Source organism: Limisphaera sp. 4302-co, assembly GCF_049537155.1.
Lineage (GTDB): Bacteria > Verrucomicrobiota > Verrucomicrobiia > Limisphaerales > Limisphaeraceae > Limisphaera.
In genome coordinates, this window is sequence record NZ_JBMVQZ010000007.1 from 57,264 (window position 1) to 114,934 (window position 57,671).

Annotated in this window: 42 protein-coding genes and 1 tRNA gene (2 of these 43 cut by a window edge); 23 read left to right on the plus strand and 20 right to left on the minus strand. The window is 66.6% G+C overall.

Features of this window, described 5'->3' with window-relative positions; all coding sequences use genetic code 11:
• The 4 genes from ACPDIX_RS08600 to dnaK form a co-directional block, all read right to left on the minus strand.
• Positions 1 to 967: the 5' portion of a hypothetical protein gene (locus ACPDIX_RS08600; RefSeq protein ID WP_423431377.1), read on the minus strand. The gene continues 143 nt to the left of window position 1, outside the view; only the first 967 of its 1,110 coding nucleotides appear in the window; the start codon lies at positions 965 to 967; its stop codon lies off the left edge, out of view.
• A gap of 138 nt (positions 968 to 1,105) precedes the next feature.
• Positions 1,106 to 2,737, minus strand: a complete 1,632-nt coding sequence (groL, locus tag ACPDIX_RS08605) for a chaperonin GroEL (RefSeq protein ID WP_423431378.1) — start codon at positions 2,735 to 2,737, stop codon at positions 1,106 to 1,108.
• A gap of 53 nt (positions 2,738 to 2,790) precedes the next feature.
• On the minus strand, positions 2,791 to 3,084 hold the full coding sequence (locus ACPDIX_RS08610; protein ID WP_165109198.1) for a co-chaperone GroES: 294 nt from the start codon (positions 3,082 to 3,084) through the stop codon (positions 2,791 to 2,793).
• A 159-nt stretch (positions 3,085 to 3,243) separates the two neighbouring features.
• A complete protein-coding gene (gene dnaK / locus ACPDIX_RS08615) occupies positions 3,244 to 5,190 on the minus strand; it encodes a molecular chaperone DnaK (protein WP_423431379.1) in 1,947 nt (648 codons plus the stop codon).
• Positions 5,191 to 5,495: 305 nt separating this feature from the next.
• On the opposite strand from dnaK, the gene deoC reads away from it, so the two are divergent.
• The 3 genes from deoC to ACPDIX_RS08630 all read left to right on the plus strand — a co-directional run bounded on the left by deoC (position 5,496) and on the right by ACPDIX_RS08630 (position 7,888).
• Complete coding sequence (gene deoC, locus ACPDIX_RS08620; protein ID WP_423431380.1) at positions 5,496 to 6,206, plus strand: deoxyribose-phosphate aldolase; 711 nt, start codon at positions 5,496 to 5,498, stop codon at positions 6,204 to 6,206.
• A gap of 132 nt (positions 6,207 to 6,338) precedes the next feature.
• Positions 6,339 to 6,415 (plus strand) — tRNA-Met (locus ACPDIX_RS08625).
• A gap of 297 nt (positions 6,416 to 6,712) precedes the next feature.
• A complete protein-coding gene (locus ACPDIX_RS08630; protein WP_423431381.1) occupies positions 6,713 to 7,888 on the plus strand; it encodes a pyridoxal phosphate-dependent aminotransferase in 1,176 nt (391 codons plus the stop codon).
• A 52-nt stretch (positions 7,889 to 7,940) separates the two neighbouring features.
• Here ACPDIX_RS08630 and folK read toward each other — a convergent pair whose 3' ends face one another.
• From folK to ACPDIX_RS08655, 5 genes are all read right to left on the minus strand, one after another.
• A complete protein-coding gene (gene folK, locus ACPDIX_RS08635; protein WP_423431382.1) occupies positions 7,941 to 8,477 on the minus strand; it encodes a 2-amino-4-hydroxy-6-hydroxymethyldihydropteridine diphosphokinase in 537 nt (178 codons plus the stop codon).
• 27 nt (positions 8,478 to 8,504) lie between these two features.
• Positions 8,505 to 9,128, minus strand: a complete 624-nt coding sequence (locus ACPDIX_RS08640; protein WP_423431383.1) for a histidine phosphatase family protein — start codon at positions 9,126 to 9,128, stop codon at positions 8,505 to 8,507.
• Positions 9,125 to 9,934: a ribonuclease PH gene (gene rph / locus ACPDIX_RS08645; RefSeq protein ID WP_423431384.1), complete on the minus strand. Its 810-nt coding sequence runs from the start codon at positions 9,932 to 9,934 to the stop codon at positions 9,125 to 9,127. Before rph ends, ACPDIX_RS08640 begins: the two co-directional genes overlap by 4 nt.
• Positions 9,935 to 10,261: 327 nt before the next feature.
• On the minus strand, positions 10,262 to 10,588 hold the full coding sequence (locus tag ACPDIX_RS08650) for a hypothetical protein (protein ID WP_423431385.1): 327 nt from the start codon (positions 10,586 to 10,588) through the stop codon (positions 10,262 to 10,264).
• The gene (locus ACPDIX_RS08655) at positions 10,585 to 11,586 is read right to left on the minus strand and encodes a hypothetical protein (protein WP_423431386.1); all 1,002 of its coding nucleotides are present in this window, start codon (positions 11,584 to 11,586) and stop codon (positions 10,585 to 10,587) included. Before ACPDIX_RS08655 ends, ACPDIX_RS08650 begins: the two co-directional genes overlap by 4 nt.
• Positions 11,587 to 12,025: 439 nt before the next feature.
• Between ACPDIX_RS08655 and pdxH the strand changes: the two genes are divergently transcribed.
• The 18 genes from pdxH to ACPDIX_RS08745 all read left to right on the plus strand — a co-directional run bounded on the left by pdxH (position 12,026) and on the right by ACPDIX_RS08745 (position 33,148).
• On the plus strand, positions 12,026 to 12,664 hold the full coding sequence (pdxH, locus tag ACPDIX_RS08660; RefSeq protein WP_423431387.1) for a pyridoxamine 5'-phosphate oxidase: 639 nt from the start codon (positions 12,026 to 12,028) through the stop codon (positions 12,662 to 12,664).
• A gap of 116 nt (positions 12,665 to 12,780) precedes the next feature.
• Positions 12,781 to 14,685: an O-antigen ligase family protein gene (locus tag ACPDIX_RS08665; protein ID WP_423431388.1), complete on the plus strand. Its 1,905-nt coding sequence runs from the start codon at positions 12,781 to 12,783 to the stop codon at positions 14,683 to 14,685.
• A gap of 55 nt (positions 14,686 to 14,740) precedes the next feature.
• Entirely contained in the window at positions 14,741 to 16,075 is a 1,335-nt protein-coding gene (locus ACPDIX_RS08670; RefSeq protein ID WP_423431389.1) for a 3-deoxy-D-manno-octulosonic acid transferase, read from the plus strand.
• Positions 16,076 to 16,712: 637 nt separating this feature from the next.
• Complete coding sequence (locus tag ACPDIX_RS08675) at positions 16,713 to 17,177, plus strand: division/cell wall cluster transcriptional repressor MraZ (protein WP_423431390.1); 465 nt, start codon at positions 16,713 to 16,715, stop codon at positions 17,175 to 17,177.
• A 4-nt stretch (positions 17,178 to 17,181) separates the two neighbouring features.
• Complete coding sequence (locus ACPDIX_RS08680) at positions 17,182 to 17,724, plus strand: hypothetical protein (protein ID WP_423431391.1); 543 nt, start codon at positions 17,182 to 17,184, stop codon at positions 17,722 to 17,724.
• A 3-nt stretch (positions 17,725 to 17,727) separates the two neighbouring features.
• The gene (rsmH, locus tag ACPDIX_RS08685; RefSeq protein ID WP_423431392.1) at positions 17,728 to 18,651 is read left to right on the plus strand and encodes a 16S rRNA (cytosine(1402)-N(4))-methyltransferase RsmH; all 924 of its coding nucleotides are present in this window, start codon (positions 17,728 to 17,730) and stop codon (positions 18,649 to 18,651) included.
• Position 18,652: 1 nt separating this feature from the next.
• Complete coding sequence (locus ACPDIX_RS08690; protein ID WP_423431393.1) at positions 18,653 to 19,027, plus strand: hypothetical protein; 375 nt, start codon at positions 18,653 to 18,655, stop codon at positions 19,025 to 19,027.
• A gap of 149 nt (positions 19,028 to 19,176) precedes the next feature.
• Positions 19,177 to 21,153 (plus strand): peptidoglycan D,D-transpeptidase FtsI family protein, encoded by a 1,977-nt coding sequence (locus ACPDIX_RS08695; RefSeq protein WP_423431394.1) that lies wholly within the window; start codon positions 19,177 to 19,179, stop codon positions 21,151 to 21,153.
• A 293-nt stretch (positions 21,154 to 21,446) separates the two neighbouring features.
• On the plus strand, positions 21,447 to 22,841 hold the full coding sequence (locus ACPDIX_RS08700; RefSeq protein WP_423431395.1) for a UDP-N-acetylmuramoyl-tripeptide--D-alanyl-D-alanine ligase: 1,395 nt from the start codon (positions 21,447 to 21,449) through the stop codon (positions 22,839 to 22,841).
• Positions 22,838 to 23,986 (plus strand): phospho-N-acetylmuramoyl-pentapeptide-transferase, encoded by a 1,149-nt coding sequence (gene mraY / locus ACPDIX_RS08705; RefSeq protein ID WP_423431396.1) that lies wholly within the window; start codon positions 22,838 to 22,840, stop codon positions 23,984 to 23,986. The genes ACPDIX_RS08700 and mraY overlap by 4 nt, the downstream gene beginning before the upstream one ends.
• A gap of 386 nt (positions 23,987 to 24,372) precedes the next feature.
• Positions 24,373 to 25,212 (plus strand): LysM peptidoglycan-binding domain-containing protein, encoded by an 840-nt coding sequence (locus ACPDIX_RS08710; protein WP_423431397.1) that lies wholly within the window; start codon positions 24,373 to 24,375, stop codon positions 25,210 to 25,212.
• A 75-nt stretch (positions 25,213 to 25,287) separates the two neighbouring features.
• The gene (gene ftsW, locus ACPDIX_RS08715) at positions 25,288 to 26,427 is read left to right on the plus strand and encodes a putative lipid II flippase FtsW (protein WP_423431398.1); all 1,140 of its coding nucleotides are present in this window, start codon (positions 25,288 to 25,290) and stop codon (positions 26,425 to 26,427) included.
• Positions 26,428 to 26,432: 5 nt separating this feature from the next.
• Positions 26,433 to 27,719, plus strand: coding sequence for a UDP-N-acetylglucosamine--N-acetylmuramyl-(pentapeptide) pyrophosphoryl-undecaprenol N-acetylglucosamine transferase (locus tag ACPDIX_RS08720; RefSeq protein ID WP_423431399.1), 1,287 nt, complete (start codon positions 26,433 to 26,435; stop codon positions 27,717 to 27,719).
• On the plus strand, positions 27,716 to 28,699 hold the full coding sequence (murB, locus tag ACPDIX_RS08725) for a UDP-N-acetylmuramate dehydrogenase (RefSeq protein WP_423431400.1): 984 nt from the start codon (positions 27,716 to 27,718) through the stop codon (positions 28,697 to 28,699). The genes ACPDIX_RS08720 and murB overlap by 4 nt, the downstream gene beginning before the upstream one ends.
• Positions 28,696 to 29,643, plus strand: coding sequence for a D-alanine--D-alanine ligase family protein (locus tag ACPDIX_RS08730; protein ID WP_423431401.1), 948 nt, complete (start codon positions 28,696 to 28,698; stop codon positions 29,641 to 29,643). The genes murB and ACPDIX_RS08730 overlap by 4 nt, the downstream gene beginning before the upstream one ends.
• Entirely contained in the window at positions 29,643 to 30,602 is a 960-nt protein-coding gene (locus tag ACPDIX_RS08735; RefSeq protein ID WP_423431402.1) for a cell division protein FtsQ/DivIB, read from the plus strand. Before ACPDIX_RS08730 ends, ACPDIX_RS08735 begins: the two co-directional genes overlap by 1 nt.
• Positions 30,595 to 31,815, plus strand: a complete 1,221-nt coding sequence (ftsA, locus tag ACPDIX_RS08740; RefSeq protein ID WP_423431403.1) for a cell division protein FtsA — start codon at positions 30,595 to 30,597, stop codon at positions 31,813 to 31,815. Before ACPDIX_RS08735 ends, ftsA begins: the two co-directional genes overlap by 8 nt.
• 19 nt (positions 31,816 to 31,834) lie before the next feature.
• Positions 31,835 to 33,148, plus strand: coding sequence for a hypothetical protein (locus tag ACPDIX_RS08745; protein ID WP_423431404.1), 1,314 nt, complete (start codon positions 31,835 to 31,837; stop codon positions 33,146 to 33,148).
• Between the two features lie 81 nt (positions 33,149 to 33,229).
• Here ACPDIX_RS08745 and ACPDIX_RS08750 read toward each other — a convergent pair whose 3' ends face one another.
• The 6 genes from ACPDIX_RS08750 to ACPDIX_RS08775 all read right to left on the minus strand — a co-directional run bounded on the left by ACPDIX_RS08750 (position 33,230) and on the right by ACPDIX_RS08775 (position 43,977).
• A complete protein-coding gene (locus tag ACPDIX_RS08750) occupies positions 33,230 to 33,859 on the minus strand; it encodes a Yip1 family protein (protein WP_423431405.1) in 630 nt (209 codons plus the stop codon).
• Positions 33,860 to 33,992: 133 nt separating this feature from the next.
• On the minus strand, positions 33,993 to 36,356 hold the full coding sequence (locus ACPDIX_RS08755; protein ID WP_423431406.1) for an ABC transporter permease: 2,364 nt from the start codon (positions 36,354 to 36,356) through the stop codon (positions 33,993 to 33,995).
• 78 nt (positions 36,357 to 36,434) lie between these two features.
• On the minus strand, positions 36,435 to 37,178 hold the full coding sequence (locus ACPDIX_RS08760) for an ABC transporter ATP-binding protein (protein ID WP_423431407.1): 744 nt from the start codon (positions 37,176 to 37,178) through the stop codon (positions 36,435 to 36,437).
• 151 nt (positions 37,179 to 37,329) lie between these two features.
• Complete coding sequence (locus ACPDIX_RS08765; RefSeq protein ID WP_423431408.1) at positions 37,330 to 38,337, minus strand: AraC family transcriptional regulator; 1,008 nt, start codon at positions 38,335 to 38,337, stop codon at positions 37,330 to 37,332.
• Between the two features lie 569 nt (positions 38,338 to 38,906).
• Positions 38,907 to 39,680 carry a prepilin-type N-terminal cleavage/methylation domain-containing protein gene (locus ACPDIX_RS08770; RefSeq protein WP_423431409.1) on the minus strand — a complete coding sequence of 258 codons (774 nt, stop codon included), beginning with the start codon at positions 39,678 to 39,680 and terminating at the stop codon, positions 38,907 to 38,909.
• 148 nt (positions 39,681 to 39,828) lie between these two features.
• The gene (locus tag ACPDIX_RS08775) at positions 39,829 to 43,977 is read right to left on the minus strand and encodes a LamG-like jellyroll fold domain-containing protein (protein WP_423431410.1); all 4,149 of its coding nucleotides are present in this window, start codon (positions 43,975 to 43,977) and stop codon (positions 39,829 to 39,831) included.
• A 268-nt stretch (positions 43,978 to 44,245) separates the two neighbouring features.
• Here ACPDIX_RS08775 and ACPDIX_RS08780 point away from each other — a divergent pair, with 268 nt between their 5' ends.
• Positions 44,246 to 45,658, plus strand: coding sequence for a YfcC family protein (locus ACPDIX_RS08780; RefSeq protein WP_423431411.1), 1,413 nt, complete (start codon positions 44,246 to 44,248; stop codon positions 45,656 to 45,658).
• 77 nt (positions 45,659 to 45,735) lie between these two features.
• On the opposite strand, the gene ACPDIX_RS08785 is transcribed toward ACPDIX_RS08780, so the two are convergent.
• Complete coding sequence (locus ACPDIX_RS08785) at positions 45,736 to 50,037, minus strand: prolyl oligopeptidase family serine peptidase (RefSeq protein ID WP_423431412.1); 4,302 nt, start codon at positions 50,035 to 50,037, stop codon at positions 45,736 to 45,738.
• 6 nt (positions 50,038 to 50,043) lie between these two features.
• Positions 50,044 to 52,911, minus strand: coding sequence for a DUF5695 domain-containing protein (locus ACPDIX_RS08790; protein WP_423431413.1), 2,868 nt, complete (start codon positions 52,909 to 52,911; stop codon positions 50,044 to 50,046).
• A gap of 303 nt (positions 52,912 to 53,214) precedes the next feature.
• Between ACPDIX_RS08790 and ACPDIX_RS08795 the strand changes: the two genes are divergently transcribed.
• Positions 53,215 to 54,396 carry an iron-containing alcohol dehydrogenase gene (locus tag ACPDIX_RS08795; RefSeq protein WP_423431414.1) on the plus strand — a complete coding sequence of 394 codons (1,182 nt, stop codon included), beginning with the start codon at positions 53,215 to 53,217 and terminating at the stop codon, positions 54,394 to 54,396.
• Between the two features lie 53 nt (positions 54,397 to 54,449).
• Here the strand turns inward: ACPDIX_RS08795 and ACPDIX_RS08800 are convergent, their stop codons facing one another.
• The 3 genes in view from ACPDIX_RS08800 to ACPDIX_RS08810 are tightly spaced (each overlapping or abutting the next) and all read right to left on the minus strand, a layout consistent with a single transcriptional unit that may run on beyond the window.
• Positions 54,450 to 54,950, minus strand: a complete 501-nt coding sequence (locus tag ACPDIX_RS08800) for a hypothetical protein (protein WP_423431415.1) — start codon at positions 54,948 to 54,950, stop codon at positions 54,450 to 54,452.
• Positions 54,947 to 56,743 carry a GAF domain-containing protein gene (locus ACPDIX_RS08805; protein ID WP_423431416.1) on the minus strand — a complete coding sequence of 599 codons (1,797 nt, stop codon included), beginning with the start codon at positions 56,741 to 56,743 and terminating at the stop codon, positions 54,947 to 54,949. Before ACPDIX_RS08805 ends, ACPDIX_RS08800 begins: the two co-directional genes overlap by 4 nt.
• Positions 56,740 to 57,671, minus strand: the 3' portion of a protein-coding gene (locus ACPDIX_RS08810) for an LptF/LptG family permease (RefSeq protein ID WP_423431417.1). 184 nt of this gene lie beyond the right edge of the window; the window shows 932 of its 1,116 coding nt (coding positions 185-1,116); the start codon falls outside the window, past its right edge; the stop codon is at positions 56,740 to 56,742. The genes ACPDIX_RS08805 and ACPDIX_RS08810 overlap by 4 nt, the downstream gene beginning before the upstream one ends.

A 57,671-nucleotide genomic window follows, 5' to 3' on the forward strand; every position in this document is an offset into this window, starting at 1 on the left:
GGCTTGACCGGTTGTTTGCGACCGTTTGAGGGTTGGACTTTTCGGCTGCAGCCCGAATTCGATTCAGGACGTCCTGGACGGGGACGGTCAATCCCAGGGTGATGATTGCGCCGGAGCGCTCGACCTGGAGGGCGCGTGCCAGCCACTGGGCGTCCGGCTTGTCCTGTTGCAGCGCCAGCAATCCCATCAGCCCGCGCACGACGTTCTCCAGCTGGAGGGCGATTTCTTCGTTGTCGGTTTCCAGGGTGAGTTGGCCCCGGAGTTGTTGGCCGGTCTCCCGGACCGCCAGTCGCATGAGCCGGCTCTGTCGGAACACGGCGCCCTGGGGGTCCTGATCCGAGACGGCACCGCCGCGTGCGAGGCCCACCAGGAAGGCGTCGCGCGGGATGGCTTGGACGAGAGGGGCGTCCAGGAGGAGGTTGGGGCGGAGGCGATCCAGCACGTCGAGGGCCTCGCTGACGCGTTCGGCCCGCTGGCCGAAGATGACGACGCGGCTTTGATAAATGGCGGCGTAGGTACGGGCGGGGGCGCCGTTTCGGGGCGGTCGTTTTTCGTCGATCCAGTGGTGGATGGTGTGGTTCCGGTGGCCGAGCGTCTGATGGTCCCTGGCGGCCTGCGCCAGGGCGGTCAACTGAGCGGCGTCCACGTCTGCGTAGACGAGGAGGACGCCGTCCTCCTGGGCCTTGGTGGGGCTGTAGAGGGTCAGGCCGTGAAGGGCGGTGCGGGGGTCGAACCGGAACATGGCTTTGAAGGCCTCGAGCTTTTTCCGGTGTTCCTCTTTTTCCAGTTCGGTGAGGATATGTTGTCCGAGGGTGGTTAGCCGGAAGGCGTCCAGGTCCCAGTGCAAGACCCAGGCAGGTTGTTGGGGGACGTCCGCAGGCTGCAGGGGTGCGGCGGGGGCCATGGTCAGGCCGGTGGCCAGCGTCGCGCCCGCGATCCAGGTGCGCCATGGTTGCCGTGGTGTCATGGGAGTTTTCGTGTGCAGAGTTTTCGTGTTCATACCGCCCGGATGTACGGGGGCCGGCCGCGCGAGGTTACAAAAAAGAGGGGACCGGCCGCAGCCGGTCCCCCGGGGACGAGCCGTTTTGCTCCGCAGGATTTCGGCTCAGTAATCCATGTCGCTCATGTCACCGTGCCCCTTGGAGCCTTTTTTCTCCTTTTCGGGGATCTCGGTGATGAGGCACTCGGTGGTCAGGAGCAGACCGGCGATCGAGGCCGCGTTCTGCAGCGCGGTGCGGGTGACCTTCTTGGGATCGACCACACCGGCTTTGACGAGGTCCTCGTACTGGCCGGTGACGACGTTGTAACCCTCGTTGCCCTTCCGGCGTTTGACTTCCTCGACGATGACCGAGCCTTCCACGCCGGCGTTGTTGGCGAGCTCGCGCAACGGGGCTTCGATGGCGCGTTTGACGATGTCCACGCCGATCTTCTCATCCTCGTTGGCGGGCTCGACGGCATTGATGGCGTTCAGGCAACGGAGCAGGGCGACACCCCCGCCGGGGACGATACCCTCCTCGACGGCAGCGCGGGTGGCGTGCAGGGCGTCCTCCACGCGGGCCTTCTTTTCCTTCATTTCGGTCTCGGTGGCCGCACCCACATGGATGACCGCCACGCCACCGGCCAGCTTGGCCAGCCGCTCCTGCAGTTTCTCGCGGTCGTAATCCGAGGTGGTTTCCTCGATCTGGCGGCGGATCTGGTTGACCCGACCCTGGATCTCGGAGGGTTTGCCGTGGCCCTCGACGATCGTGGTGTTTTCCTTGTCCACGATGACGGTCTTGGCACGGCCGAGATCGCTCAGCTCGACGTTCTCGAGCTTGATGCCGAGGTCTTCGCTGATGAACTTGCCGCCGGTCAGGATGGCGATGTCCTCGCACATGGCCTTGCGGCGGTCGCCGAAGCCGGGGGCTTTGACGGCGCAGCACTGGAGGGTGCCCCGCAGCTTGTTGACGACCAACGTGGCCAGCGCCTCACCCTCGACCTCCTCGGCGATGATCAGGAGCGGTTTGCCGGCCTTGGCCACCTTTTCCAGCAGCGGCAGGATGTCCTTCAGGCTGCTGATCTTCTTTTCATAGATGAGGATGTAGGCGTCCTCGAGCTTGCACTCCATCGTCTCGGCATTGGTGATGAAGTAGGGCGACAGGTAGCCCTTGTCGAACTGCATGCCTTCGACGACTTCGAGTGTGGTCTCGATGGACTTGGCCTCCTCGACGGTGATGGTGCCGTCCTTGCCCACCTTGTCCATGGCATCGGCGATGATTTCGCCGATGGCGGTGTCCCAGTTGGCGGACACGGTGGCCACCTGTTTGATTTCCTCCTTGTCCTTGACCTTTTTGGCGAGTTTTTCCAGGTGGGCGACGGCGGCGTCCACGGCTTTCTGGATGCCGCGCTGGATGCCGATGGGGTTGGCGCCCGAGGTGACGAATTTCAGGCCTTCCCGGTAGATGGCCTCGGCCAGGACGGTCGCGGTGGTGGTACCGTCACCGGCGGCGTCGCTGGTCTTGCTGGCCACTTCCCGGACCATCTGGGCGCCCATGTTTTCATAGGGATCTTCCAGTTCGATTTCCTTGGCCACGGTGACACCGTCCTTGGTGACCGTGGGGGAACCGAACTTCTTGTCGATGACCACGTTGCGGCCCTTGGGGCCGAGCGTGGCCGTGACGGCCTTGGAGAGTTTGGTCACGCCGCGCAGGATGGCCATGCGCGCGGCTTCATCGAAGAGGAGTTGTTTGGCTGCCATAGTTCAATGCCTTTGTGAATTCAAATTGTACGGATCTGGGTTGGTCCGGCCTGTCATTCCAGAATGGCCAACAGGTCGTCGGAGCTCATCAGCTTGTATTCCTTGTCGTCCACCTTGATTTCGGTGCCGCCGTATTTGCTGACGAGCACCCGGTCACCGACCTTGACCTCGAAGGGGATGCGTTTGCCGTTTTCATCGAGTTTGCCCGTGCCCAATGCACGGACAATGCCTTCCTGGGGTTTCTCCTTGGCGGTGTCGGGGATGATGATCCCGCCCTTCTTGACTTCCTTCTCTTCGACCGGCTCGATGAGCACCCGGTCGCCGAGTGGTTTGATGTTCAGTGCCATAGTCAGTTGTTCGGATGGTTACGCTGTTGTTTTGGGTTTGCCCGCGTTTCCCTGCCCGTCGCAACCCGGACGACGGGGGGACATCCGGGCCGGCCGGCTGGCCGACCCCGGATGGTCAGATCCCTCCGGCCGCCCGGCCGGGGGAGCCGGGAAATCCGTTTATTTCCGGTCCTTGTCGTCCACCACTTCGGCGTCGATGACCGGACCTTCTTCCTCGCCCTTCTTGGAGGACCGTTCTTCGCGGCCTGCGCCTGTGGTGGAGCCGGAGGCACCCTGGCCGGCGCGGGCGCGCTCGGCCGCCGAACGGTACAGCGCCTCGCTGACCGACTGCCAGACTTCCATCAGTTTCTCCGTGGCGGCCCGGATGGGAGCGGCCTCGTCGTTCTTCAGGGCGTCCTTGACCGCTTGCACGGCCCGTTCGATGCGTTCCTTGTCGCTGGCGCTGATCTTGTCGCCGTTTTCGCGCAGGAACTTTTCGGACCGGTAGATGGCGTTGTCGGCTTCGTTGCGTGCCTCGGCTGCTTCGCGTCGGCGCCGGTCCTCCTCGGCGTGCAGTTCGGCCTCCTTGCGCATGCGTTCGACCTCTTCCTTGGTGAGGCCGCTGCTGGCGGTGATGGTGATTTTTTGTTCCTTGCCGGTGCCGAGGTCCTTGGCGCTGACGTGCAGGATGCCGTTGGCGTCGATGTCGAAGGTGACCTCGATCTGCGGCACCCCGCGCGGTGCGGGCGGGATGTCGGTCAGGGTGAACCGGCCGATGGTCTTGTTGTCGCGGGCCATCGGGCGTTCGCCCTGCAGGACGTGGATTTCCACACTGGTCTGGTTGTCACTGGCGGTGGAGAAGATCTCGGATTTGCGCGTGGGGATCGTGGTGTTGCGTTCGATGAGTTTGGTGAACACGCCGCCGAGGGTTTCGATGCCCAGCGACAGGGGCGTGACGTCCAAGAGCAGGACGTCCTTGACCTCGCCCTTGAGCACGCCGCCCTGGATGGCCGCGCCCACGGCCACGACCTCGTCCGGGTTGACCCCCTGGTGGGGATCCTTGCCGATGAGGCGGCGGGCCGTTTCCACCACCTTGGGCATGCGGGTCATGCCGCCCACCAGGACCAGTTCGTCCACGTCTTCCGCTTTCAGACCCGCATCACGCAGGCAGGCCTGGACCGGACCGACCGTGCGTTCGAACAAATCCTCGCAAAGCTGTTCCATCTTGGCCCGGGTGAGTTTCATGTGGATGTGTTTCGGGCCGCTGGCATCTGCCGTGATGAAGGGCAGGTTGATCTCGTACACCAAGGTGGAACTGAGGGCGATCTTGGCTTTCTCGGCCTCTTCCTTGATGCGCTGCAGGGCGTCGGGCTGCTTGCGCAGATCGATCCCGTGTTCCTTGCGGAACTCCTCCAGGATCCAGTCCATGATGCGGTTGTCCCAGTCGTCGCCGCCGAGGTGGGTGTCACCGTTGGTGGCCTTGACTTCGAACACCCCGTCGCCGATTTCCAGGACGGAGATATCAAAGGTACCGCCGCCGAGGTCGTAGACGGCTATGACCTCGTCTTTCTTTTTGTCGAGGCCGTAGGCCAGGGAGGCAGCCGTGGGCTCGTTGATGATGCGCAGCACTTCCAGCCCGGCGATGCGCCCGGCGTCCTTGGTGGCCTGCCGTTGGGCGTCGTTGAAGTAGGCGGGGACGGTGATGACGGCCTGCGTGATTTTCTCGCCCAGCCGCATCTCGGCGTCGGCTTTGAGCTTCTGCAGGATCATGGCCGAGATCTCCTGCGGGCTGAACTGTTTGGGTTTGCCGCCGACCTCGACCTCCACCCAGGCGTCGCCGTTGGGGCCTTCGATGACCTTGTAGGGCACGCGTTTGATTTCTTCCTGGACCTCGCTGAATTTGCGGCCCATGAAGCGCTTGATGGAGTAGATGGTGTTGCGCGGGTTGGTGATGGCCTGCCGCTTGGCGGCGTCGCCGACCAGTCGTTCACCGTCTTTGGTAAAGGCCACCACCGAGGGCGTCACCCGCCGGCCTTCCGAGTTCTCCAGCACAACCGGCTCGCCCCCTTCCATCACAGCCATGCACGAATTTGTCGTGCCCAGGTCAATTCCCAAAACTTTAGCCATAAGCAAATCCTCCTGCGGTTCTCGTCGCCCTCAATGGCAATTTGCACTTGTTCGAAAAGCTAGAGGAGTGCCAAACGGGCACGTTTTCGATAAGTTACTTGTGTGTAACAACTTGAGTTTGGATCTGTCGGTGACGGCTTTTTCTTGCCATGTGTCAGGTGGGTCGATGTGACACGGTTTTTCTTGGGTTCGGGTTGGGGTTGGCACAAGGATGGTGTTTTGGGGGGGGGCCGGGGTGTGTGGATGGGTTGGGCCGGGTGGGAATGGGCTTGGCTGGTGGAGCGGGGTGATTCAACTTGGCGGATATGGCCAACGGGGCAGGGAGACTGACGGGGCCGGCGCTGGCCCGGTACATTGAGCACACGTTGTTGCGGCCTGATGCGACGCGGGGGCAGATCGAGAGGTTGTGCGAGGAAGCGCGCACGCACGGGTTTTATGGCGTGTGCGTGAACGGTTCGCGGGTGGAGCTGGCGTCGTATTTGCTGGAGGAAACGGATGTGCGTGTGGTGGCGGTGGTGGGTTTCCCGCTGGGGGCGATGAGCGGGGATGTGAAACGGTTTGAGACGGAGGCGGCGGTGGACGACGGTGCGCATGAGGTTGACATGGTGATGAACATCGGGCTGTTGAAGGACGGCGAGTACAAGCGTTTGCTGCGGGAGTTGAGGGATGTGGTGGAGGCTGCGGACGAGCGGCCGGTGAAGGTGATTTTGGAGACGGGCCTGTTGACGCAGGAGGAGAAGGTTCGGGCCTGCGAGCTGGTGCTCGATTCTGGAGCGCGGTTTGTGAAGACCTCGACCGGTTTTGGTCCGGGTGGTGCGACGATTGAGGATGTGCGGTTGTTGCGGCAGACGGTGGGGGACCGGCTGGGTGTGAAGGCTTCGGGCGGGATTCGCGACACGGCCACGGCGCTGGCGATGATCGAGGCGGGAGCCGATCGGATTGGCACGTCGAGTGGTGTGGCGATCGTGCGCGGGTTGGCGGCGCCCGAAGGTGTGGGCGGGGTGTCGGGCTACTGATCGGGTGCGAGGGCACTGGTTTTTGATTGGGTTAGTGGAGGCTGGTGGGAGGCCGGCAGCGGGCGCCGGGCCTGTTGCATTTTCCCTCTTGCGCGCGGCAGGGTGCTGTGCTAAGTAAAGGGCGCACTGAATCGCGGGGTGGAGCAGCCTGGTAGCTCGCAAGGCTCATAACCTTGAGGTCGGTGGTTCAAATCCACCCCCCGCAACCAGATTTCGACACCGCCCTGATCCGAGGAGGGTCAGGGCGGTTGTGTTTTCGGTCCCGGGTATCCGATCGCGGGCGGAAGGGTTCGGGCCCATCCAATGTTGGCGCTGGTTGCCTCGTCCGACCGTTCCGGCTGGGTTGCGTGGGCGCGGGGGCATGGTTCTTCGGCGGGTGGGCGGGTTCTTTTGGTGCGAGTGCCGTGCGGGCGGTTGCCCGGGACGGAGGGGACGGATGGGATGGGGTGGCCGTTTCATGCTTGCGGTGGCGGAGGGATCGGGTTTAAGGAACGGCAGATTTGTTTATGAACTATCGGATATCGCAAAGGGCGGCTTCTCTGACTCCTTCGTTGACCCTGGAGATCGATGCCCGGGCCAAGCGGATGAAGGCGGAGGGGGAGGATGTAGTGGGGTTTGGTGCGGGCGAGCCGGATTTCGACACACCGCAGCACATCAAGGAGGCGGCGTCGGCGGCGCTGGCGGCGGGTTTCACGAAGTACACGCCCGCGGCGGGCATTCCGGAGTTGCGCCGGGCGATTGCGGAGAAGCACCGGCGCGAGAACGGCCTGGAGTACCGGCCCGAGCAGATCATCGTGTCGTGCGGGGGCAAGCACGCCTGTTACAATGTGATCCTGGCGACGTGTCAGGAGGGCGACGAGGTGCTGATTCCGAGTCCATACTGGGTGAGTTATCCCGAGATGGTGAAGCTGGCGGGTGCGACTCCGGTTTATCTGCCGACGACGGACCGCACGGAGTTCAAGGTGACACCGGAGCAGTTGCGCGCGGCGATCACACCGCGCACGCGGTTGTTCATCTTGAACTCGCCGGGCAATCCGACCGGCACGGTGTACACGCCGGAGGAGATCCGGGCGCTGGGCGACGTGTGTGTGGAAAAGGGGGTGCTCATCATGAGTGACGAGATTTACGAGCACCTGTTGTACGACGGGGCGGTGCATCGGAGCGTGGCGAGTTTTTCGCGGGCGCATTACGAGCACACGATCATCGTGCACGGATTTGCCAAGGCCTGGAGCATGACCGGTTGGCGGCTGGGCTGGACGGCCGCGCCGGAGCCGATCGCGCGCGTGATCGAGGCCATCCAGAGCCACAGCACGAGCAACCCCACGAGTTTTGCGCAGAAGGGCGGGGTGGCGGCGCTGAGCGGGCCGATGGATCATCTGCCGGCCTGGCTGGCGGAGTTCGATCGGAGGCGCCGGTATGCCTGGGAACGGTTGAATCGGATCCCCGGGGTCTCGTGCGTGAATGCGCGCGGGGCGTTTTACCTGTTTCCGAACATTTCAGGGACGGGGTTGAAATCGGTGGAATTCTGCAAGCGGCTGCTGGAGACGGAGAAGGTTGCCGCGGTACCGGGCATTGCGTTTGGTGCCGACGATTACATTCGGATCAGCTACGCGACGAGCATGGCGAACCTGGAGAAGGGGCTGGAGCGGATGGAGCGGTTCTGCCGGTCGCTGGCCGGCTGAGGTGCCGGGCCGGGGTGATCGTGCGGCCGGCGGCGGTTCGCGATGGTCCGGTTCAGGCGGCCGGATCCGGCGGCCCGAGGCGCCGGGTGGCCGGACTTGGCGGGAGGCGGTCGAGGAGCTGTCTGATCGAGAGTGTTTGGCCGGGCAACACGAGGTCGGGTGCCAGTTCGGCCAACGGTTCGAGGACGAAGCGGCGCAGGTGGGCTCGTGGATGCGGGAGGATGAGCCGGCCTGTGGAACGTTGTTCCGTGCCGAAGGTGACCAGGTCGAGGTCGAGCGTGCGGGGCGCGTTGCGGACAGGTGAGGGTGTGCGGCCGAATTGTCGTTCCAGATCGAGGAGTTTTTCCAGCAGGGACTCGGGGGTTTCGGCCGGTCGGGGGACCAACTCGGCGACGGCGTTGAGAAACGGTGGGGAGTCGGGCGGGCAATCGACCGGTTCGGTTTCCCAAAGCGAGGAGACCCGGAGGGGACGGAGCGACCATTGTGCGAGCGAGTCCAAGGCGGCCCGGATGGTGGCCCGGGGGTGGCCGAGGTTGGCTCCCAGGGCCACGTAGGCGCGGACCGGATCGTGTGGGAGAAGGCTGTTCATTGCGGGCGAGTGCTCCAGCGGAGCCTGTCAGGGGAGGGGCCGCCACGGCTGATAGTTCAGGAGTTCCACCTCCACGCGCGGATTGTGGAGGGCGATGCGGGTGATGCTGGCGTAGTCCACGGCGAGGGCTGCGGTGGCTGCCAGTGGCCAGGCACAGAGGGCGGCCAGCGCCATGCGGATGACGCCGCCGTGACAGATGACGGCCACGTTGCGGCCGGGGTGTTCGCTCGCGATGCGTTGCAGGCAGGAGTGGACGCGACCGCGGAAGGCTTCGACCGGTTCGGCATTTCGGATGGCGTTTTGTTCGAGCAACCGGAGCCAGTCCCAAGGGCTTTGACCGAACCGGGGTTGAATGTCGTCCCACGCGACCCCGGTCCAGTCGCCGAAGTCCACCTCGCGCAGTTCCTCGCAGAAGACGGGTTCGGGGGCGCCCTGTCGGAGCCAGGGCTCCAAGGTTTGGCGCACCCGGAGCATGGGGCTGGCGTACACCGCATCCGGGGCCAGCCGGGTCAGCCATGGCGCGAGGGCTGCGGCCTGGCGGTGGCCCTCTTCTGACAGTGGGACGTCGAGCCGGCCGGCGAACACGCGGTGATAGGGGACGGCGACCTCGGCGTGTCGGAGCAGGTGCAATCGTGTGGGCGAGGCACTCATGGGGCCGGAGCAGCTGAAGGCACGGCCGGCGGGGCTTGCAACCGGGCCTCTTCGAGGGCCTGTTCCTGTGCGCGGACGAGCTGTTGGATGCCGGCGCGGCCGAGGGTGAGCATTTCCATGAGCTGGGCTTCGGTGAAGGTGGCCTCCTCGCCGGTTCCCTGGATCTCGATGAATTCACCTGCGCGGTTCATGACGAGATTGAGGTCCACGCAGGCTTTGACGTCCTCCTCGTAGCAGAGGTCCAGCAGGGCCCGGCCCTGGACGATTCCGACGCTGACGGCCGCCACCGGGGATCGGAGCGGGGATTCGGCCAGGACGCCATCCCGTAGGAGGCGTTGGATGGCCAGGGCGAGCGCCACATAACCGCCGGTGATGGCGGCGGTACGCGTGCCGCCGTCGGCTTGCAGGACGTCGCAGTCGACCCAGAGGGTGCGTTCGCCGAGCTTTTCGAGGTCCAGGGCCGTGCGGAGGGCGCGGCCGATGAGGCGTTGGATTTCCTGGGTACGCCCTTCGGGACGGCCTTTGGAGATCTCACGGGGTTTTCGCTGGAGGGTCGAGTAGGGGAGCATGGAATACTCGGCGGTGAGCCAGCCACCGGGCAGGCCTTGTTCCTTTTTCCAGCGTGGCACGGTGGGGTCGAGTGTCACGGCACAGATCACCCGGGTTTGTCCCCACTCGATGAGGGTGGACCCGAGAGCGTGGGGTGCGATGTGATTTTGAAATCGCACCGCACGCAACTGCCCGGGTTGCCGCCCGTCCACGCGTGCCGTCGGGGTGACCGATTGGGTTGGGATCGCCTCCGCCATGGCGCGGGAGTGTAACTTGCCGGGGCCAGGCGGGCAATGCCGGCGCTGGGGCGGGGTCAGGGCCCCCTCTGGGAAGGGGCGCTCCTGTTGCAGGCGCCGGCCTGCACCAGGGCCGGAGGCGGGGTTGATGAAACCGCCTCAAGCGGGCCTGGGTGGGGGAGGAGGCGTTGTGGTGCCGGTACACGGGTTGCCCGTGGTGATGCAAGCGGGGCAAAGGACCTCTCGAACGGTCCAAACAGTGGTCCAAGTACAGGTCTCGACGTCCACCGACTGCTGGATGATGCGGACACTGAGCTGGACGGTGAACATTGCCCAGGAATGCTTCCCTTAGCTGCAATGGAGGAAGTCCCAGCAATCATAAGGGAACATTTCGCAGCTTGGCGACCACGCGTCCTCAAGGGTTCGTGTGTCCGTCGGATAGTTGACCCAGATCCCCAAGGACGGCTCGTAGCAGGAGGTCGTTGCGCACACATCCGGGCAGGTGTCCCGGGGCATGCAAAGCCAACCTGAATTGTAGAAGCATTGTGCCCACGCGACGAATGCGGCGCAGATGAGCCAGATCCAGGTGAGTACCGTTTCGGCTCGGGGCGTGATGCGGCCCCGAACGGTTTTGTACGAACCGGTGGAGGGGAGGGTGGGTGTTGCAGCTTTCATGACTGACGCTTTCGGGATTTCGAGGTTGCCCGGACGAGAAGGACGAGCACCAGCATGGAGGCCATGGTCCAGATCCAGATCCGATCCCAGTATGTCCCGGGGGGGACGATCCGCGGCGGGCGAAGGCCGGGGGCCGGGCTGGTGGCGAGCGGAAGCCAAAGGTTGTCGCGGAGGTAAAGTGTGCCGGTTGGACTCTCCAGGAAGACGTAGGTGGGGATCATCTGGGTGAGGGCAAAGGGGTTGGACGTGGGCATGAACATCGCCGTGGACACGCCGGCGTCCAGCCATGTGAACTCGTGCAACGTGAAGCGCTTGTCGAACCATGGGCGTCCGGCCGGACCGGGACGATAACGGCTGACCACGCGCGGGTACCGGCCGAAAGCAAGGGGTTCCATCCGGGCTGGCTCGACAAGCCACTCGGGATAACCCGATGTGTCGAGAGTCGTCAACGACATGATGGCATGGTTGGAGATTTGACAGGTAAAGGCCTTCGTTTCGCCGGCGGTGGTGAGGTATGTCCCATGCCCGTTTTCGATGTTTCGGAGTGCCGCCCAATCGTGGATTCCGAGGAAGATGGCCGCTCGCAGCCAGTTGTGAACCTGGGAGACCAGCAAACGAACGGAGCCACCCTGGAGCTTGGAAAAGTCGAAGACCGGCCCCTGGTCGAACGCTCCGGAGGGTTCCAAAGGACCGTGTGCCATGCGGGTGTCCCTGCCGACTGTGACGATCCAATGGAACTGCCATGGCGCGTAGTAGCCGAAGATCTCGGCCCAATCGCGTCGCCGTCCTTCGGTGTCGATCAGAGGTGGGTTCGAGAAGGCCACAAAGCTGTCGCGATGGAACAGGACCTCGAAAGGCTGGGAATAGTACTTGAAGGAATGGAGCCGACCATAACCGGGGGAGAGGTAAGTTTCGGCCACCACGCCGGTGCGGACGGGATCGTGCTGGATTTCAAAGACGACGCGGAAGGCGTTTGTGGAACCGGCCAGCGCGGCCATGGCCGGGAAAGGGTCGGGAAGCTGTTCGGACCCGGCATGGGGTGGGGCGGGAAACGCCGCTGCGGACAGGGTTAGGAGCGTCCGGAGGAAAAGTCGGCACATGCATGCCGGGTGCGGAACGGGGTTCCGGGGCGGCGTCGCAGGGCGTTTGATCGGCTGCGATGTCCACGGGCTTCGGCGGAAGATCGTTCCGGGGGCCTTCATCTGGCTTTCTTGGGCCTGTTCTCTCTCTCTCTCCCTGCGAGTTGTCAAGTGGGTGCGAGGGGGCAGCGGGTGTGGCTTCGCCGGGTGTCGAGCGGAAGATATGTGGCGGCCGGCTGGATGAGGGGACGGGCGGGGGAGGCACTTCTCGGAGGGGCCGGGAGGTGGAGGGTCGGGCGTGGGACGCCGGCAGCTCCTCCGTTGTGATTTGGCGGCAGTTGTGGCCAGACTGGCCGCGATGAAGTTGTTCGATCTGAGGCGGGAATACGAGAACCGGCCGTTGCACCGTCGCGATCTGGCGCCGGACCCGGTGGTGCAGTTTGAGCGCTGGTTTCTGGAGGCTCGGGAACACGTGGAGCTGGATCCGAACGCGATGTGTTTGGCCACGGTGGGCCCGGACGGGCGGCCCTCGGCGCGGATGGTGCTGTTGAAGAGCTACGATGCGGAGGGGTTCGTGTTTTTTACGAACCTGGAGAGCCGCAAGGCACGCGAGATGGCGTCCAATCCGAACGTATGCCTGCTTTTTTACTGGGCACCGTTGAGCCGGCAGGTGGTGATCGAGGGGCGGGCGGAAAGGGTCTCTACCGCGGAGGCGATGGCGTATTTCATGAGCCGGCCGCGTGGAAGCCAGATCGGGGCCTGGGTGTCGGAACAGAGCCGGCCGATCTCGTCCCGCGCGTTGCTGGAGGCCAAGTGGGAGGAGATGAAACGGAAGTTTGCCCAGGGGCAGATCCCTCTTCCGTCCTTTTGGGGCGGGTACCGGGTGCGGCCGGTGCGGTACGAGTTTTGGCAGGGTCGGGAGAACCGGTTGCACGACCGCTTCGAGTACGTGCCGGACGGGTCGGGTGGATGGCGGATCGAACGGTTGCAACCGTGAGGACGGGGGTCCGAGCGGACGGCGGAGATTGCCGCTTTACGTGCCTGGGAACCAAGGATATAAGGGGGCGCGGGAGTCGATCCGGGGAGGGTGGGATCGAGTTGGAGCGATTGGACATGAATCTCAAGCTGGTGGAACGCTGGTGCGAGCGCGGGCTGTTGGGGCTTGCGCTGGCGTTGTTGGTGTGGGGTCCTTTGGCCACGGGGTGTGTGCGGCCGCAGGATTTTCTGGTGTTGCAAGGGCTGACGGTGGGGCTGCTGGTTTTGTGGGGGGTGCGGCTGTGGGTGGAGCGGCGTCCGGAGCTGTTGTGGCCGCCGATTTGCTGGCCGGTGTTGCTGTTCCTGCTTTATGCGCTGGTTCGGTACTGGACGGCGGACATCGAGTCGGTGGCGCGACAGGAGTGGTTGCGGGTGCTGGTGTACGGGTCGGTGTTTTTCGTGGTGCTGAACAATCTGCACGGGCAGGAGGAGACCCGGTGGATCGCGTTTACGTTGATTGGGCTGGGGATGCTGATCTCGTTTTACGCGATCTACCAGTTCGTGACCGATTCGAATCGCGTCTGGGGATTGGTCTCGCCGTACCGGCACCGGGGGATGGGGACCTACATCAATCCGAATCATCTGGCGGGTTTTTTGGAGCTGGTGACCCCGCTGGCGTTCACATATGCGATCACCAGCCGGTTGTCTCCGGTGAGGAAAGTGGTGCTGGGTTATGCGGGGTTGGTGATGTGTGCGGGGCTGGTGGTGACGATGTCGCGGGCCGGGTGGGTGTCGGCGGGGTTGGTGTTGCTCGTGATGTTCGTGGTGTTGGCGCTGCGCAGTGCGCATCGTTGGGTGGCGCTGGGTTTGTTGGCCGTGGCGATTGCCGCCGGGTACTACTTCCTGCCGAAGAGCTTTGTCTTGAAGAAGCGGTGGGAGGTGGTGCAACGCGACCTGGCGGAGGGCGAGGTTTCCGACGTGCGCCCGGCGCTGTGGCGGGCGGCTGTCGAGCTGTGGCGGGAGAATCCGTGGTGGGGGATCGGTCCGGGGCATTTTGATTACCGGTTTCGGCAGGTGCGACCTCCCTCGATCCAGAACCGGCCCGACCGGGTGCACAACGATTATCTGAACGCCCTGGTGGACTGGGGTGTGGTGGGCTTCTTCGTGGTGGGGGCTGCGCTGGTGTGCCTGGTGGTGGGGGTTGTGCAGACCTGGCCGTATGTGCGGGGCACGATTGGGGATCTGGGCGGGCGATCGAGCAACAAGTTTGCGTTCGTGTTCGGCGCCTCGCTGGGTTTGGCTTCGCTGGCGATTCACTCGCTGGCCGATTTCAATCTGCACATTCCGGCCAACGCGCTGATTGCGGTGACCTGGGCGGCGTTGTTGAGTTCGCACTTGCGATTTTCGACCGACCGGTACTGGTTCCGCGCCCGTCTGCCGGTCAAGTTGGCGGTGACGGTGATGCTCGTGGTGGTGGCAGGGTATCTGACACGGGAAGCGTGGCGAACCGGGCGGGAGCAGGCGATTCTGGCGCGCGCGGAGGCGTTGCCCGATTGTTCGCCGGAACAGGTGTCCGAGCTGGAAAAGGCGTGGGCAATCGAGCCGCGCAACCCCGTGACGGCCTATCGGCTGGGCGAGGCCCTGCGGATCCAGAGTTTCGAAGGGGCGACCAACTACCAGGAGCTGGCTGAGCAGGCGATGCGCTGGTACGAGATCGCCATGCGGCTCAACCCGTATGATCCCTATCCGCTTCTGCGGTACGGGATGTGTCTGGACTGGCTGGACCGGAACGAGGAGGCCCAGCCGTACTACGATCGGGCCCTGGAGTTGGATCCGAACAATCATTATCTGGTGGCCCACATGGGCTGGCATTACGTGCAGATGCGGCAGTGGGCGGCCGCGCGACCCTGGTTCGAACGGTCGCGCAAGTTGCATTGGAAAGACAACATCATGGCTGACCGGTACCTGGCGATCGTCCGGCAGCGTCTGTTGGAAGAGGCGTCGGTGGAGGAGTCGCCAGCCGCGGCTCCGGCCGCGCGATGAAGTACCCGCGGTGCCGGCCGGTGGAGGGGACGAAAGGGGGGATCGGAAACAGGCGATGGTACGAACCCTGTACAACGTTTTGTTCACGGTGGGGTTCTGGGTGGCCGCACCCTACTACTTCTGGCGGATGCGGCGCCGCGGCAATTGGCGGGCCGGCTTCCGGCAGCGATTTGGCCGGTACGACACCAAGTTCAAGCAGTCGATCACCAACCGCCACGTGTTGTGGATCCACGCGGTGAGCGTGGGCGAGGTGAATCTTGCGACCCAGTTGATTCGCGTGCTGGAACCGCGGCTGCCGAACGTGAAGATCGTGGTCTCCACGACCACCACCACGGGGATGGGCGAGCTGCAGCGCAAGACACCGTCGCACATCGGCAAGATCTACTATCCGATTGATCGAAAACGTTACGTGGCCCGGGCGCTCGGCTCGATCAAACCGGTGGCCATCCTGCTGATGGAAGCGGAGGTCTGGCCGAATTTCCTGTGGCGCGCGCGGAACCTCGACATCCCGGTTTTCCTCATCAATGCGCGGTTGTCCGACCGCTCGTATCGCTGGTACCGGCGTCTGGGCTGGTTTTTCCGGCCGTTGTTCGAGTCGTTTGCCGGCGTGGGTGCCCAGAACGAGGCGGATGCGGCGCGGCTGCGGGAGTTGGGCTGCCGGCCCGAGGTGATCCGCGTGGTGGGCAGCTTGAAATTCGACGCGGCGCAGTTGGAGGAACGCTCCGCCCTGGACGTGCCGGCCCTGCTCCGGCAGGTGGGCGTGGGACCGGACCGGCGCATTCTGTTGGGTGGCAGCACGCATCCGGGAGAGGAAACCGCGCTGGCGGAGATCTACCGGCGGCTGCGGGAGCGGCATCGGGATCTCTTCCTCGTGCTGGTGCCGCGGCATTTCGAACGTGGCCGGGAAGTGGGGGAGGCCCTGGCGCGCCTTGGCATCCGGTTCGTGTATCGGAGCGAGATCACCAGCCGGACGCAGCTGGCACCGGGCGAGGTGGAATGCCTGCTGGTCAACACCACGGGCGAGCTGAGGCATTTTTATCCGCACGCGACAGTGGTGTTCGTGGGCAAGAGTCTCTTGGCCGAAGGGGGACAGAACCCGCTGGAGCCGGCCGCGGCAGGGCGTCCGGTGGTGTTCGGACCGCACATGGAGAACTTCTCCGAGATTGCGCGCAAGCTGGTGGACGGGGGTGGGGCCGTGCGGGTGGCCGACGTCGAGGGGCTCGAACGGGCGTTGGACCGTTTGCTGGGGGACGGGGAATTGCGCGAGCAGATGGGCAGACGCGCCGTCGAGGTGGTGCGGGAGAACCTGGGGGCGGTGGAACGAACTGCCGAGATGGTGCTGGAGGTATTGGAAAGGCGCCGGCCTGAAGTGCTGATCGTGCGGAACTGACGCTTCGAGGCGCGCCGGCCCTTGGAGAGGAGCCCGCCGGGCCTCATGCATGGGGGCCGCGCCCCTCGGGCGCGCCGGAGTGCCCGTGCCGATTCGCGGTTCCGTTTTTTTCCGCGTCCGGACGGAGGACCGCTCAGGGGGGCGTTCTGCGGGGAGGTGAGGGGCTCATGCGGCTCGGACGCATGAGCTGGGTGGCCGTGGGCATTGGGCTCGGGCGGTTGCAGGCCGCCGTGGCAGGCGGCGTGTGGTGGGGTGGAGTGGGGCGGGCCCGGGTGGGGGCGGTGGCTTTTGTTCCTCAGCTTCAGGAGGTACGGGGTTTTCCAGCCGTTGGAGGTCGGCGGGTCCGTGGTTTTTGTGTGGTGCGCGACGTCGGCCCCGGGGCAGCGGATGGCGCGACGATGCCGGGTTCACCGGGCTGGCGATTCGGGTTGTGGGGCAGGGGGTTGAGGGTTTGGGGCTGGGAGCGGGACTGCTGTTGGGGAGGGGTGGTTGGGGGTATTGGCACGGTGTCTGTTTTCGATTGTGAATAACTTCTGAATAACCGGGCCCGAATTTCGTTGACGCATAGTGGGGCAAAGTGTTTAAGAGTGGGGCGCAGTGTGTGCAAGTGGGGCAGCTTGGGACGTGTCAATAACTCGTGAGCGAGAAGGCCAAAAGCGCGCGTGTTTACTACACCTCGCTGTACCGGCATGGGGTTGACGAGAAGCGCCGGGTACAGATTCCGGCGAAGTGGCGGCCGGCGGGTGGCGAGGCGGAGTTCACGCTGATCGTGTGGCGGAAGGGGTCGTATGGCCCTTGTTTGCGCGCGTTGCCGCCGGAGCAGATGGACCGGCTGATGCAGACGATTGATGCGATGCCGAACGAGGATCCGCGCAAGACGGTGTTGAAGCGTGTGATTGGGAGTCATTCCGAGCAGGTGACGGTGGATCGGGCGGGGCGGATTTGTTTGCCGGAGGGGATGGCGCGGGAGGCGGGGATCGAGAAGGAGGCGCTTTTGGTGGGTCTCTTGGACCGGTTCGAGATCTGGAGTCCGGAACGCTACGCGGCTGTGGAGGCTGCGGACAAGGTGCTCCTGGCCGACGCGATGAACCTGATGGAGTGAGCCTATGTGGTTGGGGCGATTGTTGGTGGCGACCCGGGTGGTGCGCCGGGTTTCGGACAAGAGCGGGTATCGGCTGCGACGGGAGTTGCCGTGGCCGGCCTTCAGTGCGGGTGCGGCGCCGCGGTACCGGTCGGTTCGGACCGGAGGGGCTGGTGTTGTGAGTGGCCGGGAGGGGGCGACTGCGTTGTGCGGGTGCGCGGATGGGTTTGTGGGCGCGGGCGCGGCGCGCGGGGAGGATGGCCGGGGCGTGGCGGAGGCAGGGCCTGGGTTGGGTTGGAGTTCGGTTGGGCAGGGTGTGCGGAGGTGGGGTTGGATTTTTTGGAGGCGGCGAGGCGGTTGGGCGGCCCCGGGCGGCCGTGCAGCGTGGCAGATGGAATTGCCGCTGGCGCGGGAGGAGGCACTCGCGCAGGTGCGGGTGGTGAGGAACGATTTTCGGGACGAGGGGGGTGCGCGGGTGCGGGGTCCGTGGCGTTGGTTCCGGAAGTTGCGTCGGTTGCTGGATGGGTTGGCGTTGCGCCTGGCCGGTGGGACGGGGGGTGAAGGATGAGCCGTGTCCGGGCATGCGTGGCATCAACCGGTTTTGCTGGAGGAGGTGCTGTCGTTGATGGCAGTGCGTCCCGGGGGGCGGTACATCGATGCGACGGTGGGGACGGGCGGGCACGCGTGTGGGATTCTCGAGGCGAGTGCGCCGGACGGGTGGTTGCTGGGCATGGATCGGGATCCGGAGGCGTTGGTGCTGGCGGGGGAGCGGCTGAGGTCGTTTGCGGGGCGGTACGAGCTGCGTCGGGGGAATTACGCGGATTTGCTGGAGGGCGTGGAGCCGGGGGGTTGGGACGGTGTGTTGTTGGATCTCGGGGTGAGTTCGTTGCAGTTGGACCGGCCGGAGCGTGGGTTCAGTTTTCAGAGCGACGGTCCGTTGGACATGCGGATGGACCCCGGCCAGCCCGTGACGGCGGCGGATTTGGTGAATCAGTCGTCGGAGGAGGAGTTGGCGGGGTGGTTTGCGGAGTTGGGCGGGGAACCGCGGGCGCGAGCGATTGCGCGGGCTGTGGTGCGGGCGCGGCCGTTGACGCGGACGTCGCAGTTGGCGGAGCTGGTGAGTCGGGTGTACGGCGGGCGGCGCGGGCCCCGGCATCCGGCCACGCGAGTGTTTCAGGCGTTGCGGATGGTGGTGAACGACGAGCCGGGCTCGTTGCGGCGCGGGCTGGCGGCTGCGTGGCGGGCGCTGCGGTCCGGCGGCAGGCTGGCGGTGATCACCTTTCACTCCGGCGAGGCGCGAGAGGTGAAGGCTTTCGGCCGGGAAAAGGTGCGGGCGTACGAGTGTCCCGGGGGTGTGGATGTGCCGGAGCTGCGGCGACCGCGGAAGCCGGAGGGTCGCTGGGTGACCTCGGGGGCGGTGAAGGTGGGGGAGGAGGAGGCGCGGCGGAATCCGCGGAGCCGCAGTGCGCAGCTCCGGGTGTTGGAGAAGCTGTGAGATGAGGGCACGGACGCACAATCGGGGCGGGGACGCGTGGCTGTGGCCGTTGCTGGCGGCGGTGGTGTTTTGCGTGGGGCTGGGCGGACTGGGCCTGGGGTATGTGTGGTTGCAGAACCAGGTGGACGAGCTGGGCCGGCAGATCCGGCAACGGGAGCAACGGCTGACGGAGCTTCGGATTTTGAACGAGCGGCTTCGGCGGCAACTGGCGACGCTGCAGTCGCCACGCTTTTTGGAGCAGCGGGTGCGGGAACTGCAACTGGGTCTGCAGCCGGTGCAACCGGCACAGGTGCTACGGTTGCCGGAACCGCAGGCGTGGCCGGAGCCGCAGACCGCGTCGGGCCGGGGCGCCGGAGTGGTGCCCGGGCCGGGTTGAGAATTTCGGGCCGGCGCCCGTGACGCGGTCGGAGGAGGAACCGATCGCCGCGGGCGCGCGGCCCCGGGCTTTGGATGGCGCCGGGGCTGCCCGGTGGGCGGTCCCGGGAAGCGGCGGGAACGAACGGGCGGGGTTCGGCTCCATGGGGCGTGGCCGAACCTCGTCCGGTGGCTGCGGAAGCGACGGCGATGGGCGAAGGCGTTTTGGGTACCTTGCAGATCCGGCGGGCCCTGGTCCTGGTGGCGGGGTTGCTCCTGGTTTATGTGGGGCTGGGGTACCGGCTGGTGGAGCTGCAGGTGTGGGAGCATCCGGAGCTGGAGCAGGAGGCGCGGCGGAACCGGGAGCGGGAGTTTCTGCGTTCGCCGCGTCGGGGCGACATTGTGGATGCCCGGGGGACATTGTTGGCGACGAGCATTCCGGCGCGGACGGTGTGTGCGGATCCGCTGTTGATCGGGCCCTACAGTGCCCATGTGGCGCGAGCGCTGGCGCCGGTGCTGGGGATGTCGGAGCTGGAACTGCAACGGCGTTTGTTGCCGCGGGTGCGGCAGGACCCGACGACGGGCCGGTGGATCACCAACCGTTACGTGGTGCTGGCGCGGCAGGTGCCGTTGGAACGGTGGGAGCGGATCGAGGCTCTGATGAGGGATTTGGACGTTGGCCGGGACCCTTCGGCCCTGGGCATGGCCGGGCAGCGGTTTGTGCAGCAGCTGCGCCGCTACGCGGTGTTCACGGATCCGTATGAGGACCCGGTGCGCTGGTATCCCAACGGGTCGCTGGCGGCGCACGTGCTGGGGTACACGCGGGTTTGGGACCTGGAGGTGGACGGGCGGCCGACGCGTGAGCGCCGGGGTGCCGACGGGATCGAGCTGGCGTTGGACGAGGAGCTGGCCGGCGTGCGGGGCTGGCGGGCGACGGAGACCGACGGCCGGCGCCGCGAGGTGGTGCGGTTAAGGAATCAGGACGTGGCTCCGCGGGATGGCTGGAAGGTGGTGCTGACGCTGGACGCGGTGGTGCAGGACATCCTCGAGAAGGCCCTGGAGGAGGCGCGGGAACGGTACCGCCCGAAGAACATCACGGGGCTGGTGATCCGGCCGCAGACGGGCGCGATTCTGGCGTGGGCGGTTCTCCCCGGTTTCGATCCGAACCGGCTCGGCGAATCTGACCCGGAGGCGAGAAGAAACGTGATCATCACCGACCAGTTCGAGCCGGGCTCGACCTTCAAGGTGGTGGTGGTGGGTGGAGCGTTGAACGACGGGCTGGTGACGCTGGACGATGTGATTGACTGTGAGAGGGGCCGGTTTCTCTACGCGGGTCGAATCCTCCACGACCATCATCCCTACGATCGGCTGACGGTGCGTGGGATTGTGACGAAATCCTCGAACATCGGGGCGGCCAAGCTGGGGCTGCGGATGGGTGAGGCGCGCTTGTACGAGTACGTCCGGGCGTTTGGGTTCGGGTCGCTGACGGGGGTGCCGTTGCCGGGTGAGGTGGATGGGACGGTCCGGCCGGTGGACCGGTGGGAGAAGCTTTCGATTGTCCAGATTCCGATGGGGCACGGCTTGGCGGTGACGCGGCTGCAGATGGCGATGGCGATGGCGGCGGTGGCCAACGGCGGGGTGTTGATGCAGCCGAAGCTGGTGGAGCGGCTGGAGGATACCCGGGGCGGGGTGGTGGCGGCGTACGCGCCCGTGGCGGTCCGGCGGGTCCTGCGGGAGGAAGCGGCACGCCTGCTGGTGGAGGCGTTGAAGACGGTGGTGTCGAAGGAGGGCACGGCGCCGGCGGCGGCCGTGCCGGGTTACGGCGTGGCGGGCAAGACCGGGACGGCGCAGAAGGCCGAGCCCGGTGTGGGGTACGTACCCGGCAAGTACGTCTCTTCGTTCATCGGTTTTCTGCCGGCGGACCGGCCGGAGGTGCTGATTGCCATCACGCTGGATGAGCCCCAGCGGGGGTATTACGGCGGGCAGGTGGCGGCTCCGGTGTTTCGGGAGGTGGCGGAGCGTCTGATGCAATACCTGGGCGTGCCGCCGGAGCGGCCGGAGGAGGCTGAGGCGGCTTTGGCAGCGACAGCTTTGCGCGGGCGCGGCACGGGCCGGCCTGCGGTGGAACGGGTACGACAGGTGAATTGAGGTATGAATACGATCTGGCGTCCTTCACATCGGTTGTATGTGGCGGCTGTCAGCGGGGAGAGAGCCGGCCGGGATCGGCCGGTCGTTTGGCCCGAGCCGTCTTCGGTTTCGGAGGCGGGTGGGGATCGGCCGGGGGGCGGGGCTGCTGGCGGATCGCCCGGGGAGAAGCGGTCCGCGGAGGCTGTTGAGTGGCTGGGCCGTCCAAGGGGAGCGGAGGTCCGATGAGGTCGCTGCCGGTGTTGGAGCGGGGTCGTGGAGGCGGGGGCACGCGCCGTCGGGTTGGAGGCTTACGCATGGGGGGATGGACACTGGAGACGGTTCGGGACGCGACCGGGGCGCGGTGTGTGCAGGGCGATCCCGGTCTGCGCATCACCGGGGTGGCGACCGACTCGCGCAAGGTGGAGCCCGGGGATCTTTTTGTGGCGTTGCGCGGTGAGCGGCGGGACGGGCATGAGTTCGTGGAGTCGGCGGTGGCATTGGGTGCGGTGGCGGTCCTGGTGGAGGCGGGGCGGTTGGCGGAATACCCCGCCGGTTGTGCGGTTTTGGAGGTGGAAGACACGCGCGCGGCACTGGCGCGTTGGGCGGTGGCGCATCGCGGGGTTTTTGGCGGATCGGTGGTGGCGGTGGCGGGTGCCAATGGCAAGACCACCACGAAGGAACTGCTGGCCTCGGTGTTGGGATGGCTGGGTCCCGTGACGGCCAGTCCGGCCAGTTTCAACAACGAGCTGGGGGTGCCGCTGACGCTGTTGCGGATTGGGCGGCAGGATCGGGCGGCGGTGGTGGAGGTGGGGACGAATCATCCCGGTGAGCTGGCGCGGTTGTTGGGATGGGTTCGGCCGGACCACGGGGTATTCACGGGTGTGGGCCGCGAGCATTTGGAGTTCTTTGGTGACTTGGCGGGTGTGGCGCGTGAGGAAGGGACCCTGGCGGAGGTGTTGCCGGCCGGCGGGGTGCTGGTGTTGAACGGGGACGATCCGTGGGCCGGGGAGGTTGCTGCGCGGACGCGGGCGCGGGTGATCCGGGTGGGTTTCGGTGCGGGCAACGGGTGGCGGGTCACGGACGTTTGCCTGGATTGGTCGGGGACGAGCTTCAGGGTGGAGACGTCGGGACCGGCCTGGTGCGGCCGGTACCGGATCCGGTTGTTGGGCCGGCATCAGGCGCGGAATGCGGTGCTGGCGCTGGCGTTGGGGCGGGAGTTGGGGGTGGACCCGGCAGCGGCGGCGGAGGGGCTGGCCTCGTGTGGTCCGGCGCCTCATCGGATGGAAGCTTTCGAGGTGCGCGGGGTGCGGGTGCTGGATGATGCGTACAATGCGAATCCGGATTCGATGCGTGCGGCGTTGGAGACGTTTTGTGCATTGCCGTGCGAGGGCCGGCGGGTGGCGGTTCTCGGGGAGATGGCCGAGCTGGGGGCGGAGAGCGGGAGGGCGCATGCGGAGGTGGGCCGGCTGGCGGCGGAGCTGGGTGTGGACCAGTTGTTTGTGGTGGGGCCGTGGGCCGGGGAGATGGCTGCAGCGGCCCGGGGGGCGGGGTTGATGCGTGTGCTGGAGTTTGGCGGGGTGGAACCGGTGTGGGGGGCGCTGCGCCAGTTTTTGCGTCCCGGGGATGCCTTGTTGTTGAAGGCGTCGCGGCGCGCGGGTTTGGAACGTGTGGCGGAGTTTTGCCGGGGCGATGCTGGGCATCGGACATGATCTATTATCTGAGCGAGTGGGTGGCCGGGGCGGTGGAAGGGACGCCGTGGGCGGAGCGGCTGTCGTTTTTGCGCCTGTTCCGGTACATCACGGTGCGGAGCGGCGGTGCGGCGCTGACGGCGCTGTTGCTGAGCTGGTGGCTGGGCCCGCGTGTGATCGAGTGGCTGAGGCGGCTGAAGTTCGGCCAGGAATACCGGGATCGGGCCGAGGAAACGGGGGATCTGCGCGCACGGGTGCTGAGCAAGCGGGGCACGCCCACCATGGGTGGTTTGCTGCTGGTGCCGGTGATGACGGTCAGCACGCTCTTGTGGGCGATGTGGATTCCGTTGGTTTGTCTGACGGTTTTGTGTGTGCTGGTGCTGTGCGGGCTGGGTTTTTACGACGACTTTGCCAAGGTCAGCCACCAGAACAGCCGCGGCACGTCGGAGGCGGTGAAGCTGACGGTGCAGACGCTGGTGGGGTTGTTTGTGGGGCTGTATCTGTGGTGGAACCCTGCGACGAGCCGGCTGGTGACGGAGATCATGGTGCCGTTTTACAAGCATCCGGTCCTGACCGGGGCGGGCGTGGTGGGGGTGCTGTTGACGGTGCTGGCGGTGGTGGGCAGTTCGAACGCGGTGAATCTGACGGACGGTCTGGACGGGCTGGCGATCGGGTGCACGGTGATCACGGCGTTTGTGTTTCTGGTGTTCACCTATCTGGCGGGCAATGCGCGCACGGCGGCCTATTTGCAGATCACGTACGTGCCCGGGGCGGGCGAGCTGACGGTGTTTTGTGCGGCGATGATCGGGGCGGGGCTGGGTTTTCTCTGGTACAACTGTCATCCGGCGCAGGTGTTCATGGGCGACACGGGGTCGCTGGCGTTGGGAGGCGGGCTGGGGGTGGTGGCGGTGTTGATCCATCAACCGTTCGTGCTGGTGATTGCGGGCGGGGTGTTCGTGCTGGAAGCGGTGTCGGTGTTGCTGCAGCGGGGGTACTACCGGTACACGCGGCGTCGGACCGGGACGGGGCGGCGGTTGTTTTTGATGGCGCCGTTGCATCATCACTTCGAGAAGAAGGGCTGGTACGAGAGCCAGGTGGTGACGCGGTTTTACATTCTGGGTGTTTTGTTTGCGGTGCTGGCGCTGGCGACGTTGAAGATCCGATGAAGGCGCGTGGCTGGAGATGCGAGGGGCCCGGGGTGTGTGCGGGCCGATGGACATGCCGTGGTTTGGACGGAGTGCGGGTTGTCACTTGCGCCGGCGGGGGCCGGGTGTTAGAAGCAGTCGCGGGAGACCGAGAGGATTCGTCGGGTGACGGATCGCCGACTCCGGGCCGGTTGGTTGTGCCGTGGTTCATCCGGGAGAGGCGCAGCCGAACGGCAGGTTCTTTGGGACGGGCGGGCGGTCGCCGGCGTTGTTCGCAGGCGACGCGGGCCGCCGGGCATCCGGCTGGTGAGGCCGGACCTTTGCGCGGGGACGGTATGGGGGAGCGTTCCCGGGCAGGCGGAGCAATCCACCCCTTGTTTCAATCCAGGTTGCGCGGGCTTTGAGTTATGAGTGCCGAGAATCCACTTCTGCCGCAGGGATCCCTGTGGGAACAAAAACAACAGAGCCGGTCGCGGGTGCGGACGGCATTTTTCTGCGTGCTGGCGGTGCATGTGCTGGCGATCGGGACGGTTTTGATCGTGCAGGGTTGTAAACGGGAGGAACCGCCGCCTCCGGAGAGTTACCCGGAGTTGTCTCCGGTGTTGCCGACCTTTGACACGAACCTGCCGCCGGTGGTTTCGACGGAACTGCCGCCGCCGGTGGTGGGGACCTCGACGGTGCCGGCGTTGCCCACGCTGCCGCCGCCGCCGGTGACCACGGTTCCGTCCACACCGGCGCCGTCGGCGCCTGGTGCGAACGTGCCGGTGCCTGCGCCGTCGGCGTCTGCGACGACCGAGTACACGGTGGTGGCGGGCGACACGTTGTACGGGATCGCCAAGAAGCACGGCATTTCGCTGCGGGCGTTGATGGATGCGAATCCGGGCGTGGATCCGCGGCGGTTGCGGGTGGGACAGAAGCTGGTGGTGCCGACGGGCGGTTCCGGGTCTGGGGGTGCGGGTGGAGCGGCTCCGGTTGAGACGGTGGCTTCCGGCGGGGAGCAGGTTTACGTGGTCAAATCCGGGGACAACCTGACCAAGATTGCCCGCCGTTTCGGCACGACGGTTCAGGCCCTGCGCGAGGCCAATCAGTTGCGCACGGATCGTATTCGCGTGGGTGACAAACTGAGGATTCCTGCGGGTGCGACCCGGGCGGAGGCGCCGGCGCGGGTGGAACCCCCGCCGTTTGTCCCGCCGAACCTGCCTCCGGCGCAGGGTCAACCGCCGTCGGGCGGCGGTGGCGGTTACTGAAAGGTTTCGAACCAGACAGCGGCAACGGCGTCGGCTGCTGATCCCGACGCCGTGAGGGGAGAGGGAGACCGGCACATGCGCGTGGCGGCCACGATCGTGGTGTTTTGTGTTTTGATGTTGCTGATGCTGGGGCTGGTGATGTTGTACAGCTCCAGCATGAGCCAGGCGGGGAGCTATTTTCTGCTGCGGCAGTTGTGCTGGTGTGGTGTGGGTCTGGCGCTGGGCGGCTGGCTGGCGTGGGTGGACTATCTGCGCTGGCGGCGCTGGGTGTGGGTGTTGTACGGGTTGGCGGTCGCGTTGTTGATCCTGGTGTTGGTCCCCGGGATCGGGCTGAAGATCAACGGTGCGCGTCGTTGGCTGGGGTTGGGGGATCTGCGGGTGCAACCTTCGGAGCTGGCCAAGCCGGTGTTGATCCTGATGCTGGCGTGGTTTGGGGATCAGCGGGCACGTTGCCTGGCCACGTTGCGGGGGGTCTGGAAACCCGGTTTGTGTGTGGCGGTGGTGGTGGGGCTGGTGTTTTTGGAGCCGGATGTGGGGACGGCGGTGTTGCTGGCGTCGCTGGCCGGGGCCCTGTTGTTGGTGGGGGGCGTGCCGCTGCGATGGATGATCCCCGCGGGCTTGTGCGGGGCGGCGTTGGTGGGCTGGTTCGTGTGGCAGGATCCCGTGCGTGCGCGGCGTCTGCTGGCCTGGTGGGATCTGGAACAGACGAAATTGGAGAGTGGTTTTCAGCCTTATCAGGCGATGTTGGCGTTGGGGTCGGGAGGCTGGACGGGGCTGGGCCTGGGCAATGGACGGCAGAAGCTGGGTTTTGTGCCGGAACATCACACGGATTTCATCTTTGCGATCATCGGGGAGGAACTTGGTTTGGTGGGGACTCTGGCGGTGGTGACCTTTTTTGCGCTGTTGGCGGCTGCCGGTTTCTGGATTGCGGTGCGGGCGCGGGAACCGTTTGGGATGCTGGTTGCGACGGGGGTGACGGTCTGGATCGGGTTGCAGGCCGCGATCAACATGGCCGTGGTGACGAGTTTGTTGCCGAACAAGGGCCTGCCGTTGCCGTTCATCAGTTACGGCGGGTCGAGTCTGCTGGCGGCGCTTTGCGGGGTGGGCTTGTTGCTGAGTGTGGCCCGCCGGGCGCATCCGTGGCCGATGCGACGCCGACTGCGGCGGCGCAATCCGTTCCTGGCGGAGGAGGAGGCCTTGGCGGCGGCATCTTGACGGTCATGGGACCTCGCCTTCGAAACGTAGCGTGGGATGTTGCCCGGGGAGCGGGTGAAGAGAGGGGCTGCGGCGGGCGCGGGGCGGCGGGGCTGTGTGTGGGGATTGCCTGCGGTGGGACGGGCGGGCACCTGTTTCCGGCGGTGGCGGTGTCGGAAGTGCTGCGTGACCGTGGGGTGAGGGTGACGTTGTTCGTTTCGCCGAAGGAAGTGGACCAACGGGCGGTACAGGGGTTGCGTGGGGTGGATGTGATGGTGTTGCCCGCGGCGGCGTGGCAGGCGGGCACCCGTTTGGCCTGTTTGAGCGGCGTGGTGGCGTCGTGGGCGCGGGTGCGGCGCCGTTTGAAGGGGGGCGACCGGTGGGTGGTGCTGGGCATGGGCGGGTTCAGTTCCGTGCCGGTTGTGCTGGCGGGTTGGTGGTCGGGTTTTCCGGTGGTGTTGCACGAGGCCAATGCGGTGGCGGGGCGGGCCAACCGGCTGCTGGCCCGATGGGCGGACCGGGTGTTGGTGGGTTTTGAAGAGACGGCGCGGGTCTGGCGCGGGGTGCGCCCGGTGGTGACGGGCATGCCGGTGCGCCGCGAGATTGTCGAGGTGGGGGGGTGGGATGCGGATCGGCGGCTGGAAGAGCGCCGGAGGATCTGGAACGAGCTGGGGCTGGATCCGGAGCGGCCCACGGTGTTGGTGGTGGGTGGCAGCCAGGGCGCGCGTGGTTTGAACGACCGGGTGGTGGCCTGTGCGGTGGAGTGGCATCGGGCGACGCGCACGGGGCCGCAGTGGATCCATCTGGCGGGGCCCCGGGACGAGCATCGTGTGCGTGAGAGTTACCGTCTTGCGGGCGTGCGTGCGGTGGTGATGGGTTTTACGGATCGAATGGGCGGGTTTCTTGCAGGGGCCACGGCCGTGGTGGCGAGGTCGGGTGCCTCGTTTCTGGCGGAGCTGGCGGCGGTGCGGATTCCGGCGGTGCTGGTGCCGTTTCCCGCGGCGGCGGACGATCACCAGTGGCACAACGCGCGGTTGTATGCCGGCTCGGGGGCGGCGCGGTTGGTGCCGCAGGCGGAGGCCGATCCGGCGCGGCTGCGGGCGGAGTTGGAACCGCTCCTGCAGGAGGGTGAGGTGCGCACGGCGATGGAGTCGGCCCTGGCGCGCTGGCACCGGCCCGGCGCCGCGGTGCGGGTGGCCGAGGTTTTGTTGCGGGCGGGTCGGGTGGAAGGAGTGGAGGCGCGGTGTCGCTCCGCTTCCGGGCGGGCGGAAGGATCAAGGGCGCTGGTGCGCACGAACCGGGCGGAAGGATGATGCATCAGACAGGGACAACCGGTGGGAGAATGGTGTGGCGGGCGGCCGATCCGGCTGTGTGGGACGAATGGGCGACGCGGCTGGGCCGGCTGCTTTCGCCTGCGGCTCGTGTCGTGCGTGACGAACCGATGTCGAGACACACGACGTGGCGGGTGGGCGGGCCTGCGGCTGTGTGGGTGGAGCCGGCGGGCGAGGAGGATTTGGTCCGGGTGGTCCGGGCGTGTGGCCCGGCGGGGATGCCGGTTTTGGTGGTGGGTCGGGGATCGAATCTTCTGGTGGGTGACGCGGGTTTTCACGGTGTGGTGGTGGCCTTGCATGGGGAGTACTGGCAGCGGGTGGAGGTTTCGGGGGAACGTTTGTGGTGTGGGGCCGGGGCGCGGTTGAAGGCGGTGGCCGTGGCGGCGCGTGATGCCGGTTTGAGCGGGTTGGAGTTTCTTGAGGGCATCCCCGGCAGTGTGGGTGGGGCGTTGCGGATGAACGCGGGTGCGATGGGGAGCTCGATGTTCGAGGTGGTGGAGACGGTGCGGTTGATGGATGCGGCTGGTGAGGTGAGGGAGGTTGCGGCCGGGCTGTTGGACGTGCGGTACCGGTGTTGCGAGGGGTTGCGGGATCGGATTGCGTTGGGCGCGTGGTTGCGGGGACGGCCGGCCCCGCGGGAGGAGATTCAGGAGCGGATGCAGTCATACAGCAGGCGGCGTTGGGCCACGCAGCCGGCTGCGCCGAGTGCGGGATGCGTGTTCAAGAATCCGGGCGGGGTTCCGGCGGGGCGTTTGTTGGACGAGCTGGGCTGCAAGGGCTGGCGTGAGGGGGGCGCGGTGGTGAGCGACGTGCATGCGAATTTCATCGTGACCGAGGCGGGTGCGACGGCTGCGGATGTGCTGCGGTTGATCCGGCGGTTGCAGGAGCATGTGTGGCGGGAGCGCGGGATTTTGCTGGAGCCGGAGGTGCGGATCGTGGCGGAGGCCGAGGGGGAAGAATGATGCTGGATGAGAAGCTGACGATCACGGTGATGGCCGGCGGGCCGTCGGCGGAGCGTGAGGTTTCGTTGCGGTCCGGGGCCGGCGTGGCTGCGGCGTTGCGGGCACGCGGCCATCGGGTGTTCGAGCTGGACCCGGTGGAACCGCACTGGACGTTGCCGGAGGGGACGGACCTGGTGTTTCTGGCTCTGCACGGCGCCTACGGGGAGGATGGAACGGTTCAGGCTCGTCTGGAGGAGTTGGGTGTTCCCTACACGGGCTGTGGTCCCGAGGCGAGTCGCGTGGGGTTTGACAAGGTTTTGAGCAAGGAGCGGTTTGTGGCGGCGGGTGTGCCGACGGCGCGGTATGTGGTGGTGGAGCGGGCGGATGCGCCCTGGCCGGAGGGTTGGTCGCCGCCGGTGATTGTGAAGCCGGCGCGGCAGGGTTCGAGCATTGGTTTGCAGTGTGTGCGGCGGTGGGAGGAGTGGGGCGCGGCTTTGGCGGAGGCGCTGCGGTACGATGGCCGGTTGTTGATCGAGGAATGGGTGGAGGGGCGTGAGTGCACGGTGGGCTTGCTGGGGGACCGCGTGCTGCCGATCAGCGAGGTTCGGGTCAAATCCGGTTTGTACGATTACCGGACGAAGTACACGCCCGGCGCGGCGGAGTATCTGTGTCCGGCGCCCTGGGACGAGGCGACGGCGGAGCGGATCCGGGCGGTGGCGCGCCGGGCTTTTGAGGCGATTGGCGGTCGCGATTACGGTCGGGTGGATTTGATCGTGCGTTCGGATGGGACGCCGGTGGTGTTGGAGGTGAACACGCTGCCCGGGATGACGCCCACGAGTGCGTTGCCACGGGCTGCGCGTGCGGCGGGGCTGTCGTACGAGGACTTGTGCGAGTACATGGTGGCGCTGGCGTGGAGGCGGCGGGGTGGGGGTGTGCGCGCCGGCGGGGGAAAGGAGGGTTGGTGATGTTCGGTTGGCGTCGGAAACCGGTGAACCGGCGTCGGGGCCGGGAACGGTTGCTGGGGGTGCGGATGCGGGCGGAGGCGGCCCGGGCGGCCCGGGTTCGGCTGTTGAGTCGGTGGTGCGGTTTGGTGTGTGCGCTGGGGTTGGTGGTGTACGGTGGATGGTGGGGGAGCGTGTGGTTGCGGGACCGGTTGTTGTACGAGAATCCGCACTTTCGGATCCGGCGGGTGGAGGTGGAGTCGGATGGCGTGCTGAGCGAGGGGACTTTGCGCCGGTGGGCGGGGGTGCGTCCGGGGATGAACCTGCTGGCGGTGGACCTGGCGCAGGTGAAGCGCTCGCTGGAACTGGTTCCGTACGTGGCGCGGGCGTCAGTGGAGCGAGTGTTGCCGGACACGTTGCGGATCCAGGTTTGGGAGCGGCGTCCGATTGCGGTGTTGCAGGTGCCGGTGCCGTTGCCGGCGGGGGGCCTGGATTTCGTGGAGTATGGTGTGGACGAGGCAGGTGTGGTGTTGCCGGTGTTGGACCCGCGGTTGACGGACGGTGGCACGGTGGCCTGGTTGCACGGTCTGCCGATTCTGCGGGGCGTGGGCTACCAAGAACTGCAGCCCGGACGGCGGCTGGAGAGTGCCCGTGCCCGGGCGGCGCTGGCGTGGTTGCGGGCGTTTGCCCGTTCGCCCATGGCCGGGCTGGCCGATGTGCGCGAGGTTTCCGTGGCGGACGGAGACGTGTTGGAGGTGGTCACCGCGGAAGGGAGTCGGATCACCTTCGCGCCGGATGGTTTTGAACGGCAGTTGCTGCGCTGGCGGGAGATTTACGAGGTGGGCCTGCGCCAGGAACGATGGATCGAGACGCTGGACCTGGCGGTGGGCAACAATGTGCCGGTTCAGTGGCGTCCGATGGAAACCAACACGGGAACGTCCCGGCCAGGGGATCGTTCCGGGGGGGCGAGGAAGCATGTTTGACCAGAGCAGCATTGTGGTGGGGCTCGAGGTCGGCACCTCGAAGATTTGTGCGGTGGTGGGGGAACTGCAGCCGCACGGTGTCCTGCGGATTCTGGGCTTGGGACAGAGCAAGTCCAACGGGGTGCGCAAGGGCGAGATCGTGGACATGGAGCAGGCGGAGTTGGACATCCGGCGGGCGGTGCAGGAGGCCGAGCAGATGGCCAATGTGGAGGTGCGCAGCGTTTATCTGGCGGTGACCGGCGGCCACATCCGGGGGTTCAACAATTGCGGGTTGCACATCATTCAGGATCCGGAGGTGGGGGTGACGGAGGAGGATGTGAAGGAGGTGATGCGCAACGCCCGCTGCATGAACCTGCCCGCCCAGGAGGAGGTGATTCACACGGTGCGCCAGCATTTCCAGGTGGACGGCCGGGGGGAGGTGCGCGAGCCGTTGGGGATGTCGGGGCAGCGGCTGGAGGTGGCGGTGCACGTGATTACGGGCCAACTCCTTCGGCTGCAGAATTCCATTCGCGCGGTGCGTTCGGTGCATTTGAACGTGGAGGAGATCGTGTTCAGCGGGCTGGCCTCGGCGCTGGCGGTGTTGAGCGCGGAGGAGAAGCAGGAGGGGGCGCTGGTCATGGACATCGGCGGCGGCACCACCGACTACGCGGTTTTTGCGGGCGGGATTTTGCGTCTGGGCGGCGTGCTGGCGGTGGGGGGCGATCATTTGACGAACGATCTGGTGTGTGCGTTGAAGGTGTCGCAGAGCCGGGCTGAACAGCTCAAGGTGGATTACGGGGCGGCTTTCGTGGAGGATCGGATCCGGGGGCAGACGCTCGATCTGACGAATGACCTGGGCATGCCGATCCGGACCGTGAGTCTGGAAACGCTTCGGCGCGTCATGCATCTGCGTTTGGAGGAGACCTTCGAATTGGTCCGGACCCACGTAGAGGAGGCGGGGTTGTACGATCTCATTCGCGCCGGGGTGGTGTTGTGCGGGGGGTGCGCGCGCATTCCGCAGGTGACGGCCCTGGCGGAAGAGGTTTTCGACCTGCCGGTGAAGGTGGGACGGGCACAGGGGATCAACATGCTGAATCCGGCGCTGGACCAGCCCGAGTTTCTTACGGGGATCGGACTGCTCCGATTTGCGCAGCAACACCGGATGCGTCCGGTGCGGCGCGGGTTCATGCACGGGCTGGCCGAGCGACTGCGGTTCTTGATCCAGAGGGGTTGATGTCTGCTGGGAGGGAGCCATGGAACGGAACAGTGGACGTGACGGGACGAAGACCGCGCCGGAGCCGGTCGTTTCGGCGGTGGCGCGGTTGATCGCGGTGGGGACGGCCGGGGGCCGGTTGTTGGAAGATTGGGCCGGGCAGACGGGTTCGGATGTATCGGGCCTGTGGCTTTTGCCGCCGTGGGACACGTTGCCGGTGACGGAGTCACCCGGTCTGGCCTGTGTGCAGGTGCGGGGTTCTTGGAAAGCGGGCTGGAGTGTGGCGGGGGATCCGGACCGGGCCCGGGCGGTGGCGGAGGAGGAGTTTGGCCGTCTGGTGGATCTTTGCCGGGGAACGGAGTGGGTGGTGATGGTGGCCGGTTTGGGCGGAGGTGCCGGCAGTGGGATGACGCCCGTTCTGGCGCGGGCGGCGCACGAGGCGGGTGCGCGTGCGATGGGCGTGGTGGTGACGCCGTTTCACTGGGAGGGCGCGGTGCGGCAGCGTCAGGCGCAGACTGCCCTGGAGGAGCTGCGCGGTGTATGTGACGGGCTGGTGTGTCTGCCGAACCAGAAGTTCCTGCCGTTGCTGCCGCCGCGGACGCCGCTGGTGGAGGTGTACCAGCAGGTCAACCGGGCGCTGGTGCTGGGGCTGGAATCGTTTTGGGATGCCCTGACGCAGCGTGGGCTGATCCCGTTGCCTTGGGAACATCTCTGCGCGTTGTTGCGCGGGCGGCATGCGGAGAGCGTCTGGGTGACGGCGGAGGCGGAGGGTGAGGACCGGCTCGCGCGGGTGACGGCCCGGTTTCAGGAGCATCCCCTGCTGGAGAACGGGCAGGCGCTGCTGGCCGCCACGTCGGTCCTGGTGCACATCACGGCGGGGCCGGACCTGGCGGCTGCGGAGGCTGACGAGCTGGTGCGTGTGGTTCAGGAATCGGCGCCGCGTGCGGAGGTGGTGGTGGGCGCGACCTTGCGGGCCGGGTGGTCGGGTCGGATTCGCGTGATGCTGCTGGTGACCCGTCGGGGTCAGGGTCGGTTGGCGGGATGGACCGGCACCAGCGAGCCGGTGCCGCTGGGGAGACGTTCGGAGCCGGGAGTTCCGGAAACCGGCGGGGCCGAGATGGCCTGCCAGCCGGAGTGCGGAGAGGGCGACGGGCGCGGCGTCGTGGCGACCTGTGGGGATGCCCTCAAAGAATCCCGGCACATGCGGCGGGGTGGACGGGTGCGGTATCAGCAGGGGATGTTGCCGTTGGAGGTTGCCCGTTCGGGCCGGTTCGAGAAAACGCCGCCCAACATCCATCGCGGGGAAGACCTCGATGTTCCGACCTACCTTCGCCGCGGGGTTGTGCTGGAGTGAAGGTGACGCCGGCCCGGCAGACCGGTTTTTTGCGCATCCGGTCCGGTCTTGTGGCGGGGCTCGGGGGATTGCAGGTTGCGCTCAGCCGCCGAGCAGGGCGCTGACCCACTGGACCAGGACCCGTTCGAGGTTGACGAACCGGCCCTGTTGAAGCCAGACGAGCAGGAACTTTCCGATTCCAGCAGCCAGGGCCAGGACGAGACTGCCGATCAGGTACAGGCCGAAGGCCTGGGGCGGGTCCGGCATCATGACGCGGGGCACGCCGTGGTACAGGACGGAGATGGTGAGGAGCATGCCCACGGCATAGGTGAACCAGGGGCTGACTGCGGGCCAGGCGTCCAGGATGCGCACCGTCCAATAGGGTCCCAGGCCGTAGGCCACCACGGTGAAGGCCTGGCGATAGGTGTGCTGGCCGTGGAAGGTCTCGCCCAGGCTCTTAAACATCTTGGCGCCGAAGAACAGCACGGCGACGTGGATCACGAGCTGGGCCAGCTCCATAACCACGACTTCCGGCACGGTCAGTGTTTTGAGCTTCAGAGGCATGCCGCGCCACTCGCCCCAGTAATGCATGCCCAGGCCCTCTGCCACGGAGGTCAGGAGCAGCAGGGGCATCACGTAGAGCCAGAAAACTTGGGCGATACTGCGTTCCTTGGTCGCAATGGTGTCCCAGCTTCTTTGTGGCTCCAAGACCAGCAACAAAGCGCGAATCATGACCGCCCAGAGATACTGATGGGATGGCGTGCTGACAATGCGGTTCTTTCGACTCCGACAAAAGGTGTGCCCGGACTGCGCAACGGGAGCGGGGGCGCTGCCGGCCGCGGCGGTCGTGCCCGGTCGCGGCCGGTTACTCGGGGGCGCGAAGCGAGGCGATCAAGTCCAGTTTTCGGACCCGCTGGAGGACCACGATGGCGGAGCCCAGCGCGGCGAGGGCGACCACGCTGGCGGCGAAACAGTAGTTCCGGAGCGTGAGCACGGCGGGCAGGCGGACGGTCTCGGTGTTGATGGCCTGGACCAGTGCGGTGGCCAGCACGCCGCCCAGGGCCAGTCCGGATGGTATGGCCAGCAGCGCCAGCACCGCCAGCTCGATCAACAGCACGGCGGCCACTTCGGACACGGTAAAGCCGAGGACGCGCAGGGTCGCGAGTTCGCGCGCGCGCTCGGCCAGGCTGATGCGGGCGTTGTTGTAGACGACGCCGAACGCGACCACCACGGCGAATGCGAGGTACATGCGCTGGATGACCTCGATACTGGTGGCGGTGGTGCGGCGGAAACTGGCGCGGAGCGATTCCTTGATGCTGACGTAACCGATCTGGGGGATCTGTTTGAGTGCCCTGAGGAAGGCGCCGCGCGCGGCGGGGTCGAGTGTGAAACTGGCGCCGTTGACCACATCGCCTTCGCCCAGCAACCGGTTGAGCGTGCGGATTTCCATGTGTGCGCCCATGCCGGTCAGATCTTCCGAGACCGCCAGCAGCACGACCGGACAACGCCTGCGCCGGCCTTCGAGGAACTCGATTTCCAGGGTGTCGCCCGGTCGGGCGCCAAGAACTTCCGCCAGTTTGGCGGAGGTGATCAGACCGCCCGGCTGGAGGGGCAACTGCCGCCAGTGCCGGTCAATGAGGCGGTTGTGGAGGGCCTCTGCGGGGAAGCCGGTCACGGCCAGTTGGCGACTGCGATTGCCGAAGCGGATGCGGGCCGGAACCGATCGCAGCGGTTCCACTGCCTGGACACCCGGCAGCCGCCGCAGCTCGTGCAGGACGCCCTCTGCGCGCGGTTCGATCAGGCCTACGGTGAGGTCCTGCCGCTGCACGGTGTCCCACTGGAACCCCAGCAGCAGGTTCACGCTGTCGCGAAAGCAGTTGGGGATGATGAGCAGGGCGGTGGCCAGGGTCAGTCCGGCCACGGTGAAAAACGCCTGGGCCGGGTGCCGTTCGAGATTGCGCAGGGCCATCCGGGTGATGGGTGTCAGCCAGCGGCCGAAGCCGAGGCGCTCGGGCAGGGCGGGCCGGTACCGCGCCGGCGGTTCCGGGCGCATGGCTTCCGCCGGGGCCAATTGCAGGATCCTTCGCACTGCCGCAGCCACGCCCGCGCCGGCGGCCAGCGTGCCCACGGCCACGGCCACGCCGACGGCGGTGATGTCCAGGTGAAAGCGCAGTTCCGGAAACCGGAAGAACATGTGATAGAGGTGCACCATGCGATGGCCGAGGAACACGCCCAGGGGTGTGCCGAGCAAGGTGGCCAGGCATGCGATCACGGCGCCGAACTTGAGGTAGTGGAGGGCGATCCGGCCGTTGGAGAAGCCGAAGGCCTTCAGGATGGCGATCTGTTCGCGCTGCAACGTCAGCAGGCGCATCAGGACGGCGTGGGTCATGAAGGCGGCGACGCCGAGAAAGAAGCTGGGGAATCCGATGGAGATGGTCCGCAGGATGAAGATTTCGTCCGACACGCGCACGTGTGAGGGGTGATCGCGCCGGCCGAAGGCGCCCCGGCCGCCGTAGGGTTGCAACCAGCGATCCAGTTCGGCGCAAACGGCCGCGACCGATCCCCCCGGCGCCAGCGTGAGCGCCAGGGTGTTGAACGCCCCGTCCATGTCGCTGGCTGCCGCCAGTTCGCTTTCCCACATCCAGAACGTTCCGTAGGTCCGGTTGTCCGGAAGCGACACGCCGGGCCGGGCCTCGAAGATGATCTCGGGTGACAGGACCAGGCCGGCGATGTGGAAGACCTGCCGGCGCCCGTTGAGCAGCAGGGTCAGCCGGTCCCCGGGTTGCAAGCTGTTGGCTTCGGCGAAGGCCTCGCTGACGAGCAGTTCATGGAACCGGCCCGGTTCCAGTGGCCGCCCGCGGCGGAGGTGGAGCCGGTTCAGTTCCAGGGGTGCGTGTTCGGGGAGCGACCGCACGGTTCCGCTGGCCGGCTCGGCCAGGTGTGGGAGATCCACCGTGACCTGCAGAGCGATGCCCGGTTGAACGGTGGCCACGCCGGGGATGGTGCGGATCCGATCGAGCAACGAGCGGGGCGCGCGTTTGAGGTTGACGAACACGTCGGCAAACCGGTGGGTGCGGTAGTAGGTCTGGCGCGTGGTCTCGAGCGAATGGATGAGGCTGCGGGTCATGATCAACATGGCCAGTCCGCAGGCCATGACCAGGGCGACGGCCAGGGTCTGGCCTTTCATGCGCAGGAGATCGCGCGCCAGCTTGACGTCCAGGAGGCTCATGAGCGTGGAACCGGGTTGGGACCTTTCTTGCGGCTGGTGCGGCGGGGAGGTCGGGCACTGTGCGGGCGGGCCTTCATTTCACCAACGAAGTTCGCGGGGTGGGATGCGGACCGGGTTGCGGCGCTGGTGTTGGATGCGTCCGTCCATGAGATGGATGACGCGGTCGGCCATGTCTGCGATGACCGCGTTGTGGGTGATGACGACGGTGAGCGTGCCCAGCTCGCGGTTGACCCGTTCGATGGCCTCCAGGACAGCCACGCCGGTACGGACGTCGAGGGCGCCGGTCGGTTCGTCACACAACAGCACCGACGGGCGCTTGGCGATGGCACGGGCGATGGCCACGCGTTGTTGTTCGCCCCCGGAAAGTTGGGAGGGGAAGTGATCCAGTCGCTCGCCGAGCCGGACCATGCGGAGGGCTTCTTCCGGGTCCATGGGATCGGGTGCCAGCTCGGTGATGAGGGCGACGTTTTCGCGTGCGGTGAGGCTGGGCATCAGGTTGTAGAACTGGAAGACGAAACCCACCGATTCGCGCCGGTAGCGGGTGCGTTCCGCGTCGGAGGCGGTGGCCAGGTCGCGTCCTCGAAAGCGGATGACGCCGCTGGTGGGGACGTCCAGGCCGCCCAGTTGATTCAGCAGGGTGGTCTTGCCGCTGCCGGAGGGACCGAGCAGGACGACGAATTCTCCCGGATAAAGTTCCAGGTCCACTCCGTCCAGCGCACGCACGGCCGCGGGGCCGCTGCCGTAGATCTTGGTCAGGCCCCGCGCTTCCAAAAGCGGTTTTGCCGGGCTGTTTGCCTCCGGTTCGGTGACCTCCGGTTGCACGGCCGGCAGTGTGACAAATCGCCGGCAGGCGCGGCAACGGACAAGCCCCGCTCCAGGGTCCGGTTTCGCCACGCGCCACGGACGGGCAGCGATCCCACGGCGGCCATGCGTGAGACGGCAACGGGGGAGGAAGTGCGCGGGCCGGAGGAGTTCAGCGGATGGCCACGGAGCGCATGGACAGGACGCGCGAGGGCCCGCCGGGAGGGATGTTTCCCTGCGGGGAAGGGGGTGCTGCGGCCGGGCCGGCCGGGTCGGGCCGTTGGGCGCCGGCCGGAGCTCCGGCTGTTTTGTTGCGCCGGTATTCGGACGGGCGCCATCCGATCCACCGGGTGAACGCGTTGGAGAAGACAAAGGGGTTTTGGTAGCCGACCTGGTGGGCGATGGCTTCCACCGTCAGCTCGGTGGTGGCGAGGAGTTCGGCTGCGCGGCGCATGCGCAGGTAGATGACCTGGTGCATGGGGCTGCGACCGAGTTGCCGGCGGCACAGTCGGCGCAGGTGTTCGCGGCTGTAGCCGGCCTCGAGCGCCAGCTTTTCCAGGGTCCACGGCTCGGCCAGCCGTGCCTCGACCCGTTCCCACAGTGCACGCAGTTGGTCGGGCTGATCCGAGGGCCGCGCAAAGCGCAGGACATAGGCGTGGATCAGGCGGCTCCACTCCATCATGAGGCTGGGCTGGGCAGGTCCGTTGGACTCGCAGAGCAGGCCGCGGATGGCCGCAAGGAGGGGTTGGGGGTCGTAGGGGGCCATCACCGGGGAAGCCGCGTTTCCGAGGGGACGTTGATCCGGTGGCTGTTGATAGCAGACCCAGCAGAACTCCCAGGTGAAGCCCGGTATGGCCTCGAAGGCATTCAGGGTATGGGCCGGCAGCAGGCAGGCCCAACCGGCCCGACAGACCCGCCAGCGCCCGTCAATCAGGACGCGTCCCTTCCCGCCGGTGCAGGCCAGGAAGTAGGTGGTGGTCTGGCGGGTGCGGACGATTTTCATGGGGGCGGCGGTTTGCTGGATGCCGGTGTGGATGATGCCCAGGGTGTTAAGAGCGGGGCAGACAGGGAAGGATTCGATCCATGGGCGCGGTTCCACCGCCGCAGCCCGGACACCTGTCAGGCGCGTGTGCGGGCCGAGGACCGTGAGGTCGGACCGGGGTGAGGGTCGCGCGCCCATGACAACAACGCTATAACATAGTCCGTTCGAGAGCCGGAGCAAATCTAATCCACGGCAGGTGGTTGGATGCCGAAGGCGGACAGGTTCCGCGGTTGCGGCGGTTCGGGAGCCGGGGCGGTTGGTGACGATGGTCCCCGGTGGGACGCTCCGGGTGAAGAGAGGGCTGACAGCGACAGCCTTGCCGGGGGGGTCAGCTCATGGTGGTGGCAATTGTGCCTTGAGTTGCTGGAGGCGCTGGCGTTGGTCGGGTGTGAGTGGGCGGTTTTCCAGCTCGGCCACGGCACGCCGTGCCTGATCGAACTGGCCGCGCTGCACGAGGCTCTGTAGGAAGTCCAGGAGCCGCTGGGCGGCCACGGCGTCGGCTTCGGAGACCGTGTCGCTGGGCTGAGTGGGGGCTGCCGGGGCCGTGTCGGTGCCGGCGGGCGGTTCCGGGGTGGGCGGTGGAGGGGATGCACGGTTGCAGCCGAGGGCCAGGACAGCGACCGCGATCAGGGCCGGGGCCCAAGGGCACCGCCGTACGGGGCCTCGGCGGGGTGGGGGCGTGTGGAACGGGGCGTGCATGGGACGGGTCACCACCAGAACACGGGCGAACCACCGCCCAGGGTTCGCGGGGTCATGGTCTCCCATTTGCGCCATTCGACGTGGCCATCCATCATGCCGGTATGGCCGCCGGCGGGTAGGTTGCCGCGCAGGTGTGCGGACCGGTGCGGTTTGATGTAGCCGCCCTGGATCCAGGTCCAGTTGTAGGTGTGCCGCAGCATCGGGCTCATCTGGCCCGGGGCGGACATGGTGACGTCCGCCACCAGGACGCGTTGGGCCGGACCTTCGGTGATGGTGGTGTTGAAACCGACCGGGATGGTCGCTGATCGGATGAGGTCACGGTTCCAGTTGGTGGGGGCCAGGGTGGCGGTATTGGGGAAGGTCATGCAGTAGCCGAGGACCCGGTACGTGCCGGCGTAGTTCCAGAGATTCCAAAAATCCGTATTGTCAAAGTGGGGTTTGAGCCCCGGACAGTACCAGATCTGCCAGCTTTTACCAGCCTGCTCCATCGCCGTGCCCACGGGCGTGGGCATGTCCCAGGCCCAGAAACCGACGTTGCGGTTGTCCGGGAGCCGTTCGTTGTTCTCGCCGGCGTAGATGTAGAGCGCGGTGAGCATTTGTTTGACGTGATTGATGCAGCTGGCGCGGATTGCCCGTTCCTTGGCCTTGCCGAGGGCCGGCAGGAGCATGGCCGCCAGGATGGCGATGATGGCGATGACCACCAGCAGTTCGATCAGGGTGAATGCGGTGCGCGGTGTATGCGGACCGTTCCGTTGGAGGGCGCGATCAGTGAACGCAGGCATGGCCACGATTCGGCGAAAACCCGGAGCGCGCCGGCGGCCGGCGATCCTCCCGTGGCAATGGGAGGCCGGGGCCGGCCGCCGGCGGCCGATTCCCGAGTAGATTGGAGTGGGAAACCAACCTTTTCATTCCGGGCGTGTGAAGTGGACCTCATTTGCGCAGTCGGAAGTACTGCTGCGACCCGGAGAGCGGGACGGTGTACGGGCTGGTGGCGCCCGACACGTCCGTGTAGGGGCCCGTCACGGTGGGCGCCGACTGCAGGACGGCCTGTTCGTCGGTCCATGTCAGGACGAGGTTGTCGCCCTGCCGGATGCCTGTGAGGACAAGCGGCGCCGCCAGCGGTCCGACGGCGGGTGCACCGTCGGGTCCGGCCGCCGTGTTGGCCGCGATTTGCGCGGGCGTCAACGCCCCGTGGTAGATGCGGAACTCGTCAATCTGGGCCAACAGGTAGGAGTCGGCCGAGTAGAGCGAGCGTCCGATGAAATTCCAGGCATCTTCGATGGCCGACAGATCGGCCGTGATGGGCAGGCGGACGACCTCGGTCCCGTCCAGGTAGAGCGCCAGGTAACGGTTGCCGGCGTCCGGGTCGGTCTGGAACACGCAGACGATGTGGCGGATGACGCCGTCGTTGAGGTCTCCCTGGGGCGCACCGGTGCTTGAGGTGACACCGACCTCGGCGCCCGGCGGGTTGATAGCGATGCGGTAGCTGGCACCGCCGGTGCGCGGGGCGAAGAAGATGTAGTCCACGCCCACGGGCCGTGCGCCGGCGCTGAAGGTGCCGAAGTCGAACAGCCGGGTCCAGTTGCCCGATGGCAGGAACTGGGCCCATGCCTCGATGGTGATGCTGGAGTAGCCGTCCACGAGATACCGAGGCAGTTCCAGATAGGTGTTGCGCTCGCCGCTCAGGAGGACCACGCGATCCTCGACGATCTGGGCGTTGCCGTGGGGGATGGCATCCGCGCCGCCGACGAGGTCGTCGAAGTTGCCGTTGAAACTGTAGCGGTGCATGAGCGCGGTTTGTTTGGGTACCACCACCACCTGGCGGCTGGTGCTGACTCCGGCGTGGGTGGCGGTCAGCCTGGCCACGCCGGGTGCGACGGCCACGATGCGCCCGCCGGGCAGGACATCCAGCACACCGGGGTTGCCGGACTGCAGGGCTGCCACGCCGGTGAGGTTGATGTTGGCAGCGTTGGCCGCATCGCCGGTGACGGTCGGACGGGCTCGCGTGCCCTGGATCATGAGGGCCGGCACTTCCAAGCGCAGCCCGGTGAACGCCCCCGGATCGAGCCGGGGATTGTCGGGTCCGGCGGCCTGGCTGGTCCGGATTTGTTCGAGGGTGAGGGCTCCCTTGTAGATGCGGAACTCGTCCAGGGCGCCGACGAACAGGAGAGGTTCGCTGGTGGCGAGGGATTTGCCGATGTACGCAGCGGGACTCGTGACGGCCCACAGCGGGGCGGCCGCTCCGACGGTTTGCACGAGTTCGCCGTTCAGGTAGAGCGACATCTGCTGGCGTGCGCCATCGTAGACGGCCACCACGTGTTGGTAACCGGACAACAGGGCGTTCCAACCGCCGGAGAGCGTCCGGCCGCCGAGCAACACGCCGCTGTTGAGGGCGGGGCCGTTCAGCGAGATCTGGGTGACCGGAGCGGCGGCGTCGGCGTCACGGAGGGCCAGCCGGACGAAATTGGCGGCGCTCCCGTTGGGCAGGGTTTCGCCGAAGCTGTACAGATAGAGGGGCCCGCCCAATCCCGCGTAATTGGAGGCGTAGAACCAGGCCTCGACGGTGAGTGACTGGTAGTTGCTGACGATTCCCACGGGCAGCTCGAGGGTGTTCAATCCGTCGAAGACCGCCGTACCGTTGAAGACCATGCCGCCCTCCGGATTGGTCCCGTGCGCGTTGCCCACCGAATCCCTGGCGTCTGTGGTGAAACTGTAGCGGTGGGTGAGCACGGGCGGTGCGGGTGGCACGACCGTGACGGTGAGGCTGGTCGTTTGTCCGCCGAATGATGCGGTGAGATCAGCGGAGCCGACACCAACGGCGGTGACCTGACCGGCCGGTGTGACGGTGAGGATGTTGGTGTCACTGGAGCTGAAGGAGGCGCCGGCGGCGGTGACGTTGACCCCGGTGATGTTGGCGAAGTTGGCCAGGACTCCGGCGCTCTGGACGGCGCCGAGTTCCATCCGGGTCTGCGGGAGCAGCAGGGAGACGGACTGGAGCTGGCCCGGATCCCCGACCAGTTGGTCCGGTCCGGCAGCCGCGTGAATGGCGACCTGGAGGGCGGTCAGCGCATTGGACCAGATACGGAACTCGTCCACGCGCCCGCCCCAGTACGGATCCCCGCCGAACTGGGAACGGCCCAACCAGTTGTTGGTGGTGGAGCCCACGGTGAACGGGGAGTTCAGGAAGCCGGTGGCCGAGACGGCCACGGGCACGCCGTCCACGTAGAGGACGCCGCGACGGGTTTCGGCATCGGTGGTGATGACCAGATGGGTCTTGCGCCCGACCCGGGGTCGGCCGCCCGCCGCGGTGGTCCACGTGAGTTGGTGTGTGCCTTCACCGCTTCCGGCGTTGTAGGCGAAACGGGTCTGGGTGGCGTTCACGCCCGGCACGGCCAGGAACATGTAGCGCGTCGTGCCGTTGCCGAAATCGAACACACGCGACCAGGTGGCGCTGCCGTCGTCGGTGATCCAGACCTCCCAGGAGATGGCGTGGAGGTTGGTCGTGAGATCGGGCGGAAAGGCGACGTAGGAACCGGTCAGGTCCGAGGACGGCAGGGTGGCGGCCGGCGGGACGGGATTGGGCAGGACCAACTCGCCGTCGGCCACGTACGCGGCGTTCATCAGGGTGCCGTGGGCGTTGCCGATCGAGTCGCTGGCGTCTGTGCTGAAGGAGTATCGGTGCAGCAGGGCCGCCGGAGGCGGGCCCACGGCGGTGAGGATCCGGCTCGCGCTGAACTGTTGGTAGGTGGCGGTGATGGTGGCGGTGGCTCCCGCAGTTGCGCCCACTCCGGTGACCAGGCCCGTTGGGCTGACCGTGAAGACCCCGGGATCACTAGACTGGAATGTGGCCTGGGCGGTGACGTCAGCCGTGGATCCGTCGTCGAAATGCGCCCTCACGAGGGCTTGGGCAAACCCATTCGTTTGGAGACGCTCGGGCAGTTGCAGGCTGATGGATTGCAGGGAGGCAGGGGGGACGGCACTGGCCGTGGGTGCGCCGGCCAAGGTGTAGTTGATCGTCGTCCCACTGCCAACGTACGAATACACGGCCACGTGATAGGCGTGCGCACCGCTCAGGCCGGTGACGACCACCGAATTGCCCGATCCGGCGTAGACGACGAAGTTGCGGTAGCCGAGCTGGGACCCGGCTCCGAACTGTGCGTCTGCCGTGTATTCGGTGAGGTCCGAGGGCTGTGCCGTGATCGGCCCGCCCTCGTGCATGAGGACCAGCGAACCGCTGCTGCCGGCCCCCGGGGTCCACTGGATGCGCAGCGCCCCCGGTCCGGCGTCGGCGGTGACGGTGAGATCGGTGGCGGGGGCGGCTTCGGTGCCGGCATGGACGTTGGGACCGGTCAGTTTGAAGTTGGAGAAGGCGGCGGTGAGGGTGTTGGCGCTGAAAGTGGCGTGGATGATGCCCACCTGGACGGGTTGGCCGTCCATGTCGGGTCGGTCCTGTTGATCGCGCAGGATCCATTCCTGGTCGGTCGTGGCGCGTTCGTATGCGTAGAAGGTGTTGCCCACGCGTTGGAGGCGGAGCCAGTAATTGCTGTTGACCTCGAAGATGGGCCGCCGGACGGCGCCGCTGGTGTCGCCGTTGACTTCATTGCGGAAGTAGTTGGCGATGCCGAACTGGTCGAATCGCGTCCAGGATACGTAGTTCTCGGCGGGGCCGCCGTCGGTTGGGAGCCGGGCCATGAGGCCGGCGGTGTTGAAGGCGGTGGGATCGAATGGTGTGCCGATCAACACCTCGGCGTCGAAATCGCCGTAGACGAGTTTGTACAGGAAGACGCCGTCGGCGTCCTGGAACTCCCAGTCGGTGGCCACCGAGGTGATCACCAGTTGGCTGGTGTCCACGTTGTTGGTCATGGCGACGGTGGAGCCGGGGCCGGACCCGCCGAGGCTGGCGTTGGGGATCTGACCGGCGCCGGTGTAAAGACCCTCCCAGAGCGTGCCCGGGAGACCTTCTGCCAGATAGTCGTGTGGCGTGTTGAAGTTGTCGCTGAAGGTGGCGGCGAATCCCCGCAGGGCGATGGTCAGTCCCCATCCCAGCACCGCCCAGCCGAAGAGTCGGGTTGTTTTCATGGGAAACGGTTACGGGTTACGGGTTTGGATCCGGCGCGGAAGGTGGGCCGTCGTCCGACCCGTGCCCTGCGCACACACCGACCGCGCACCGGGATCACGCCTCCACCATACGCCGTCCCGGTGATCTGCCCATGTCGCGGATGCACCCGGACATACTCCAAATGCACCCGTGCCTTTCCCGAGGGGCTCCAGTGGTCCGGAAGCGTCATGCACTGACGAGTGGCAATCCGGCTTGCGACCGGCGCGGTCATGAGGCATTCGAAAGATCATGAGCAGACCCGCCGATGATTCCGATGGGACGGTGGCCCGGCCTTTGCGTTTTCGGGTGCCTCACACGCTGGCGTTGTTGTTTTTGATCATGATTGTCGCCTGGGCGGCGACGTGGGTGCTCCCGCAGGGGCGGTTCGAAACGGTGAGGAACGAACGGGGGCGCGCGGTGGTGGTGCCGGGGACCTATCATCCGGTGGAGGAACGGGTGCGGCTGTGGCCGTGGGAGCTGTTTACCGTGGTGCCGCGCGCCATGGCGGATGCGCAGGGGATCATTTTTTTCCTGTTGATCGTGGGTGGGACGATCTCGGTGCTACGCGCCACCGGTGCGTTGGACGCGGGGATGCAACGGCTTTTGAGGGCCATGGGCGGGCGTCCGGGCTGGTTCGTGGCGGGGGCCACGGCCTTGTTTGCCGCGGTCTCGGCCACGTTGGGCTGTTCGACGGAGTACATCCCGCTGACGGGTCTGATGGTGGCGCTGTGTGCCGGGATGCGGTTGGACGCCCTCACAGCCTGCGGCGTGTTGGTGGGCGGGTACTGCATCGGGTACGGTGCGGCGTTGACGAATCCCTACACGGTGATCGTGGCGCAGGAAGTTTCCGGACTGCGCCCCACTTCGGGCCTGGGCTACCGGCTGGCGTGGTTCGTGCCGTTCGTGGTCACGGGGGTGCACCACATTTGGGCCCATGCGAGGAAGAACCTTTTGCCGGGTGCGGAAACGCCGGCGGGCCCGGTGCAGTTGCCTGTGGAGGGGTCGGAGGTGCCGGAGCTGACGTGGCGGCGCGGTCTGATCCTGCTGCTGGCGGCGGTGGTGTTGGTGACCATGGTCTGGGGGATTGCCGTGCGGGGTTGGTACCTGGTGGAGTTGAGTGCGCTCTGGCTGGGGCTGGCGGTGGTGGGCGGTTGGATGGGCGGGTTGGGCATGAACGGCACGGCCCAGCGTTTTGCCCAAGGGGCGGGCGACCTGGCCGCGGTGGCGTTGATGGTGGGGTTTGCCCGGTCCATCGCGTTTTTGTTGGAGGAGGGGCAGGTGCTGCACACGATCGTGTACGGTTTGTCCCGGCCGTTGGAGGGTTTGTCACCGGGCGTGGCTGCGGTGGGCATGTTGGTGGTGCAGACCGTGATCAATTGCTTCATTCCATCGGGCAGCGGACAGGCGTATGCCACCATGCCCATCATGGCGCCGGTGGCGGACGTTCTGGGGTTGGAACGGCAGGTGGCCGTACTGGCCTATCAGTACGGGGACGGGTTCTCGAACATTCTGATCCCGACCAACATTGTCTTGATGGCCATCCTGGGGATGGCCGGGGTTTCATACGAGCAGTGGGTGCGGTTTACGGCGCCGTTGTTGATCAAGTTGAGCGTGGTGGCCGCGGTCTCCTTGATGGTGGCGGTGTGGATCGGTTACCGGTGAGGGCGGAGGGGACTGCGGGCGGCGGCGGAGGAGCGTTGGGTTGCCGGTCCGGGATGCGGCCGGGGGAGGGGGGTGTCTCACGGCCGCGTCGGGGCGGGGACCGTGTGGGAGCCGGCGATGGACCGGGGTAACGGCCCGCCGAGATGGCGTTGGAAGAAGTCGCGGATGCGTCGCTGGCCGTAGGCCCCGCCCATGGAGTGGCCGGTGTTGGGCAGCAGGAGGAACTCGAAATCCTTGTCGGCCCGGATGAGGGCGTCCACGAAGCGCAGGGTGTTTTCCGGGGGGACGTTCGTGTCCAGTTCGCCGACCATGAGCATGAGCCTGCCCTGCAGGCGATGGGCGTTTTCGATGTTGGAGCAGCGGGCGTACCAGTTGTCCGGGCTGTCCTGCCAGATCCGGTCGGGTGGCATGTAGCCCATCCATTGTTCGTTCCAGGAGGCCTTGTCGAGTCGGTTGTCGTGGCAGCCGCAGGAGGCGACGGCGGCCTTGTAAAAGTCGCCATGGAAAAGCAGGGCTGCGGCGGCGTTTTGTCCGCCGGCCGAGTGGCCGAAGACGCCGACGCGTGTGAGATCCATCCAGGGGAACTGGCGCGCGGCGGCCTGCATCCAGAGGATGCGATCGGGCAGGCCGGCGTCCTTGAGGTTTTTGTAGCAGACGTCGTGGAAGGCCTTGGAACGGCCGGCGGTGCCCATGCCGTCGATCTGTACGACCACGAATCCCGCGTCGGTCAGCCAGCCGAAGCGGTCGGAGGCGCTGAAGGCCTTGGGGACGAAGAATCCCTGGGGACCGGCGTAGATGCTTTCGACGACGGGGTATTTGCGAGCGGGATCCAGGTTCCCGGGCACGTGGATGACACCGTAAATGTCGGTCTGGCCGTCGCGTCCCTTGGCGACGAACGGGATCGGCGGTTTCCAGCCCGCTGCCCGGAGCTCGGAGACATCGGCCTCTTCCAGGACACACAGGCGGGCGCCGTCAGAGGTCCGACGCAGCTCGATGACCGGGGGATGATCCACCCGCGACCAGGTGTCGAGCAGGAAGCGCCGATCGGGCGAGAACTCGACGTCGTGGGTGCCGTTGGCCTCGGTGAGGGCGACGAGGCCGGTGCCGTCGAAGTTCACCCGGTAGAAGTGGAGGTAGTACGGGTCCTGATCGGGGTTTTTGCCTGCTGCACTGAACCAGATTTGGCGCCGGTCTTCGTCAATGAACTGGATGCCGCGGACCACCCAGGGACCGCGGGTGATCTGGCGCAGTTCGGCGGTTTCCATGTCCACGAGGTAGAGGTGGCGCCAGCCGTCGCGTTCGGAGACGTAAAGGAGTTCGTCGGTTTTTTCCAGCCAGGTGACGAGCTGGAGATTGAGCGACTCGGTGTGGGCGGTCCAGATGAAGGTTTGACTGCGTTCGTCCACGAGGTTGCGGACGTGCCCGGTCCGGCTGTCCACCTCGATGACGCGGAGTCGTTGGTGGCCGCGGTCGACCTGCAGCCAACTGAAGCGGGTGCCGTCGCGGTTCCAGTGGACGCGGGGGCGCAACCACTGGTGCTCGAAGGGGTCCACTTCCGGGCGCAACCGTTTGCCGGTGTCCACTTGAAAGATGTGAGGTTCGTACTTCGGGAAGGGATCGCCGGGCAGGGCATAGGGCCGGTGCTCGAGTTGGGCGCGGCCGCCCTCGGGAGGGGAGGACCGGATGAGGTAGACCTCGCGGGTTTCGACCGGTTGCATGCGCCAGGCCAGCAGGGTGCGGCTGTCGGGCGACCAGGAGAGGTGGGTGTAGGGGTGATCGGGCGAGCCGTCGGTCGTGAGGGCGGTTTCGGCACCATCGGCCTTGCGGAGGAAGATGTTGTGCTCGCGGATGAACGCCGTGAGGCTGCCGTCGGGCGAGGTGACCCGCTCTCCGGCCGGCAGGCTGGACCGTCCTGCAGGGGCGGGGTTTCGGCGCCTGGGCGGGCCGCGTCGGTTCAGGGTGTCTTCGTCGAGCACGGCGGTGGCGGGGGTGTCGGTTGCCTCGAAGACTGCGAGGGTGCGGCCGCGGGTGTCGGTGAGGAGCCAGACGTGTCCGCCGTAGGTGTGTTGGACGTGTCGTGCACCGGGCTCGACTGTTCCGTAGGGTTGACGGCGGCCCTGATCGTCCAGCCAGAAGAGTTGGACGGGCTGGTCGAGCCGGTTGACGAAGGTGATCTCGGTTTCGGGTCCGGTGCGGAGGGAGGGCCGGGGACGACCTTCGGGCGTCAGGTCGCCGACAGTGGGAGGAGGCGCAGTTTCCGGGGAGAGCCTGCCGGTCTGGCGGTCCAGTCGCCATGCCCGGTCCCGACCCACGAGGAGGATGGAGAGGCCGTCTTCGGAGAATTGCAGTTCCTCGATGGGCAGGCGTTCCGGGTCCGCGTCGGGCCCGATCTGGCGGGCGACGGCCTGGTGATCGAAGGCTGGTTGTCGCAGTCCTTTTTCGGCGTTCACAAGGATGAATTCGCGGCGGTCGTTTGGCAGGTCGTTGCGGTACCAGAATTGGCGGTTGTCATCGAACCAGTGGGGGCGGACGCGTGCCCGGTAGACCCGCGGTGCCTGACCGCGGGAGGGGCGGATCTCGGACTGGCTGGTGCCGGTGCCGGGGGCTCGGTAGGGCTGGTATCGCCAGTCCGGCCGTTGATCGAAGGCCATGGTTTCGTGGACCAGTTGGTAGAGTCCGGGGTCGTAGTCGCGCAGTTGTTCCCTGGTGCGGGGGATCTGCGGACGGGCGGGGGCGCGACCGGCGGCGTCGAAGTAGGCGAGAACGCCGGCGACCCAGTACGCGTGGCGGTCGCGGGCGGCGGCGGTTCCCTGCCAGGGGCCTTTTTCGATTGCGCGGGCGTGTCGTTCGCGCAGCTGCCGGTCGAAGGTTTCATCCAGGCGTTTGACGCGGAGTTCGTACTGTTGGGTGCCACGGAAATCGGGCAGCACAGGCCTCTGGCCGGCCACGCGATGAAGGGCTTCGGCGAACACGGCGATGACCTGGTTGTCCGGTCCGTCAGGCCGGCCGGGATCGTCCAGCACGTTTTCCTCTTGGACGACGAGGAGTTTCTGTTGCGGGTAGAAACCTGGCTGACGCGGATCGGGCCCGGGCGCGGTGCCGGGGTGGGAGCGGAACTCCGGGAGATCGGCGAGGGTTTCATCAGGCGCCAGGATCACCAGCTTCAGCCCCTCGGCAATCAGTGCTTTGAGGATGTCATGCCGGTAGGCGAACATGCGGCGGATGGTGTGGTTGGCGTGAAGCAGGGCCTCGTTGCGTGCGCCGCGGGCGAGGACCGGGAACTCGCGTGCCCAGGTGAACTTGACGTACCAAGGGTCGAGGTTGGTCCAACGGCCGACCCGGGGCGGTGCCGAAACCATGGGCAAGGGCTGGAGCCAGCGGTAGCGCCAGTCGCGGTCGGGGGGCAAACGAAGCGTTTGGTGTACCAGCTGGTATCCCATCGGATCGTGCTGGCGGAGGGCTTCGCGGCTTCCGATGGGGCCGTGATTCCAGTTGTTGGTTCGATTGCAATCGAAATAGGACTGGACGAGCTCGGCCCAGTACTCGGCGGGGTTGGTTTCGGCGTAGGTCAGATGCCAGAGCCGCCGGTTGCGCGCGTTTTCGTAGGTGGCGCGGAGGCGATCCGACCAGGTGGGGTCGAGCCGGCGCAGCGCGGCATCCACGGTGTGGGCGAACTCGTGAACGGCGATACTCTCGTCGTCGTAACGGTCCACGGGCAGGCTCAACAGGTTTTCTTCGCCGAAGCTCGTTGGGTTTCCGCCGGTGCCCCGGACCCGTTCGTTGATGTAGTCCGGGTCGGGATGATGTCGGTACTCGGGCATGTCGGTGTACTGCTGGTGCTTGCCGATAATGATGAGGTAGATCTGCTGCCGGACCATGGTGCGGAGGATGTCGGGTCGTCCGGCCAGCATGTGGGTGACGATCTCGTAGCTGCGTTGCAGGGCCAGGTCCGACACGTCGGCATGCGCCACCACGGGGAGCCCCTGGATGTCGAGGTATTTCCGGTAGAAGCGCCGGTAGAGCGCCAGTTCCTCCTGCACCGTGGCCGGGTCGGAAGGGGCGGTCTCGGCGGGCTGCGCCTGGCTGGTGTGGGTGGTGGATCTCCGGCGGCGGGCGGGTTCGGGGTGGGCCAGCCGGTTGGAGATCATTTGGAAGAAACTTTCCGGTGGTTCGGTGACGGGCGGGGCGTCGCAGTGGACGCGGGGCGGATCGAATGGTGAGGGGAGGGTGTCCTGAGCCGGAAGGTTCGCCGGATGGAGGACGATTTCCAACCAAACGAGGCCAACCAGCGCGCAGGCAGTTCGGATCCTGGTGCGTCTTCGGTTGGGCCTGCCGAGGGTGCGGAGGTTGAGTGTGGCCGGGATTTCAGCGGTGGGCATGGTTGTTTACCGAAGGTTTGCGCGCAATTCGATCCATCTCACGTCGGTGTCCAGCGGAATCCGGTAAGCCTCGCGGTCGCGCGGGAAGGACTCGGTGGGCCGGAATCGTCGCGGCCGGCTGGGTTCGGTGGTCTCGATCCGCAGGAGTGCGGCCGGGGTGAAGGGATCCGCCGGTGCCAGGGCCACGCGCACGCGACCTTGGTCGGGCAGGTACTCGAGTTTTTCGAACCGCCCACTATCGAGGGTGAGCCAGAGGGCGTCCGGGGCCAGGAAGACGCGGCGGCGCATGGAATCCCGGGGTTGGACGTGCACGGTGGCTCCGTTCGGGGTGGCCTCCCCGCCGAACGCGATCCAGCCCCAATCCGGGTGTTGGACCACGTAGGTCCCGATGTTGAGCACATGACCGAAAAAGTTGGGCCCGTAATCCCCGCTGTACGGGTCCCAGCGCAGGGTGTCCGGATACGAGTGAAACGCGGCGGAGGCGAATCCTTCGCGGTCGATGTTGGAGAGTGGTCCCAGGGTGCCGCCGTAGCCGACGCGCAGCAGGTAGAGGTCCTCGGGGTGTTCCCGGTAGGCGTGGAGGACCGGGATGGCGTTGAGCCCGGACCCGTAATGGTGAAGCTGGCGTTCGATGCGCCGGATCTTGCCGGCATAAAGGAAGTCCCAGTACCGCCGCGCGCACCCGTTGTAACCCCAGTGAGGCAGGGTGGGCATGTAGCCCAGGATGGCTTCGAGGGTGACGCGGGCCTGCTCTTCGTGGCCGAAGTACTTGCACCAGGCGTAGACCTCCTCCTGTCCGGTGGAGTCCCAGGCCATCTCGCTGCCGAAGGGGTACTTCCGGTGGATCCAGTGTTCGGTCCGTTCGCGCATGCGTTCCTCGAGTGCGCGGGCCTGGTCGCTGCGTCCCTCCCGTTTGAGATCCTTCAAGAGCTCGACGAACACGGTCCCCTCCATCAGGCCCCATTCCACGTACCCGACGCGCCAGCGGCCGTCCGGCCTGCGCGAGGTGAGGAACATCGCCGTGTGCCATGCCTGGTTGAGGAACCACTCCCAGGGATGGGAGGTCACCAGCCCGGTGTGCGTCCGTGCCAGCCGGTAGAGCGTCCAGTAGGCGATGACCACGTGGGGATAGTTGTAGGCCCGACCCACACTGCGAGCCTCCCGTTCCGGCCAGCTCGTCCAGGTGCCCCAGTTCAACGAGGGATCGTAGGTGAAGCCCGGGATCGGGTTTGTCGTGTGGTAGAACAGGCTCTTGCGGACGCCGTACTGCAGCTCACCCTCGCTGTACTGCAACCTGCCCCAGAGGACCTCGTTGACGAACCGTTCAAACTTCCGGACCTGGTCGGGGTCGGGTTGTGCCCAGAGCTTGCATGCCGCGGCGATCCAGGAACCGGCGCCGCCCTCGTCGCTCAGCCCGGCGATCCAGACACGGCTGTCCTGCGTGACGATGCGGTCGGCTTCACGGTCGTACGTCATGATGGAGGGGCTGCGCCCGAAGGGATCGTCCGGGTCTTCGAACCATTGCCGCGTGAAAAGGAACCGGCCCAGGTCCGACACGACCTCCGGCATGGGCTTGATGACGTAGTAGTGGATCGACTGGCGCAGGCCGTCCTCGTAGGTCACGTCCAGCCGGGCACGACCCCACCGGTGCCCGCGTATGCGCCAGCCCTGCCACTCCGGTGAAGGCGGTTGGAGCGGCTCGAGCACGAGGGCCCCGGGTGGATCGGCGGCGAGGGCACGCACCTTGTGCCGGTGGCGTATGAACAGACGCGCGTCCAGATCCATGGGCAGGATGTAACCGGGCACACCCACGGCCACCGGGCGGCCGGCCTCCTGCAGGGCGGCTTCCAGTTTCCGGATCTCTTCGGCAGGGACCAGGCGGAGTCCGTACGAACGGGTCTGTCCCGGCGCCAACACGGCCGAGGTGGGAGGGTTCCAAGGTTGAGCCGGGCGCCATTCCTGCTCGGCCCAGGCGCGGCTGTGAACGGTCCATGCGAAGGTCCCTTCGAACGTCTGCATGATCGGCGCGGGCTCGCGCAGCGGTTGCCAGGCTTCGAAGGGCGTGTGGTTCCACGGGACCACCAGCAGGGCCGGTCCACGCCCGTTGAGGCGCGTGACCTGCAGGTAACCCGCGTCCAGACCGATGTAGGGGTCGAAAAAGACGCAGGACTCATGGGATTCCTCGAGGGAGCGCGCCCGCCGGGTGAGGAAGTTGTGGATCAGGTTGTTGAAGACCACGGGGAACGCCAGTCCACCGATCTCCACCGGTTGCCCCGTGCGGTTTTGCAGTTCGAATCGGAGCACCAGATGGCCGTCCTCGATCTGCCACGTGCGCCGGACGGACAGCGGGAAGTCCGGGGGCAACGAGGGCCCGAGATCTGCCGAAGCCACTGCGCCCTCAGGCGGATCGAGAGGCCGGATGTCCCGGCTGGCCCCGGCGGACGACCATTCGATCCAGTTCGTTTCGCCCGAGCGCCGGACACGCAGGATGATGTCCCCCAGGTGATGGAAACCGGCACGGGAACGAAACTCCAGTTGGTCGGCGGGCAGGAAATCGAAGGTGCCGTCCCGCGGCCGCAGGGAGGTGAGGACCTGCGCCTGCCGGCTGAGTCGGAGGTCGAAGTGGGGCGTGTGCGCCTCGATCCATCCGCCGTTCAGATCCAGCGTGACCGGCAGATTCTCCATGCGACCGCCAAACCTGCGCGGGCCCGGGGTGGTGCTGCCGGTGCTGCCCGTGCCCGGGTTGGTGGTTTGCGCGTCGCCGGGCGTGGTTGAAACAACCAGGGCCAGCAGCACGGGGAAAATCGTGGACGATCGCGCATGTTCCCCTGAGGATTGCCGGCGGAGCCGTCGATCCGAGGCCATGATTTTCATCTCACATGCACGTTCCATTCGTGACGAACCGGCGCGGACCGAACTTGTACCGGTTCGCTGCCCATGAAAAGCCTTTCGCCCGGCTCCCGCCCATGTCGGAAATCCACCCGGGCCTATTCGACATCACCGTGTTCGAGGTCTGTGGATGTTGGCTTCCGGCCGGTCCGATTTGGAACCGGCGTGGGGTTCTTGCCGGGATGCCGTATGGCTGGCGGGGACGGCCCGGGGACAAACGGCCCGGCACGCAAAAGGGGGGAATGGACCGGCTTGACCCGTGAAGCTGGCGGGCACTCCAATGGCGCCATGACGGACGGAGCGGGAAGGGCATCCTTGCGATGGGAATTCGCCGGTCCGGCGCGAATCTTGTTCGGTGCGGGAGTCAGGAGCGAACTCCCCGTGTGGGCCCGGGCGTACGGCCGGCGGCCGTTGGTGGTCACCGGCCGGAGTTCGCAGCGGGCCGGGCCGGTTCTGGAGTCGCTGCGGGAGGCCGGGCTGGAACCGGTTCGCTTCGGCGTCTGCGGGGAGCCCGAGGTGGCCACGGTTCGTCAGGGCGTGGGACTGGCCCGGCAGGAACGTTGTGATCTGGTGATCGGGTTCGGCGGGGGCAGTGCCCTGGACACGGCCAAGGCCGTGGCGGGCCTGGTGCCGCGGGCGGGCGAGGTGGAGGATTATCTGGAAGGGGTGGGGCAGGCGCGCCCGCTGCCGGGACCGGGCCTGCCCTTTCTGGCCGTGCCGACCACCGCCGGCACGGGGGCCGAGGTGACACGCAACGCGGTGTTGGCCGTGCCGGACAAGCGCGTGAAGGTCAGCTTCCGCAGCCCCTTCCTGGTGGCTCGCGCGGCCGTGGTGGATCCGGAGTTGACCCTCGCTTGTCCGCCGGAGGTGACCGCCGCGGCGGGCCTGGACGCTTTGACGCAGTTGTTGGAAGCATGGGTTTCGCCGCGGGCCAACTTCCTCACGGACGCCTGTTGCGCGGAGGGCCTGCCCCGTGCGGCCCGGAGTCTTCGCCGGGTGTGGGAGGATGGCACGGATCTCCGTGCCCGCGAAGAGATGGCGTGGGCGGCGCTGTTGAGCGGCCTGGCGTTGAGCAACGCGGGGCTGGGTGCCGTGCATGGATTGGCCGGGCCGCTCGGCGGCACCCTGCCGATTCCGCACGGGGTGGTTTGCGGGGTGTTGCTGCCGGCGGTGACGCATGCCAACGTGCGCGCACTTCGCCAACGCGCGCCTCATCACCCCGCGTGGGAGCGCTACACCCGGGCGGCGCAGTGGTTGACGGGCCGCGCCGACGCCACGCCGGAGGACGGCGTGGCCTGGTTGCGCGAGCTGACGCAGACGCTCCGGATGCCGCGACTCTCGAAGTACGGTTTCCACCCGGGCTTGATCCCCGGGCTGGTGGAAAAGGCGCTTCAGGCCAACAGCATGAAGACCAATCCCGTCCCGCTGACGGCCGACGAACTGGCGGCCGTGTTGGAGGAGGTGGCGTAGGGGCGCGGCGGGCGGGCCTCCGGGCGCAACGCGGGCGCCACCCGGACGGAGAATCATCTCCGGAACGGCATCAGGCCGAAGTGCAGGATCAGCCAGACCGGTGGCGCAAATGCGGCCACGGCGGCAAGTCGTTCCCACGTCCAGGGCAGGTGTCCCGATTGGATGGGGAAGATGGCGATCATGAAGTAATTGGCGAACCGGCTGTGACCCAGAAACCGCGTCCCCCGCAGAAACCGCCGGCGCAACCCGCCCACCAGCGCCAGTATTCCCAGACCGCCCACCAGCAGCGTCACGCAGAGGTTGATCACCGGGAGATGATCCCACGCGGCCGCGGGCCAGCCCGACCTTCCGAATCGCAGGTAGGGATAAACCCAGTGTGCGGCCGACCAGAGAAAGCTGAAACCGGTCTGGATGGCGGTCCGGTAGTCGGCTCGTGCGGGCGTGGTCTCGTTGAGCAACAGGCCGAAGTACAGCGGGACGATGCCCCACACCAGCTCCCCGTGTTGGAAGGGTGTGACCAGCAGTTCCCGAAACGTGTGCCAGAGACCGCTCATGCAGGCGCGGATGCGTTGCCGGGCGTGTGCACGTCCGGCGGCGCCGCCGGCAGGGTGACCCGCACGCGGGTGCCGCCGGACCGGGGCGCTTCCGCTCGTACACGGCCCTGGTGCGCTTCCACGATTCGTCCCACGATGGCCAGGCCCAGTCCTGTGCCGCCCTGGCGTGTGGACGGCAGCATGGAGCGAAACGCCTGGCGCCGTTGTTCGGGGGTCATCCCGGGGCCGGTGTCTTCCACCAGGATTTCCACTGCTTCACCCCGGTCGCGTGTGATGAGGGTCAATCGTCCGCCTTCGCGCATGGCCTCGGTGGCGTTGAGCACGAGATTGAGAAACACCTGCTCGAGCTGGCCGGCGTCGCCCCAGACCACCGGCTGGCGCGGATCGGGTCGCCAGACCAGTTCGATGTTGGTCTGGCGCAGCTTGTGCCGGACCAACCGGGCCAGTTCCTCGAGCAGGGGGTTGATCGGGACGGGGCCGAAGCGGGCCTCGCCCGGGCGGGCGAAGTCCAGGATTCGTTCCACGGTGCGGTTGAGTTGTTCGATCTTCCTGCCCAGGACGGCGGCGTCTTCGGCCCGGGGATCCCCCGGTGGGAACTGCAGGTTCAGCGAGTGATAGAGCATTTGCATGACCGTCAGGGGATTGCGGACCTCGTGGGCCACCTCGGCGGCCAGCCATCCGAGTGCGGCGAGCCGTTCATTGCGGCGGAGCTGTTCTTCCAGTTCCAGGAGACGCTCGTGCCAGCGGGTCCGCTCCAATGCCTGGGCCGACAGATCGGCGAACGCGCGCAGCACCGCAACTTCTAGGTCCGAAAACACATGGGGATGGCCCTTGTAAACGTTCAGGACTCCCACGCTGCGGTGACCGGAAATCAACGGCGTGCTCAGCAGGGCGACCAATCCCTCTTCGCGCGCGACGGCCGTGTGTTGGTAGCGGCTCGAGGTCTGGACGTTGCTGATCTGCATGGGCCGGCGGCGTCGCACCACCTCGCCCACGAAACTCTCCGCCACACTGAGTCGCGCCTTGTTCCGGTAGGCCGGTCCGGCGCCCCAGGCCGCTTTCAAGTCCAACCACTGGCCCTCGGGATCCAGCAACAGCAGCGAACAGAGACGCGCCTGCATCAGCAAACCGGCCTCGCGCGTGATGGTGTTCAGGGCGTCGTCGAGGCTGTAGGCGCCGTGAACCTTCGGGCTGACCTCGGCCAGACGCTCGAACATCTGACCGCGCAACCGGAGCCTTTCCAAGCTCCAGATGCGCCGGATCAGCCGCTCCAGTTCGCCCGCGCAGAGCTCCAGCCACCCGGTTTCCCAGGGACCGAACGCGGCCGGCCGATCCGACAGGACCGCCAAGACCCCGCGGACCGGGTCGGCCACGTCCAGCGGCACCGCCAGCAGCGACCGCGCCCGTGGACGGAGGGCTTCCGCACGTGGATCCTCCTCCAGGCGGTCCACGCGCGCCACCTGTCCGGTGCGGGTGACCCAACCCAGGATGCCTTCGCTGACCCGCAACGGTTGGCGCAGCGCCGACTCCGGCAGGCCGAGCGCGGCCTGCCATTCCAGGAAACCGGTGGTGGGATTCAACAGCACCACCAGACCTGCATCGGCTCGTACCGCCCGCCGGACCACTTCCAGTGCCGCTTCCAAGGCTGGTCCGGTGGTTTCCTTCTCGTCCGTTGCAGCATGAACGGCCAGCAACCACTCCAGCTGCGCGCGCCGCCGGGCCAGCGCGTCCGGATCACTGATCCTGGGCGCGTGGGAGGGCAGTCTCGGTTCTGGATGGGAGGATGAACTCATCGGAACCGGTTGATCAGGATCACGCCCAGACCTGCAAAAATCAGGTTCGGAGACCAGGCGGCCAGCCACGGCGGGAGATGACCGCCGGTGCCCAGTGCCAGGCCGACCTGTTGCAGGACGAAGTAAGCGAAAGCCACAAAAATGCTGCCAGCCACGCCGTAAAACACATTGCGCCGGCCGGGCATCACGCCGAACGGCAGCGCGATCAGCACCACCACCAAGCAGGTGGCCGCCAGGGAGAACCGTCCCTGTAGCTGGGTTTCCAACCAGGCCCGTTCCTCGGGGGACAGGTCCGGATTCAGCCGTGCGTACTCCCGCAGGGTGCGCACCGGCAGGTCCAGCTTGCGCGAGATCCGGCGTTCCAACCGGCCACGGACCAGGTGGGCGCTGTACATCTGCTCGGGCGTTTCGGTGAAATCCGGCCGGGCCAGTGAAGCTGCATTCCGTACGGGCACGAGATGGCGGGGTCCGTTGGGGTCGTTTTCGAATTCCCGGACCTCGAAAAAGGTCCACACGCCGTTGGTGTACAGGGCGCGCCGGGCGAACAGCCAGCGGCGCCGGCCGTCTGCTGTGCGGTACTCCACCTGCGGCCCGGTCATCTCGCCGCTGAGGCGGTCGAACGCGTCGGCGTGCCAGGCGCGCTGGTCGCGCCGGTTCATGAAGCCGAAGTTGGGGATCTGCAACGTCTCGTCGGCCGCCTCCCGGTCGGGCCGGAGCACGCCCTCGGCGCGGCGGGCACCCGCCGGTGCCCAGGACTCGTTGAGCATCCACATCAACCCGCTGCTCAATGCGCCCACCCAGAGGTAGGGGAGGGCGATGCGCCAAAGACCCAGCCCCGCGGCGCGCATGGCGGTGATCTCGTGCGCCCGGGCGAGCCGGTGCAGGGCGTACAGGAGGGCCAGCAGCAGGCCCATGGGCAGGACCAGGG

Bases quoted from the DNA above. Each gene is read 5' to 3' on its own strand.
- groL (WP_423431378.1), bottom strand. From the start codon at position 2,737: ATGGCAGCCAAACAACTCCTCTTCGATGAAGCCGCGCGCATGGCCATC.
- ACPDIX_RS08610 (WP_165109198.1), bottom strand. From the start codon at position 3,084: ATGGCACTGAACATCAAACCACTCGGCGACCGGGTGCTCATCGAGCCG.
- dnaK (WP_423431379.1), bottom strand. From the start codon at position 5,190: ATGGCTAAAGTTTTGGGAATTGACCTGGGCACGACAAATTCGTGCATG.
- deoC (WP_423431380.1), top strand. From the start codon at position 5,496: ATGGCCAACGGGGCAGGGAGACTGACGGGGCCGGCGCTGGCCCGGTAC.
- ACPDIX_RS08630 (WP_423431381.1), top strand. From the start codon at position 6,713: ATGAACTATCGGATATCGCAAAGGGCGGCTTCTCTGACTCCTTCGTTG.
- folK (WP_423431382.1), bottom strand. From the start codon at position 8,477: ATGAACAGCCTTCTCCCACACGATCCGGTCCGCGCCTACGTGGCCCTG.
- ACPDIX_RS08640 (WP_423431383.1), bottom strand. From the start codon at position 9,128: ATGAGTGCCTCGCCCACACGATTGCACCTGCTCCGACACGCCGAGGTC.
- rph (WP_423431384.1), bottom strand. From the start codon at position 9,934: ATGGCGGAGGCGATCCCAACCCAATCGGTCACCCCGACGGCACGCGTG.
- ACPDIX_RS08650 (WP_423431385.1), bottom strand. From the start codon at position 10,588: ATGAAAGCTGCAACACCCACCCTCCCCTCCACCGGTTCGTACAAAACC.
- ACPDIX_RS08655 (WP_423431386.1), bottom strand. From the start codon at position 11,586: ATGGCCGCGCTGGCCGGTTCCACAAACGCCTTCCGCGTCGTCTTTGAA.
- pdxH (WP_423431387.1), top strand. From the start codon at position 12,026: ATGAAGTTGTTCGATCTGAGGCGGGAATACGAGAACCGGCCGTTGCAC.
- ACPDIX_RS08665 (WP_423431388.1), top strand. From the start codon at position 12,781: ATGAATCTCAAGCTGGTGGAACGCTGGTGCGAGCGCGGGCTGTTGGGG.
- ACPDIX_RS08670 (WP_423431389.1), top strand. From the start codon at position 14,741: ATGGTACGAACCCTGTACAACGTTTTGTTCACGGTGGGGTTCTGGGTG.
- ACPDIX_RS08680 (WP_423431391.1), top strand. From the start codon at position 17,182: ATGTGGTTGGGGCGATTGTTGGTGGCGACCCGGGTGGTGCGCCGGGTT.
- ACPDIX_RS08690 (WP_423431393.1), top strand. From the start codon at position 18,653: ATGAGGGCACGGACGCACAATCGGGGCGGGGACGCGTGGCTGTGGCCG.
- ACPDIX_RS08700 (WP_423431395.1), top strand. From the start codon at position 21,447: ATGGGGGGATGGACACTGGAGACGGTTCGGGACGCGACCGGGGCGCGG.
- mraY (WP_423431396.1), top strand. From the start codon at position 22,838: ATGATCTATTATCTGAGCGAGTGGGTGGCCGGGGCGGTGGAAGGGACG.
- ACPDIX_RS08710 (WP_423431397.1), top strand. From the start codon at position 24,373: ATGAGTGCCGAGAATCCACTTCTGCCGCAGGGATCCCTGTGGGAACAA.
- ftsW (WP_423431398.1), top strand. From the start codon at position 25,288: ATGCGCGTGGCGGCCACGATCGTGGTGTTTTGTGTTTTGATGTTGCTG.
- ACPDIX_RS08720 (WP_423431399.1), top strand. From the start codon at position 26,433: ATGGGACCTCGCCTTCGAAACGTAGCGTGGGATGTTGCCCGGGGAGCG.
- murB (WP_423431400.1), top strand. From the start codon at position 27,716: ATGATGCATCAGACAGGGACAACCGGTGGGAGAATGGTGTGGCGGGCG.
- ACPDIX_RS08730 (WP_423431401.1), top strand. From the start codon at position 28,696: ATGATGCTGGATGAGAAGCTGACGATCACGGTGATGGCCGGCGGGCCG.
- ACPDIX_RS08735 (WP_423431402.1), top strand. From the start codon at position 29,643: ATGTTCGGTTGGCGTCGGAAACCGGTGAACCGGCGTCGGGGCCGGGAA.
- ftsA (WP_423431403.1), top strand. From the start codon at position 30,595: ATGTTTGACCAGAGCAGCATTGTGGTGGGGCTCGAGGTCGGCACCTCG.
- ACPDIX_RS08745 (WP_423431404.1), top strand. From the start codon at position 31,835: ATGGAACGGAACAGTGGACGTGACGGGACGAAGACCGCGCCGGAGCCG.
- ACPDIX_RS08750 (WP_423431405.1), bottom strand. From the start codon at position 33,859: ATGATTCGCGCTTTGTTGCTGGTCTTGGAGCCACAAAGAAGCTGGGAC.
- ACPDIX_RS08755 (WP_423431406.1), bottom strand. From the start codon at position 36,356: ATGAGCCTCCTGGACGTCAAGCTGGCGCGCGATCTCCTGCGCATGAAA.
- ACPDIX_RS08765 (WP_423431408.1), bottom strand. From the start codon at position 38,337: ATGGGCGCGCGACCCTCACCCCGGTCCGACCTCACGGTCCTCGGCCCG.
- ACPDIX_RS08770 (WP_423431409.1), bottom strand. From the start codon at position 39,680: ATGCCTGCGTTCACTGATCGCGCCCTCCAACGGAACGGTCCGCATACA.
- ACPDIX_RS08775 (WP_423431410.1), bottom strand. From the start codon at position 43,977: ATGAAAACAACCCGACTCTTCGGCTGGGCGGTGCTGGGATGGGGACTG.
- ACPDIX_RS08780 (WP_423431411.1), top strand. From the start codon at position 44,246: ATGAGCAGACCCGCCGATGATTCCGATGGGACGGTGGCCCGGCCTTTG.
- ACPDIX_RS08785 (WP_423431412.1), bottom strand. From the start codon at position 50,037: ATGCCCACCGCTGAAATCCCGGCCACACTCAACCTCCGCACCCTCGGC.
- ACPDIX_RS08790 (WP_423431413.1), bottom strand. From the start codon at position 52,911: ATGAAAATCATGGCCTCGGATCGACGGCTCCGCCGGCAATCCTCAGGG.
- ACPDIX_RS08795 (WP_423431414.1), top strand. From the start codon at position 53,215: ATGACGGACGGAGCGGGAAGGGCATCCTTGCGATGGGAATTCGCCGGT.
- ACPDIX_RS08800 (WP_423431415.1), bottom strand. From the start codon at position 54,950: ATGAGCGGTCTCTGGCACACGTTTCGGGAACTGCTGGTCACACCCTTC.
- ACPDIX_RS08805 (WP_423431416.1), bottom strand. From the start codon at position 56,743: ATGAGTTCATCCTCCCATCCAGAACCGAGACTGCCCTCCCACGCGCCC.